The following is a 57,671-nucleotide window of genomic DNA, read 5'->3' as shown; positions in this document are numbered from 1 at the left end:
CAGACCTTGGGCGGCATATCTTTAGGCTGAACCAACAGATGATCGCCATTGATGATGGCCACCGTCTGATCATTACCCGATGGTTTGATCACGCCTGTGCCCTTGTCACCTTCCGGCAAGTTCAGCAGGTCACGCCCCCAACACTGCTGACGAAACTCGCCACCCAGACGGCCCATGATGGTCGGCACAATGTCGATCTGAGTGCCTACGGTGTCAACTCGTGCGCCAAACTTCTCCTGGATGCCCGGCCCGATCAACAGCAACGGAACGTTAAAGCGGCCAAGGTCCATCTCGGAGATCTGTTGCTCGTTACCAAAACCGTGGTCACCGACCACTACAAACAAGGTTTCCTTGAAGTACGGTTCTTTACGCGCTTTCTCGAAGAACTGACCCAATGCCCAGTCCGAATAACGCATCGCAGTCAAATGCTCGTTCAACGACCCACGATCGGTCACCGGCTCAACCGGCAATGGAGTTGGCAAGGCGTACGGCGTGTGGTTGGACAGGGTTTGCAGCAACGCATAGAACGGCTCTTTGCCTTCGCGCTTCTTCAACTCTTCGAGGCCGCGGTTGAACATGTCCTGGTCAGACACCCCCCACGTAGGATCGGAGAACACCGGGTTCACAAAATCGTTGCGACCAACGAAGTTAGTCATGCCCTGGTTGCTGAAGAAACCTGACTGGTTGTCCCAGGCAAAATCACCGTTGTATACATACACATCATCAAACTTGCGCGCACTCAGCAGCTCCGGCAGGCCGGACAGCTTGTGGCTGCCTTCCGGGGTTTGCATCAGGTATTCAAAACCTGGCAAGTTCGGAAAGCACGCCATGGTGGCGAACATGCCCTGGTGGGTATGCGTGCCATTGGAGAAGAAGCGCTCAAATAACAAGCCTTCTTTAGACAGGTTGTCGAAGTAAGGTGTGATATTGCCCGGACGACCCAGCGCGCCCACCGAATGGCCGGCAAAGCTTTCCATCAGGATGACGACAACGTTCTTGATCGGCAGGGTTTTTTCAGCCGACGGCGTTGTATCACGACGCACAGCTGCAGTGTTCGGATCGACCAGTTTGTCGTTCTCGGTCAGCAGCATGTCGCGCACAACCTGTTGAGCCTCAGGCTGTTGCAGAGTCGCTTTCCAGATGTTGCTGCGCTCGTCGGAGAAACGGCTTTTCGCCGCTGCAATCAGCGACAAGGAACCATTGAGCCCCAATTGGTTAGCGAAGTTGGAGTCCGTTGTGTAGGCATCACCCCAACGCAGTGGAGGACCTTGGCGCAGTGTGCCGCGAGCTGCGACCACACACACCAGCAACAGCACCACAAACACCGCGGTACGCGTATACCAAGGCGCTACAGCACCTGTGGTGCCCGCAGCAACTGCCCCAGTTGCCTGCGAACGGGTCAAGCGATCTGCACCTTTAAAGGCAAAGTACAGAATGACCGTACCCACAGCCCAGGCCAGCAGGTAACGCACAACCGGGAAGCCGTACCAGAGCATGCTCATAACGGTTTTCGGGTCTTCCTTCACATATTGGAAGACCAGCCCGTTGAGGCGCTGGTGAAACTCACGGTAGAAGTCCATCTCCATCAGGCCCAAAAACAGCGCCAGGCTGCATGTGGCTGTCAGCCAGAAGCGCATGACACCACGCCACTTCATGGCGTGCGTACTGAGCAGCGCCAGCAGCAAAGGAATACTGAGATAAACCACGATGCGCAGGTCAAAGCGCAGGCCGTTGGCGAATGCTTCAAGGAAAGTCGAGGCCGGGGTATCGAGGATCATTTCCCGGTTGTAGACCAGCAATGCCACCCGCAACAGGGTAAACATCAGCATCATGATCAAGGCACTGAGCAGCGTAAATGCCAGATGCGATTTGACGGTCGGTTGCAACAGACGCGAGGCCGCGTTCTGTTGTCTTAGGGCGTCCGGGTTTGCCATGTCGTTGTAGGACCCATTGGTTCAAGTTGAAGTGACGTTTCTGTACATGAGCAGCACCTGCACGGGTGGGCACACGTGCACAGTTGTCATGCGCGGGCGGGCAAATGTTGCACGATCATCGATGGTTTCCCACTGATGCAGCACCATTTAATACCCAGGATTTGGCTCTGCACTTATCTGAAAGCTCCAGAGAAGTGCCTTTGAAACAGCTGCAGCGCCGAAATTTTGCAGGCAAATTGTCTTAAACAGCACGTGAAAATTTCGTGCACAGCATATTTTGAAACATAAGAAAGGGCCTTTCGGCCCTCTCGTATTGTTACGACATTTTAGCTGTTGCTTGGCTTGCAGATAGCCTGCAATACGTATTGCGGCAAAGCAAACGCACCCATGTGTACTTCCGGATTGTAGTAACGGGTCACGATGCCACTGCCTGCGAAACGCTGACGCAGCGTTTCAAGTGGCAACTTGCGGTACTCGTTGGTAGTCGAGCCCCAGGCAAACGTCATCGAGCCGCCGATGTAAGTGGGCACGGCCGCTTGATAGAAGTGCCAGTCGGCGAACAGGCTGCGCATGCGCCCGGCGGTGGTTTTGACTTCGTCCAATTGCATGAACGGCGTGCCGTTCTGCGTCACCAATACACCCTCTGGATTCAAGCAGCGGTGACAGGCTTGATAGAAGTTTTCAGAGAACAGCACTTCGCCCGGCCCTATCGGGTCGGTGGAGTCAGAAATGATTACGTCGAACTTTTCTTCCGTGGTCGCGACAAAACGCATGCCGTCATCGATCACCAGATTCAGGCGCGGATCGTCGTAGGCACCCTTGGAATGGTTGGGCAGGAACTCTTTGCACATGTCCACCACCGTACCGTCGATCTCGACCATGGTGATGTGTTCAATACCAGAGTGCTTGGCCACTTCACGCAACATGCCGCCGTCGCCGCCGCCAATGATCAGCACACGCTTGACCGTCCCATGAGCCAGAATCGGCACATGAGTCAGCATCTCGTGGTAGATAAACTCGTCCGCTTCTGTGGTTTGGATCACCCCATCCAACGCCATGACCCGGCCCATCACCGGGTTTTCGAAAATCACCAGATGCTGGTGTTCGGTGCGCACTTCATGCAGCAGCTTGTCCATGCGAAAACGCTGGCCATAGCCTTCGTAAAGGGTTTCGAGATAGTCGGTTTTAAGCACTTCGGTCATGGGAAGTCCCCTTGAATGCTGGTGGCAACGGACGGTCACCCGCCCATGATCGACAGCCAAACCGCATACCGCTGTTGCGGCACACGCTTTCAACTGCCCAAGAAAGGCGCGCATTCTACGTCGAGGAGCATGACAGGTGGAACCTTGACGCAGACAAACTCAGCGGACGGGGACAATTAAACCGTCACAAGCCGCTGATCGATGCAAAGCTATTCGCTTGAGAACTTCGTACGGCCAACTGTAAACGCGAGCTTGCTCGCGCTCTTCAAGAGATCCAAAGATCGCGAGAAAGCTCGCTACAGGATTCGCGTCCACTTATAGGCGTACATTGCCTCGCGGTCCGGCAATGGCCCAGATGATCAGCCCCAGAACCGGCAAGAAGATAATCAACAGCACCCACAGGATTTTCATCCCGGTTTCAGATCCGCTTTTGAGCACATTGATAATGGCCCAGATATCCAGTGCCAGAATAATCAGGCCAATCAGGCCGTTAAACGTCGAACCCATGATGATGCTCCCGAATGAATACGTGTCCACTTAGGATAGCCAGCCTCAGCAAGGGTTCCGTTTTTTATTGCAGGCGCGGCTAAATCAAACGTGAACAGCTACTTTCAGTGCTTCCAGCGAAGGGGCGGCACTGATACCGACTTCGGCGCACAACTCCAGCACGCGAGCGACGTCATTGCCATAGACCAGCACCAGTTGAATCTCATCATCCAATGGCTGGCTCAGGTTCATCAGCACATAGCCACCGTTTTCAGCGTTCATGCTGCCCATCTGGATCTGGATGCGGTTAAGTGCGGTCAACGCTTCGGTTTTGGCCAACTGTTTAGGTTTGATATTGAAGGTGACGCCCGGGCCAAATGAGGCGACGATCTGCGCAAACAGATCCATGTAGGTATCGGCCTGAAACAAAACAGTTTCCGGCAAGCTGCCGATTACCACCCACTCGCCCAGCGGAATAGGAAAGGTATCGTCGTAGTTGATGTCTGGGTTAGCGGCCAGAAACCCATCCTGATCGGCGTAAGCCTGAGCCGCTTCATCAGCGATTTTTTCGATTTCGTCGTCGCCCATGCACCCAGAGCTGATTTTGCTGATGAGTTCAACGAGAGTATTTTTCATGGGCAGGCCTGTCACAAGGAAAATTGAGGGCGCGCAGGATATATCAATTGCGCGCCTCAAGGGCATGCAATCAGCCCAACAGCTTCTTCAACAACTCGATGCTATCGGTTGCGCCCATGGTCTTGGCCGCATCCAGCGCTGTGATGTCATTCGCATCCTTGGCTTTGGGATCGGCACCTTTACTGACCAGGTAATCAATGATTGCAATGCGATTAAACATAGCCGCCATCATCAGCGCGGTACGTCCATCAAATGAAGCGCCTTCGACTTGCGCGCCCCCTTCGACCAAGGCTTTGACCACCGCCAGATCGCCCTTGAACGCAGCACCGGCAATCGGGCTTTGGCCGTTGTCATTGCGAATTTCCGGGTCGGCGTCATGCTCGAGCAACACCTTCACCGCATCGACATGCCCGTGATAACTGGCCAGCATCAATAAGGTATCGCCCTTGTGATTGCGCAAATTAGGAGGCAAACCTTTGCTCAACAAAGCCGCCAGCATCGCCGCATCACCTTCGCGAGCCTTGTTGAACACCTGTTCGGCAAAGTCGGCTGCTTCCTCGGGGGTCATCTGCCGCTGTTGATTTGCTGGCTTGTCGTCTGACATATGAGGCTCCACGTTGGCTACAAAAAAACATAGTTTCGTGAGAGCAGCCCACTGTGTCATCCCTTTTTTGCTCAACAGGCTCATAGAGAGATTCAATCAGCAAGCATTCACGGAGTGAACATTGACTCAACGCAGAATTTGACCACAGCACAAGTGGGCAAAATGCAGGGTGCACGATGGCCACTCATGCAAAATGCACGAGACTCACACGCACAATAAATCATAAGCGTATGATTTATAAGGAGTTTTTTAAAATCCAATGATGGCACAATCACTGCAACCTCTACTCCATGCAAGCCCTTCATGAGCTAATGGAGCTGAATCACATGAGCCTGATCCAAGAAAAATTCGCGTCTCTGTTCTCGAACCACACCGTCACCGTGAAACCTCGCCCGGATGGCGGCGTATTGCTGACGCTGTGTGACAGCGAAGGTACACAGACACAACGCTCTATTTCTTACGCGCAATTGCACACAGCAGAACAATTGACGTGGGTGATCAGCGCTATTCGTCGTGACCTCGCTGGCACTGCCAGTGAATTGCCGTCGATCTCCCTGCTGCAAAGCCAGCACCGCTTTGCTCTGCCGACCTATCACAGCCGCTGATAAACGCGAGCCTGAATGACTTTAGGCGCGAGCTTGCTCGCGATCTTTTAAGCAGCACCAAGATCGCTAGCCAGCTCGCTCCTTCATATTCACGACTTAAATAGCTGTCGGATCAATCTCGGCAAAGCTGCTTACCGTTAGATGATTGCCCAGCTGCTTCACCCCTTCTCGCGCCAGGCCGCACGTTGGCATGCCCGCTTCATGGGCCGCATCCAGCTCTTCGACGATGTCCGATAAAAACAGGATTTCGCTCGTCGAGCAGCCAATCGCTTCGCCAATGTGCCGATACGACTGCGCCTCGCGCTTGGGCCCCGACGTGGTATCGAAATAGCCACTGAACAACGGGGTCAAATCGCCCGCCTCTGAGCAGCCAAAAATCAATTGCTGCGCCTGGATCGAACCCGACGAGTACACGTATAAGTCATAGCCCTGCTCGTGCCAGCCCGTGAGCGCCTGCACCGCATCCGGGTAGACGTGCCCTTTCAACTCGCCTGCCTCATATCCCTGTTTCCAGATCATGCCCTGCAGCGCTTTAAGCGGCGTGGCCTTGCGGTCTTCGGCAATCCACTGTTGCAGGATCTCGATCACCCGTTCAACGTCCGCCTCCGGCTCACCGCTGTCCATACGCACCGCGCCTAGCTGCTTTGCGACTTCCGGCTCTTCAGCGTGCGCACGGACGAATTCGGGCAGATGTTTGGCGGCAAACGGAAACAACACGTCAAACACAAAGCTGACAGCGCTGGTGGTGCCTTCAATATCGGTCAGGATGGCTTTGATGGGCATACAGGTTCCTTAGTCTTCGAGGCGCGGGAAGCGGCTGGCGATGTCTTCGCCGGTAAAGTTCGCGACCCAGCCCTCAGGGTTGTTGAACAAGCGGATAGCCACGAAATGCGGGTGCTCGCCCATATCAAACCAGTGCGCAGTGCCCGCGGGTACGGAGATCAGGTCGTTCTTTTCGCACAGCACCGCGTAAACAAAATCGCCTATGTGCAAGGTAAACAGCCCACGACCCGCTACGAAGAAACGAACCTCATCTTCGCCATGACGATGCTCGTCGAGGAACTTGGCGCGCAACTCGGCTTTTTGCGGATGGTCACTGTTGAGGCTGATCACATCGACGGTGACGTAATTGCCCTCAGACATCAGTCGATCGATCTGAGCGCGATAGGCGCTGATCACTTCGTCTTGGCTCGCACCCGGCTGAATAGGGGTGGCCGCCTTCCAGCGATCAAAGCGCACGCCGTGTTCGGCCAGCGTGGAGGTGATGTCATCAAAGTGAGTCAGCACCTTATTGGGTAAATCCGGGCTCGATACGTGGTAAACGGACAGGCTGCTCATGGGGCGTAATTCCTCAGCTTCGGCCTGCACTTTCGGCTTTTTCCAAACCGCTCAGGCAGACCGTTTAAATCAGGCGGTGAGCGTCTTCGCAGTGAAGTCAGCGTTAACGGTTGAGCACAGCGCGAGTTTTCAACTCGCATTCAAACAAAAACTCGAAAGCCTCGATCTGGCGCAGGGCATCACTCATACGCGCGCCCCATGTGTAGAGACCGTGGCCACGAATCAAGTACCCCACACAGTCGGGGTGTGCATCCAGCCAGGGCTGAACCTTGCTCGCCAGGCGTTCGATGTCCTGGTCATTGTCAAAAATCGGCACCCGCACTGTCGACTCATGGGTCGCAACGCCACTAAAGGCTTTTTGCAATTCATAGTCTTCAAACTCGATGCTCTCTCCCGGCGTCAAACGCGACAGTACCGTGGCATTCACCGAGTGGGTATGCAACACCGCACCGATCTCCGGGCGCCAGCTGTAAAGCTGTGTGTGTAGCAAAGTCTCGGCCGAAGGTTTTTTGCCCGGCTCAAGGCTGTTACCTGATAAATCGGTGGCCAGTACATCATCAAGGCCCAGCGTGCCCTTGTGCTTGCCCGAAACCGTCAGCAGCGCTTCGGTGGCCGACAGCCGGGCCGAGTAATTGCTGCTGGTGGCAGGCGACCAACCACGTCCATATAAAAAGCGCCCGGCTTCAATGATCTCCAGGCTCAAGTGTTCACGGGTAAGGCTCATGCCCTGTCCTCTTGCAATCGAGTTGCGATGATAACGGCTGCCGCCAGCGCTGCGAGGCTTGCCATACTAAAGGTGATAGTTGGGCCAAGTGTGTTCCAGCTGTAACCGGCATAAAGTGCACCGGCCGCGCCGCCGATTCCTGCCAGGGTGGCATACAACGCTTGCCCCTGCCCTTGCTGGCCGGGACCAAAACTACGTTGCACAAAGCTCATGGCAGACGCATGAAAGCTGCCGAAGGTTGCAGCATGCATCAGTTGCGCCAGCAGCAATACCCATAAGTATTCGGCGAAAGACCCCAGCAATAGCCAGCGCAAGGCCGCCAACGCAAAGCTGGCCATCAAGACTCGGCGCACCGAAAACTTGAGCAGAATGCGGCGCATGGCCAAAAACATCAGCACCTCGGCCACCACCCCCAAGGCCCAAAGCATACCGATCACACCTCGGCTGTAGCCCAGGTCTTCAAGGTGCAAGGTGATGAAGGTGTAATACGGGCCATGGCTCATTTGCATGAGTGCGACGGTGACATAAAACGCCAGCACGCCGGGGCTGAGCAGTTGCTTTACAAAGCCGCCCTCGTGGGATTTTCGCCCCAGTCTCGAGGGCTGAGCATTGGGCACCCAAAGGCTGCACAACACAATCCCGGCCATGATCACGACCAGTGCCACCGGGTAGATATCCAGGCTCAGCCACTCAAACAAGCGCCCCAGAATCACCACCGTGATGATGAAGCCGATCGAGCCCCACAAGCGCACCTGACTGTAACGCTCGGGTTGTTGGCGCAGATGGGCAAAAGTGATGACTTCAAACTGCGGCAGCACCGCATGCCAGAAAAATGCATGCAACGCCATGACCAGCGCCAGCCAGGCGTAGCTCTTGCTGATAAAAATCAGGCTGAAACCGAGCAAGGTGCAGAGCGCACCCAGCCTCACAATCAGCAGGCGCTTGCCGGTGTAGTCGCCCAGCCAGCCCCACAAGTTGGGGGCCACGCAGCGCATCAGCATCGGGATGGCGACCAACTCGCCAATCCGGGCACTGGAGAAACCGAGATGATGGAAGTACAGCGCCAGAAAAGGCGCTGTAGCACCGAGCAAGGCGAAGTAGAAAAGATAGAACCCCGACAAACGCCAGTAGGGTAGAGGCGCCATCGTTGTCAGACCATAGCGCTCAGCAACTCCTGAATCACAGCTGACCCAGCACAGGCGTACTCACGCGCACGTCGGCATTTTGCCCACGATGGCGCAGCAGGTGATCCATCAGCACAATCGCCATCATGGCTTCAGCAATCGGCGTGGCCCGAATGCCGACACACGGGTCATGGCGACCTTTGGTGATGACATCCACCGGGTTGCCGTTCACATCAATCGAACGGCCTGGTGTCGTGATACTCGACGTCGGCTTGAGCGCGAGGTGCGCAACAATCGGCTGGCCCGACGAAATACCGCCCAGAATGCCGCCCGCGTTATTGCTGAGGAAACCTTCTGGCGTCAGCTCATCACGGTGTTCTGTACCGCGCTGGGCAACGCTGGCAAAACCGGCGCCGATCTCGATACCCTTGACCGCGTTGATGCTCATCAGTGCGTGCGCCAATTCAGCGTCCAGACGGTCAAAAATCGGCTCGCCCAACCCCGGAATCACGCCCTCGGCAACGACGGTTATTTTGGCACCGACCGAATCCTGATCGCGGCGCAGTTGATCCATGTAGGCCTCAAGTTCTGGCACCTTGTCCGGGTCCGGGCTGAAAAAGGCGTTTTCTTCGACCGAGTCCCAGGTCTTGAACGGGATTTCAATCGGGCCCAACTGGCTCATGTAGCCACGAATCACAATGCCCTGGGTCGCCAGATACTTTTTGGCGATGGCTCCTGCCGCTACACGCATTGCAGTTTCACGTGCAGAACTGCGCCCGCCTCCGCGATAATCGCGCTCGCCGTATTTATGGTGGTAGGTGTAGTCAGCGTGGGCGGGACGGAACAGATCCTTGATGGCCGAGTAGTCCTTGGACTTCTGGTCGGTGTTACGAATCAGCAAGCCAATGGCACAACCGGTAGTGCGACCTTCAAACACCCCCGACAGGATTTCGACTTCGTCGGCCTCCTGACGCTGCGTGGTGTGGCGGCTAGTGCCCGGTTTGCGGCGATCCAGGTCACGTTGCAAGTCTTCAAGAGACAGCTCCAGGCCAGGCGGACAGCCATCTACAATGGCGACCAACGCCGGGCCATGGCTTTCGCCAGCGGTGGTGACAGTGAACAGCTTGCCGTAGGTATTGCCGGACATTCAGGGCGCTCCATGAAAATCAGCCTATAAACTAAGCTTGGATAACTAAGCGCGCCAGTATACGCAGGCTGCCTCTGTAGTTCATCCTCCAACCTTACTCATCCGGTTTTGTGCAACCGGCACTTCAAGCAATGATGGCGTAATGATGCTGCGAATACTCCTCCTCGTTCTAACCCTGTTCGGCACTCAGGCCTTTGCGGCCCCACCGTCCAATGTATTGTTGCGACCCATTGAGCTGGACACCGGCTCGGGCACGCTTTACGGCTCGCTGGTACTGCCAAAAAGTGACAAACCGGTTCCTGTGGTGCTGCTCATTGCAGGCTCAGGGCCAACTGATCGTGACGGCAACAACACCCAGGGCGGGCGTAACGACAGCCTGAAAAAGCTGGCCTGGCGCTTGGCACAAAACAACATTGCGAGCGTGCGCTTTGACAAGCGCGGTATCGCACATAGCCTGGCTGCCGCGCCAGACGAACGTACGCTGACCCTCGACCAATACGTCGACGACGCCGTGGCATGGGGCAACAAACTCAAAAGCGACCCGCGCTTTAACAAAGTGTTTTTGCTGGGCCACAGTGAAGGCGCCCTTGTCGCCGCCCTCGCAGCACCGCGCATCGATGCCGCAGGCGTGATCTCCATTGCCGGCACCGGACGCCCGGTCGGCCAAGTACTGCGCGAGCAGTTGCAACGCAACAACCTGCCCCCAGCCTTGCTCAAGCGCAGCTTTGAGCTGATCAGCAGCCTGGAAGCAGGTCACCCTGATGACAATGTACCTTCTGAGCTCCAGGTGGTATTTCGCCCCAGCGTGCAGCCTTACCTGATCAGTTTGCTGCGTGTTAACCCTGCTGCCGCGTTTGCTGCACTGAAGATGCCCGCCATGATTATTCAGGGCACCCACGACATACAGGTCGACGTCAAAGATGCGCGCCTGCTCAAGGCGGCCAAACCGGATGCATCCCTCACCTTGGTGCATGGCATGAACCATGTGATGCGCATTGTGCCCATGGACATGAAACGCCAGATATTGTCTTACAACGACCCCAACCAGCGCCTGGCGGGGGAAGTCGGTGATCGAATTGTGCGTTTTATCGCAAAAGTGAACGCCGCTCAGCCCTCCAGTCCTGCGCATAACGGCCGATAAGTCATTGTCGGCCGCCTTGATTTGGCCGACATACCGGGCTTGCACAGGATTCAGCCGTTATGAGCGAAACCCCATCACAACCCGCCGGTTCTGAAGAGCCGGCAATGCCCGAGGCGCTCCAGCGGCTTTGGACTGACGTGCAGCCCGAGCATTTCAGAATGCTGCGGCTGGCCCCTCTGCAGACAGACCGCAGCACCGGCGCGCGCCCCTTGCGCTTTGTGCAATTTGGCTATGCCGAACGCCATAACAAAGAGCTGAGCTTGCTTCGCCTGAGTATTGGATTGCCCGGCCAACAAGTGCGCAAGGAGCAGAATCAACTCGACCTCTGGCTCGACCATGCTGAAAAACGCGTCAGCATCAGTCCCGAGCGAGGACTCGTGATAGAACCCTTGAACCGTGGCATAGGACGCTTTCTGATGGCCCAGGGTGTGCAGTGGGCGCAGAAAAAAGCCTCGCGCTATCGTTTTGAGAGCCTGGACTTGCCCTCCAAGGACGCCTTGAGCGAAGACATGCGCTTGCGCCGCGATCATTGCTTGCGCACGCAGGGGTTTGACGTGGTCTATGAAGATGCCCTGCATCGCAAGGCGCGCATTGAAGCGGGGGTGGTCGGGGATTTGTACAACACTTGGAACAGCGAAAAAATCCAGTTCATCGAAATTCTTGACGCGGCTCAGATGCTCCAGCAAGCCGAACAGCACCTGCAGGAGAAAGAACTTAAGCTGCGCGAAAAAGACGAAAAAATCAGCAAGTACCAACGCGAAGACACTGGCTTGCGCTTCACCATCACCTGCCTCGTCGCTTTCGCGGTGTTTCAGGCAGCGCTGCTGATCTGGATTGCGACCCACCGTTGATCGCTTCACCAGCAGTCACTGCTGTCCAGGCAGGCACTGGATGAAATGCCTGCCCGCCCTGGCTAACTTAACGTCCAACCAATCGCGAATGTATCGCGTATTGGCCAATCGAAAAGATGTTTAGTGCTTAGATTCGCTCAGCAAACAGTGCTTGATGCGTCCGACATTGCTCTGCGGACAGCATAAACACGCCGTGTCCGCCACGTTCAAATTCCAGCCAGGCAAAATCAACTTCCGGGTACAACGCTTCAACATGAACCTGGCTGTTACCCACTTCAACAATCAACAAACCCTTCTCGGTCAAATGGTCTGCGGCTTCTGCCAGCATTCGGCGAACCAGGTTCAAACCGTCATCGCCACACGCCAGGCCCAGCTCGGGTTCGTGCTGATATTCGGCAGGCATATCGGCAAAATCTTCAGCATCAACATACGGCGGATTAGACACGATCAGGTCGAAACGCTGACCCGGCAAACCGTCAAAACCGTCGCCTTGCACCGTGTAGACGCGCTCATCAACACCATGACGCTCGATGTTCTGGTTGGCCACCTCAAGCGCTTCGAACGACAGATCAGCCAGTACCACTTCGGCATTCTGGAACTCATACGCGCAGGCAATACCGATGCAACCCGAACCCGTGCACAGATCGAGAATGCGTGCAGGTTCAGTCGCAAGCCAAGGTTCAAAACGGTTTTCGATCAGTTCACCAATCGGTGAACGCGGAATCAACACGCGCTCATCAACAATAAACGACATGCCACAGAACCAGGCTTCGCCCAACAGATAAGCCGTCGGTACGCGCTCTTCAATCCGACGTTTGAGCAAATGTTGCAGGTTAACCAATTCATCGTCTTCAAGACGGCAATCGAGGTAGCTGTCCGCAATTTCCCAAGGCAGGTTCAATGCCCCCAGCACCAGTTGACGGGCTTCATCCCAGGCGTTGTCGGTACCATGCCCGAAGAACAGATCTTCCCCATGAAAGTGGCTAACGGCCCAGCGAATATGGTCGCGCAATGTGCGCAGGCGGGAAGTGATCAACGGTCTTACTCCTCAAAATCGACCCATGATTCTAACAGCCAAATTCTGACGCGGCTAAAGTTGTGCCCAGCGGCCCCAAAAAAGCCCTTCACAAGCACTCTTCGCGCACACCGGAAACGGAATAACGCTTCGTTTCAGAGGTTTATTCACTCTACCGATCGTCCTTGACATCGCTGTAGGCCAACAACGGCGTGGCTTACACGACTAGCCATTCACATAAACGCTCTGCCAGTGGAGAATGTCACAAAAGCCCCACTCAAAGGAGCCCCCGAATGTCCGCTTTAAAGACGATGTTTCAACTCACTGGGCGTGGTTATGCCGCAGCTAGTCTCAACAATGCCAGCCTGCTGATTATCGATGCGCAAAATGAATACCTGAGCGGCCCGCTGGCCCTCTGCGGCATGGAAGCCGCGACCGCCAATATCGGCCTTCTGCTTGAAGCAGCCCGCAAGGCGGGGCGTCCGGTGATCCATATTCGCCACCTGGGCACTGTTGGCGGCATGTTCGACCCGCAAGGCCCACGAGGCGAATTCATCGCAGGGCTTGAGCCTAAGGCCGATGAAGTCATCATCGAAAAGCGTATGCCTAACGCTTTCAACGACACCGGCTTGCAGTCTGCCTTGGAAAAACTGGGCCCACTGGACTTGATCGTCTGCGGCTTCATGAGCCACTCCAGCGTCAGCACCACCGTGCGGGCCGCCAAAGACTACGGCTTCCGTTGCACCCTGGTCCAAGACGCTTGCGCCACCCGTGACCTGCCGACGCCTGACGGTTTCATCAGCGCGGCAGATGTGCAAAGAACCGAGATGGCGATCATGAATGACAACTTCGCCACCCTCACCCTGACTAAAAATCTGATTTGATGTGATCCTGTCACTGATAGGCGGCCTGCTTAAACCGCCTATCTACCCCCTGTCTTCCCGACATGCGAAGTTCCGGTTTTCAGAGCACCTGAGGAACAACCTCCCAATGTTCCTGTCGAAGGGCCGATACCCTATAAGGAAAGATCGGAATGAAGATCTCCGATGGTTTTGATGCACGACGCCTGCGTCCCAAAGAACACCGTAACTGGCGCGCGCGTTTTGCTCTGGCCTTTGCCGGCCTGCTGACAGTGCTGGGTGCGTTGTTGCTGCTGGCCGGGGCCAGTAGCCTGATTGGCCACCCAAGTGCCTTGGGTGAACTCAATAACAGCGCGACGGGCGCTGCGCTGGTCTTGGTCACCGGCTTACTGGTCAGTTGGTTGGGCATAGGGCTATGGCGTCGTTGTCGACGCCGGATGCGGGCACCATTTGGCTTGAACATCGCTCCACACCTGATGAAAAAGCGCGACTGAGGCACATCCCCCGCCCGATTGTCGTCGACTTGGGTAAACTGTGCGCCCTTCGCGGAGGCTGACATGCAAGACGACGACTTTTCCCTGTTCAAAAACGAAATTCGCGGTGTTAAGCCGATCAAGCATGATCGCGCTGACACCGGCAAACCCAAAGCTGACCGCGCACAGATGGCCAAACTGCGCCAAAACGCAACCGTGCGTACTAATGTCACGATCATTGACGGTCTGTCGGACCAGTTCGTGATTGATGTCGGCCCCGAAGATCAGCTGCATTGGGCCCGCGATGGCGTGCAAGAAAGCCAGATGCGCAAGCTCAAGCTGGGGCAGATCAGTTTCGAAGGCAGCCTGGACTTGCACGGCATGACCGTCGAGAAGGCCCGAGAAACCCTGTGGGAGTTTCTCAGCGAAGCTACACGCCTTGAAGTGCGCTGCGTGCGCGTCACCCACGGCAAGGCCGTGCGGCTGGACGGTAAGCGCCCAATGATCAAGAGCCACGTCAACACGTGGTTGCGCCAGCACTCACAGGTGCTGGGATTCTGCTCTTGCCAGGCCAAACATGGTGGTGCTGGCGCCGTTTACGTGATGCTTAAACGCACCATGATGGAAGGTCGCGACGAGTAACTGCGCATCACCCCACTTGCAGCGCCGTGCCAGCCCCCGTACCCTTGCCCTTTGCGAAAAATCCGACAGGTAGATTAATGTCCCTGGAACAAAACTATACCGCGATCCTCGGCCAGCTCGGTGAAGACGTTTCCCGTGAAGGCCTGCTGGACACGCCAAAGCGTGCCGCCAAAGCCATGCAGTACCTTTGCCGCGGTTATGAGCAGACCCTCGAAGAAGTCACCAACGGTGCCTTGTTCAGCTCTGACAACAGTGAAATGGTGCTGGTCAAGGACATCGAGCTTTACTCGTTGTGCGAGCACCACCTGCTGCCGTTTATCGGCAAGGCTCACGTTGCCTACATTCCGAGCGGCAAAGTGCTGGGTTTGTCTAAAGTCGCACGCATTGTCGACATGTACGCCCGCCGCCTGCAGATTCAGGAAAACCTGAGCCGCCAGATCGCCGACGCCGTCATGCAAGTGACCGGTGCGCTGGGCGTTGCAGTGGTGATTGAAGCCAAACACATGTGCATGATGATGCGCGGTGTCGAGAAGCAAAACTCGTCGATGATCACATCGGTGATGCTGGGCGAGTTCCGAGAAAACGCGGCAACACGCAGCGAGTTTCTCAGCCTGATCAAGTAATACAGGCACAAAAAAAACCGGCGTTCATCGCCGGTTTTTTTTCGCCAACCAATTTCAGGTAAGCTGCGCCCCTTCTTAACTTGCCCATGAGGCTTTTACCGTGGTTATCAAAGCGCTTCGCATCGGCCTGGGTCAGTTGATCATCGCTGGCGATTTCATTACCCGCCCCAGCAAAAAACAGCGCCCTGCTGCTGCCCAGGCACAGGTAGATCAGGCTGCAAAAAACCTGACCCTGTACCAGTTCCACGCATGCCCGTTCTGCGTCAAAACCCGCCGCACCCTGCGCCGCCTGAACGTACCGGTGGCCCTGCGTGATGCCAAGAACAACGAACAGGACCGCCAGATACTGCTTGAGCAAGGCGGCAAGATCAAAGTCCCTTGCCTGCGCATTGAAGAAGACGGCAAGACCACCTGGATGTACGACTCCAAGGTGATCATTGATTACCTGAACCAGCGGTTTGCCAACGTTTAAAGAGCCAAAATCAGTAACGGTGTAGGAGGAACGCATCAATTCGCGTGAAGCCTTTCATGCGTTCCTTCGTAAATGACCAACCAGCATAACGGTGTTGGTTGATCATTTACTGGGCGAATGGAGTCAGTTGGCGAGCGCATCATCTGGAGGCGGCTACAAAACGACCAAACTTATTGCCGCCAAGTGAACAATGGTCAAGAGGCTGCGATGAGCTAAGGGTCCAAAGAGCTCTGCCACCGGGCTGTCAAACCGCTCTACCCCCTGCCAAAGAACATTGATCACAGGTCAGCCCGTCGCGAATTTATGCCTGCGCACCTGCCGTAACGGTAATTGGCAGATCCCGAACTCATAAGATGTTGGCCAGAAGCCGATTAGGGTTTCCTCGAATAGACCTATCGCCGCCTTTTTTTGTCGATCGGTTTAAGGTTAAGGTGCGCTGGCTGCCAGTTCCGCCTCGCGGGCGGCGATGGCGAGCTCTAACTCTGGGGACCGCTTGGCCCATTGTTCGGGCGGGAGGGGTTTTGACCATTCGATAAAGCTTAGAGCTCCAACTATTGAGGTAAGGGGCAAACGATAACGTATGCGTAAAGACACCGTCCTTGGCGGTGAGCCAAATAAATTTGGTACTGTTTTAAATGGCCCACTTAGGCGCAAGCCTTGACCTTGTTCATAAGGGATCCATTCGCAACAACTAGAACGTAGCCAGTGATCACCTATAATTGATAAATCCAAGCGCACGCCTGTAGGTTCTGCTCCTGGCAAATCAATCGTTAGGTGATTAATAAATCGAAGCGGGATGCCTATCACTAAGAAACTCCATACTGGACTCTGCGTGACCGACTCATAGCTAACTCTAGGCATATAAATAATTTCGTACAGCCAGTTAAGCTCACTTTGCTGATCATCAAACGAAATAGAACTTAAATCTTTTGCACGCGAATACCCCCAACAACTACTTAGAAAATTTTGCATAACCGCTTGCTGAAAAAACCAAGCGACAAGATAAAGTACCCCCAACACTGCCATCAAAAAATTAAGCGGCCCCATCCAAAACAAAAAGCTTCTCAGAGCCATCTCACCAGTCAAATTTCCAACAATAGCCCGAAGAGTACTGACCAAACCGTTAATTGCCACAGCAGCAAAAGTAGGAATTTGCCCAGCCACCACGTTCTTGCGCATTTTTAGCCACGGTTCTATAGATCCATGGGCATTTTCAATTTGTTTTTGTAAAGATGAAAACTCCTTAACAGCTGCAGCGAATGATAGCCCCCCCAATTATCGCTCCTAAGAGAGTCAATACGGGAGCAGATGCTCGACCAAAAGAAAAAATCGCTGACTTATTTATCTGACTATTAATTACTGCAACCAATGCTGCCCCGGTATATAGTGTCGCCGACCAAGTATCGTTGATACGCTGCTGATCCATCCCCTCCAGAACTTCAGCCTGCACCAGATAATTACTGGCATTCCAACTATTGAGCAGCAACGCTGTCAAGGCGATCAAACCACCACTATTTTTAACTGCCACAGAGTCAACAATTTTTGAAACGTGACCATGGCCGATGGCTTTACCCGTGGTGTTAACCCATTGGCTAAAATCTTCCGCTGCCTTGCCGAATTGTTTTAAGACCTCATATTTGCCTTGGCTAACTAATCGTAGGCCAATTTGGTGAGCGGCTCGAGTGACAGCCATGATGGCCAGCCAAGGCCCTTTCAGCGGTTCCCCTGCTTTGCTGCTAAGCAATAACAGTGATGCGCTCAAACGTTTTACTAGGGTGTTCCAAAGACTACTAGCGTTGCCCGCCATAGCACTGAGGCCAGACAGGATATTGATACCCTCTGGCCCCAGTACCTTGCTCATTGCAGCTATCGCATTGGCCTGATTTTCCATACTCAGCGCCGCAACCAACTCAACGGCACGACTGCTGGTATTGACCGCGCCCTCAAGTGTCGGCCTCCAGCCGTAAAACAGCTGCCGCAACGCCCCTCCATCCCCACTGCGCACGTACTCTGCATATTGCTCTGCCCCGACGTTGCGCAAGCACTGGGCGCTCAGGCACGCCAAGGCCAACTCATCGAGCCATTAGCGATGTTCGCTATCGTGGTAATCCACAAACCACGTGCCGCTGTGATGTCGCAGCAAAGACACGCCACGGTCGGCATAGAGGGCTTCGTGCCGTTGTTTCAGGAGATAAAAATGGGCAGGTGCGATGTGGTCTAGCCACAGGTTCATGGCAGACAGGTCAATGTATTGCTCAACCTTGTCGCTGGTATGAGTATTGTCTTTGTTACTAAGTTTGCTGACCTGGTACTCGAGCACCATTTCCATAATCTGGTCATGAAACTTCAGTGGGATAAACCCACTGTGGGCGATGCGATAAATCTGCCCGTGGATGCCATGCCCTTGTCGATCAAACCCAAGAAAGGCCGAAGTGTGCAGCAACGCTTCGAGGTCCAGATCAGCGCGATCACACACCAGTTCGACGTCAAACGAGAAGGGGCTGCTGATCGCTTCGTCACCGCTGAATGCCAGCACCTGGACCGGGTGAGCGCATGCAGTGAGGGTCAGGCTGAACGTAGTGTCGCGAGCAATTGCGGGCATCCATGGCTCCTCAGGCGTAAGGGCTCACTTGCGAGGAAGCAGCCTCAACACAAAGGGATGAACGCTAAAGGATGGACGCGGGAGTGGATGTAGGACGCTTCCCTAACTCTTGTTAGAAACGGGCCTTACTTCCAACTCCAGGAGGGTCTTTAGTGCGTGGCCACTGCCTCCATTTTCTGGCGCAGGCTCAGCGGCCGCATGTCGGTCCAGACTTCTTCGATATACGCCAGGCACTCGGGTTTGAGACCACTTTTACCCACTGCGCGCCAGCCATTGGGGATGGCCTTGTAGTCGGGCCAGATCGAGTATTGATCTTCGTGGTTGACGACTACCTGAAAGAGGATGTCGTCGCGGTCAAATACTGAACTCATGTGCGAGTCTCCGTCGCTGTAAGGGATATCAATCTAACGTTTGATAACGGTCAGAAATTAGAGTCGGGTAATGGCTGCCGCCATGGCATTGCCGAAGATCGCCGCCACTTGGTCGATTTCACTGGCCGTGATGATCAACGGCGGCAAGAAACGCACCACGCTGCCCTGTCGCCCGCCCAGCTCCAGAATCAACCCGCGCTTGAGGCATTCTCGCTGAACCAGCGGCGCCAACCGGGCAAACGCTGGCGGGTGGCCAAGGGCATCATGCTGGCCCGCCGGATTCACCAGTTCGACCCCGAGCATCAGGCCACGGCCGCGAATATCACCCAACTGCGGGAAATCGCGTTGCAGAATGTGCAGGTGTTCGCTCAGGCGATCTCCCATGGCCGTCGCGTGCGCAGCAACGTTGTGTTCCTTGAGATAGCGCATCACCGCAGAACCTGTGGCCATGGCCATCTGATTACCACGGAAGGTTCCGGCATGTGCGCCCGGCAGCCAGGTGTCGAGCCATTCGCGATACACCACCACCGCCAGCGGCAAGCTGCCGCCGATGGCCTTGGACAGCACCACCACGTCCGGAATGATGCCCGCATGTTCAAAGGCGAACATCTTGCCGGTGCGGGCAAAACCGCTCTGGATTTCGTCAACGATCAACGCCACGCCCGCTTGCTCGGTGATACGGCGCAAACCGCGCAGCCAGTCGAGGTCTGCCGGGATCACCCCTCCCTCGCCCTGCACCACTTCGACGATCACCGCAGCCGGCAATTGCACCCCGGCTTCGGGGTCACTGAAGAGGTTTTCCAGGTAGTGCAAATTGGCGTTCACACCCGGCTTGCCGCCCAGCCCGAACGGGCAGCGGTAGTCGTAAGGGTACGGCATGAATTGCACGCCATTATTGAGCAAGGCGGCCAGTGGTTTTTTCGGGCCCAGGCTGCCCATCAGGCTCAGGGCTCCCTGGCTCATGCCGTGATAGCCGCCTGAAAAAGACACGACGGTGTTACGTCCGGTCGCCGTGCGGACCAGTTTCAACGCGGCTTCCACGGCATCGGTGCCGGTAGGTCCGCAGAACTGGATTTTCGCCTCGCAGGCCAAGGCCGCGGGCAGCAGACCGAACAGGTCTTGCACAAACTGGTCTTTGACCGGCGTGGTCAGGTCGAGGGTGTGCAGCGGCAGTTCGTCGGTCAGTACTTGCTGGATCGCCGCGATCACCACCGGGTGGTTGTGCCCCAGCGCCAGGGTGCCGGCGCCGGCCAGGCAGTCAATGAAGCGTCGGCCTTCGACGTCCTCGACGTACAAACCCTTGGCCCGTTTGAGGGCCAGTGGCAGGCGTCGAGGGTAGCTGCGGGCGTTGGACTCCTGACGGCTTTGGCGGGCCAGCAACGGGGATTCTTCAAACGTGTACAGCGTTTCAACCGAATGATCTTCAACATGGCTGGTAGCGACTGACATTCCTGGGACCCTCAAAACGCTGATGAGATTGACCAAAACTTTCCTGTTCTGGAAACGCACCAGCGGGGTGAGGATTTAGCCCTGAATGGCATCCTGAACCCATACGCACATGAATTCGCAGGGCCCTAGCGGCCTGCCAAACGATGCAGGGGGCGACACGTCCTGTGCCGCCCCCACCGGGTAGAAAACGGTTGTGCGAACCTCGATCAATCGGGGTCGCAAGGCGCCTGCAGGCGTTGTAACTTGTTGCGGCGCACAGAGCGATAAGCCACGCCCAGCAGCACAAACCATACCGGCACCAGGTACAGGGCGGCACGGGTATCGTCTTCAAGGGCCAGCAGCGCCAGGATGAAAACGAAGAAGCTCAGGCAGACCCAGACCATGGCTTTGCCGCCCGGCATTTTAAAGGTCGATACACGGTGCAGGTGATCGTTGCGTTTGCGGTACGCAAGGTAGGACAACAGGATCATGGTCCAGACGAACATGAACAGGGTTGCCGAAACCGTGGTGATCAGGGTGAACGCGTCCATCAGGTTCGGCACCAGATAAATCACCAGCGCGCCTGCTAACAGGCACGTGCAGGAAAAGATCAACCCGTTGGAAGGCACGGCGCGTTTGGACAGATTCTTGAACTTGCTCGGCGCATCGCCATCAAGCGCCAAACCGAACAGCATGCGGCTGGTTGAAAACACCCCGCTGTTGGCCGAAGACGCGGCAGAGGTCAGTACCACAAAGTTGATGATTCCCGCAGCGGCAGGCAAGCCAGCCAGAACGAACAGTTCAACGAACGGGCTTTTGTCGGCGACTACGCCACGCCACGGGGTCACGGCCAAAATGGCAATCAGCGCACAAACATAGAACATGATAATGCGCAGCGGAATGGAGTTGATGGCCCGTGGCAGGTTGCGTTCCGGGTTCTTGGTTTCGGCGGCGGTAGTACCGACCAGTTCAATCCCGACAAAAGCAAAGACGGCAATCTGGAAGCCGGCGAAGAAGCCCATGACGCCGTGAGGGAACATACCGCCGTCGGTCCACAGGTTGCTCAAGGCCGCCGTATGACCGGCAGGCGACTGGTAAGCGGTGGCCACCATATACAGGCCGGTGCAGACCAGTGCGCAAATGGCCACGATCTTGATCATGGCAAACCAGAATTCAAGCTCACCGAACAGCTTAACGGTCATCAGGTTCAGCGAGAGCAGCACCGCCACGCAGCCGAGTGCCGGTAGCCACAGCGGGATATCCGGGAACCAGAAATGGGTGTAGCCGGAAATTGCGATCACATCGGCGATACCGGTGACGACCCAGCAAAACCAATAGGTCCAGCCGGTGAAATAGCCAGCCATCGGCCCCAGCAGGTCAGCCGAGAAGTCGATGAATGACTTGTACTTGAGATTGGACAGCAGCAGCTCGCCCATGGCACGCATGACGAAGAACAGCATGAAGCCGATGATCATGTAGACAAAGATGATCGAAGGACCGGCCAGACTGATGGTTTTGCCTGACCCCATGAACAGGCCGGTGCCGATGGCGCCACCAATGGCGATCAACTGAATATGGCGATTGGACAAGCTGCGTTGCAGCTCAGGCTCTTCACCGTCAGGTCGGTGATCAAGGGCGGATTGGTTCATGGTGCTCCTCTTCCTGTTCTTGTGCCGGAATCCTCTAAGCGCTAAACACAGGGTTGAGTGCTTCGGTCACGGGACGCCAGCCTGTTCTATGGCCAAGCCTGCAAACACGGTTGGGACGACGATTCTCACATCAGAGGGGTGCATGCTAGCGGAATGAAATCGCTCCGCAAAAGCGCTTTTTTCAGATAATTCAGCGAGATGCGAGGCACGTAGGCAGGAGGATTGCGTTCCATGGGGGTAAATCATGGCATTGGGGCGCAATCGACCCCGTGTGCGAAGGGAATGTCAGGATGCGACGCCATCGCAAGGCCAAGACACGGGGGTGATTTCAGGTCAAAACCACGTTCAGGCTGCTTGCAATGGCATACGCAACTCAACTCGCAAGCCATCAGGCTGGCTGTCGAACCTCAAATCACAATCGCAACGTTCAACAATCGCCTGCACAATCGCCAACCCCAAACCACAGCCGTTGCTGTTGCCATTGCGCCAGAAACGCTGGGTCATATGCTGCAAGGTCTCGGGCGTCAGGCCGGGGCCGTGGTCGCGCACCACAAAAAAGACGTGACGGCCTTCTGCACGCAAGGTGAGTTCAACCTGAGTGTCCGCCGGCGTATGGCGCAAGGCGTTGTCGAGCAGATTGCGCAGAGCGGCAATCGCCAGCACCGACGGCACTTTCAGGGCTTGAGCGGGCAAGTTGTCGGCCAGTTGCAAACGCACCCGGTCAGCCGCGCCACTCGCGGCGTCGTTAATCGCCAGACGCGCCACTTGCTCAGCGCAACACGGCACACCGTCATCGAACGACAAGCTGCCCTCAACCCGCGCCAACAGCAGCAACTGTTCGAGGGTGCGGTGCAAACGATCCGCCCCGGCTTCGGCGTGAGCCAGTGATTGCTCACGCGCCGCACCGTCGGTCATGCGCGCTACTTGCAGATGGGTTTTGATCGCTGTCAGCGGGCTGCGCAATTCGTGGGCCGCGTCTCCGGTCAGGCGCCGTTCGCGCTCAATGGCTTTGGCGATGCGGGCAAACAATTGGTTCTGCGAGTCCAGCAAGGGTTTTAACTCACTGGGCAACGGGTTGATCTGCAAGGGTTGCAGCGAGTCGGCATCGCGGCGCATCAAGGCATCGCGCATGCGATTAAGCGGCGCCAGCCCCTGCCCTATGCCCAGCCACAACAGCAGCAAACACACGATTAGCGCCATGCCCACCGGCACCGAGGCGGCGAGCAACACCGAGAGGTTCAGCGCCTCGCGCTCGACCTGGCGGTCAGCGGTGGTAATGCGCACATCGCCACGGTCCAGGGTGAAGGTTCGCCAGACTGCACCATCGATCATCTGGTCATGAAATCCGGCCGCCTCGGATTTCATGGGCTGGTCAGGGTGATTGTGGCTGCGGGCCAGCACTTCGCCGCGCAACGAGCTGACCTGACACGCCATGCCACCGGGGATGGTCAGTTGCTCGGCACTGAAATGGGTGCCCTCGCCTTTGACCGGCAATTGCGGCAACTGCTCAAGCAGCCCCGCCACCATGCGTGCCGAAGCCACCAGACGCTGGTCGAGGGAGAACATCATTTGTTGGCGCAGGTCGCTGAGCATCCAGGCTGCCGCCAATGCCCAGACCAGCACAAACGCCGAGCCGATGGTCAGGCTCAAACGCAGACGCAGGCTCATCATGACGGGTCGGCACCGTCAGCGGTGCCGAGGCGATAACCCAGGCCGCGCACGGTTTCAACAATGCCATTGCCCAGCTTGCGTCGCAGGTGGTGGATATGAACGTTCAGGGCATTGCTCTCCAGTTCGTCGCCAAAGCCGTAGATGCTGTCTTTGAGTTGCTCGGCAGAGAGCACCCGCCCGCGGTTATGCAGCAAGGCTTGCAGCAGCGCCTGCTCACGGCGCGACAAGTCTACGGGTTGGCCCGCAAGCAAGGTCACGCGGCTGCTGGGGTCGTAGCTGAGCTGGCCGTGTTCGATCAAATTGACGCTACGCCCGGCCACGCGGCGCAACAGGGTATGCAAGCGGGCGGCCAGCTCACGCAGATCGAAGGGTTTGAGCAAGTAGTCATCGGCCCCGGCTTGCAGGCCATCAACACGGTCGGTGACCGAGTCTCGTGCCGTCAGTACCAGCACCGGCAGCTCAAAGCCTTGCTGACGCAATTGTTGCAACAGCTTGAGACCGTCTTCGTCAGGCAAGCCCAGGTCGAGCACCATCACATCGAATTCGGCAGCCTTGAGCATGGCCCGTGCGGCACTGGCGGTGCCGACATGTTCAACCGTCAGCCCCTGCGCTGTGAGCCCGGCCTTGATGCCGCTGGCAATCAGTTCATCGTCTTCGCAAACCAGTACGTGCATGCTCATACCCGCGTAAATGTGCAGATTAGAAACCCAAGGGATTAAGGACGGATTATGCCCGGCAAACCTCTACGCCCCACTTGCTCAAACATACATATGTAAAGCACACCCCCCTGATCAAGGTACTCATTATGTGAGCGTCGAGCGATGTATTTTCCTGGCTGTTCGAAGGGCAGCCCACCTACACCACGCTGCAAGTAAAAGGTTTGCGCCTCTATGACAGTGGCGCTTGCAAGCCTGCACGCCCGTTTAAAGGGGTTGTCAGTTTCATGACGGTATTAACACTCGGTTAATCATGTACCGCCAAGGTATCAGTCATTCATAAAGACCAAGGCTGGCCGCATGCACCGTTTGTTTATTTTTCTTTTTCTCCTGCTGACGGGCTTAAACCAGGCACAAGCCAGTAATGACCCTTTTGCACAACAGGCCGACTTCTTGCCTGTGACCAAGGCGTTTGCCTTCAGCAGCGAGACGTTGCCGACGGGCGAAACCCGCCTGCAATGGCACATCGCCGATAACTACTATCTGTATCAAAAGCGCTTCAAGTTCGACGGGCTGGACACGGCGCACATACCGGTCTTGCCCCAAGGGCTGGCGCACAACGATGAGTTTTTCGGCGCCACGCAGGTGTACCGCGATGCCGTCGAGGTGGTGATTGCGGCAGGTGCCAGCGGCCAGGTCAAAGTGACGTGGCAAGGCTGCGCCGATGCCGGGTTGTGCTACCCGCCGCAAAGTCAGATGGTTGATCTGGGCGGCACGCAGCCTGTCGCGGCTCAAGGACAGGCGCAGGACCAGTCCCTGGCAGCAAGCTTGCAGCAACGCTCGCTGGGCTGGAGTTTATTGCTGTTCTTCGGACTGGGGCTGCTGTTGGCCTTTACCCCTTGCTCACTGCCGATGCTGCCGATTCTGGCAGGTCTGGTAGTAGGCAGTGGCGCCAGCGCCGGACGCGGTTTTGCAGTCGCGGGCAGTTATGTCGTGAGCATGGCGCTGGTCTATGCAGGCTTGGGCGTGCTCGCAGCCTTGCTGGGCGCCAACTTGCAGGCGCTGCTGCAACAACCCTGGCTGCTCGGCAGTTTTGCCGCACTGTTCGTCGTACTGGCGTTGCCCATGTTTGGCTTTTTTGAATTGCAGCTACCTTCAGCCCTGCGCGACCGCCTCGAACGCGCTGGCCGGGGCCGCAAGGGCGGCAGCCTGCTGGGTGCGGGCATTCTCGGGGCCTTGTCTGGCCTGCTGGTCGGCCCGTGCATGACCGCCCCCTTGGCAGGCGCCCTGCTCTACATCGCGCAAAGCGGCAATGCCGTCGAGGGTGGGCTGGTGCTGTTTGTGATGGGGGTCGGTATCGGCATGCCACTGCTGTTGCTGGTGACCGTAGGCAGCCGCTTCTTGCCCAAGCCGGGTGCCTGGATGGACCTGATGAAAGGCCTCTTCGGCTTCCTGTTCCTGGGCACCGCCTTGCTGTTGGTGCGCCCGGTACTCAGTGAAGCCTTGTGGCTCGGGTTGTGGGGCGTGCTCCTGATTATTTTCGCCTGCAGCCTGTGGCAACAAGCACAGCACTTTCTGCGGGCCAAACCGCTGTTTAACCCGCTGAGCCTGTTGGCCGGGATCTGGGGCGGCCTGATGCTGGTGGGCGCCGCAGGAGGCGGCACTGACCTGTGGCAACCGTTGCAGGTGTATACCGCCAACACCCTGGCCGGCAGCCCTGTCAGCACGGCCCATGGCGATTTCACGACCATTAGCGATCCGGCCAGCCTTGACCGTGAACTGGCCAGCGCCAAGGCCCAAGGGCAATGGGTATTGCTCGACTACTATGCTGACTGGTGCGTGTCGTGCAAAGTCATGGAAAAACAGGTGTTCTCCAAACCGCACGTGCAAGAAGCCTTGCAAGGTGTACGCCTGTTGCGTCTTGACGTGACCGCCGATAATGTCGCCAGCCGCGAACTGCTAAGCCGCTATCGAGTGCCCGGGCCGCCCAGCTTTGTCTGGATCGGAGCCAACGGCATGGAGCGGCGCGCGCAGCGGATCACCGGCGAAGTCAACGCCGAGACTTTTTTGAAAAACTGGAACGCCACTCGGGAACTTCCTTAAATGCTCACCCTGACCATCGGTTCGTTTGCCTTGGCAATTCACCACCTGCTGCTGATTCTGGCCCTCGCCCTGGCGACGCTGGTGGGTTGGCAGGTCGCCAAACGTGGCGGCGAGAACCCTGAGTCAGTGCTGTTCAGTCTGTTTTTGCTGGGTTTGCTGGTGGCGCGTATCGGGTTCGTACTCGCTTTTTGGCAACACTTTCAAAACAGCCCGCTGAAGATGCTCGATCTGCGCGACGGCGGCTTTATGGTCTGGCCGGGGCTGCTGGCAGTGATCGCCGGCGCCGTACTCTGGGGCTGGCGCCGCGCGGGCTTGCGCCGCCCTTTGGCGTGGGGCCTGAGCAGCGGCCTGGTGTTCTGGCTGCTGGCCAGCTTTTCTTCCAGCCTCTACGAACAAGGCACACGCCTGCCTGAAATCGCCTTGCGCAACGCCAGTGGCGAGTCCGTGCAACTGAGCAGTTATCAGGGTGGCCCGCTGGTCATCAATTTGTGGGCCACCTGGTGCCCGCCGTGCCGCCGGGAAATGCCAGTGCTGCAAAACGCGCAGAAACAGAATCAGGATGTGACGTTCCTCTTCGTTAACCAGGGCGAAAGCATGCAGAGCGTCAGCACTTTTCTTGAAACCCAGGGCCTGAACCTGAGCAACGTGCTGTTCGACAGCGGTGGCCAACTGGCGCAGAAAGTCGGCTCCATGGCCTTACCCACGACTCTTTTCTATAGCGCTGACGGTCGTCTGCTGCGTAGCCATCTTGGCGAGTTGTCTGACGCCAGCCTGGCACAGGCGATGACAAGCTTTAATAAAGAACACTCAAAGTCGGCCCAGCAGGCTGACCCAGCAAGGAATACGCAAACATGCCTGACCGCAAACTGTTAACCCTGAGCCTGACCGCACTGCTCGGCGCGACCCTGTTGCAATCACCCTTGCTGCAAGCCGAAGAATTGCCTGCAGCCATTAAGAAAATCGAAGCCAAAGGGGCAAAAATCGTCGGCAGCTTCGATGCTCCGAGCGGCTTGAAAGGGTACGCAGCGCAGTACCAAAACCGTGGCATGGCGCTGTACCTGACCCCCGACGGCAATGTACTGGTCGGCAACCTGTATGACGCCGACGGCAAAGACCTGAGCATGGCGCCGCTGCAAAAGCTGGTGTATGAGCCGATGGCCAAGCAAGTCTGGGCCAACATGGAAAAGAGCAACTGGATCGAAGATGGCAAAAAGGATGCCCCGCGCATCGTTTACCTGTTCAGCGACCCGAACTGTCCGTACTGCAACATGTTCTGGGAACAGGCCCGCCCATGGGTAGATTCGGGCAAGGTGCAGTTGCGCCATATCATGGTCGGTATCATTCGCGAAGACAGCCCGGGCAAATCTGCCGCCTTGCTGGCCGCCAAAGACCCGCAACAAGCCCTGCATGAGCATGAGAAAGCCGGCAAGGCCAGCACCCTCAAAGCCCTGAGCAAAATCCCGGCTGAGGTACAGGCCAAACTGGATGCCAACGCTCAACTGATGACCGATCTGGAGGTGTCTGCAACACCGGCGATTTTCTATCTGGATGAAGACGGCAACCTGCAGCAACAGCAAGGGGCGCCTTCGCCGGATAAGTTGGTGAAGATTTTGGGGCCCAAGTAAGACTGATAGCCCTGCTAAACGCTCCCACGGGGTTCGCGAGCAACGCAGCTTCTGTGGGAGCCTGGCTTGCCAGCGATGCAGACGACGCGGTTTGTCGGGTTCTCACACCATCACAATCCCTCCAGCTCGGCCATCAGGTCGCTCAGGCGGTCTACTTTCTCCTCGTTGATTTCGCTGCTTTCAAGCCCTTCGATATACACCGCCAACTCGGCCACGCAACTGCATTCGAACATCGCCCGCAGCGGCACATTGCGTTGCAGCACTTTGTGCACCCGTGAAGCAATTTGTGTCGCCAGCAATGAATGCCCGCCCAATTCAAAGAAGTTGTCGTTCACCCCCACCTGCTCCACGTTCAGCACTTCACGCCAGATGTCGGCCAAGGTCTGTTCCAGCTCAGTACGCGGCGCCAGGTAATCGTCGCGCTGCAACTGGCCGATTTCCACCTCGGGCAATGCCTTGCGGTCGAGTTTTGCGTTGGCGTTGAGCGGCAACCTTTCCAGCCAAAGCCAATGCAGCGGTACCATGTATTCCGGCAATTGAGCGCGCAAGCGCTGCTTGATCCGTTCCAGTCGTTCACTGGGGTTGAGGGCCGAGGATGACGCCACCAGATACCCGATCAGGTAGTCGCCGTTCGGGCCTTGCTGCACGCTGACTGCAGCGTCGCGCAGTTCCGGTTGTTCATGCAGGCGCGCTTCGATTTCTCCCAGCTCGATCCGATAACCGCGAATTTTCACTTGATGATCGGTCCGCCCGACGTATTCCAGCACCCCGTCCATCCGCCTGCGCGCCAGGTCGCCGGTTCGGTACAAGCGTTCGCCCGGCGCGCCAAACGGATTGGGCACAAAGGCGGTGGCAGTGCGCAACGGATCGCTGACGTAGCCGCGGCCAACGCCGGTGCCAGCCACGCACAACTCACCTACCGCGCCCAACGGCACCAGTTGCAGCGCACCATCGAGCAGGTACAGGCGGTTGTTGTCGGTCGGGGTACCAATCGGCAAATAGCGGCCCTGGGTCGATGCCTGATCGACGCAGAAGAACGCCACGTCATCTGAACACTCGGCCGGGCCGTAGGCATTCACCAGCCCGATCTCGGGATAGCGCTGCAACCATTGCTGCGCCAATTCAGGCGGCATGGCCTCTCCGGTTGGGAGCATCCAGCGCAAGCCATCCAGGTGAATCCGCTCTTCGGCCAGCATGCCTTGAATCAGCGACGGCACACTTTCGAGCACGCTGATGCCATGCGTGTTGACCCGCCTCAGCAAGGCCTGCGGATCATGGGCGATGGCATTGGGGACGATGTCGACCCGCGCTCCAAACAGCGGCGCGGCGAGGAATTGCCACACCGAAATATCAAAGCTCTGGGACGCAGTCTGCGCAATGACGTCCTGCTCGCTCAGTTGCAGATAGGGCACTTTACTCAGTTGGTTATTGAGCATGCCGCGCTGCTCGACCATCACCCCTTTGGGCAACCCGGTGGAGCCCGAGGTGTAAATGACGTAGGCCAGGTTCTCCGGCTGGCTATAGACCTGCGGGTTGTGCTGCCCCAGCCCGCCCGCCTGCACGTCTTCCCAAACCAGCAAACGTGGGCGCACGGCGCAACCCGACTCATCGAGCAAGGCTTCGGCCTGTTCGCGGTATGCGCGGGTGCACACCAGCAAAGGCGTGCGGCTCAGCTCAAGGATGCGGCTCAGGCGCGAGCCTGGCAGCGCCGGGTCCAGCGGCAAGTAACCGGCCCCGGCCTTGAAGCTGCCGATGATCATGCCCAACAAGTCCAATCCACGCTCAGCCAGCAGGGCCACCGGCTGATCAGCCCGCACACCCGCAGCAATCAGCGCATGGCCCAAACGGTTGCTGCGCTGATTGAGTTCGCCATAGCTCCATTGTTGATCCAGGCAGCGGGCCGCAATGCGCTGGGGATGGGCCGCAACCTGCGCCTCAAACAGTTCGGCATAGCTGTGCTGCAACGGGTACTCACGCTGGCTCTGATTACACTCCTCGATCAGGAATTGCTGTTCGGCTTCGCCCAGCAATGGCAACTCGGCTATGTCGCCATGGAGGCCATCCATCAAGGCCAGCAACAAGCGCTTGAATTCACTCAACAGACGCTCGACGCTGCTGCGTTCAAAGAAGCGCTGGTCATAAGACAGGTGCAAGCCCAGGTCATCGCCGGGGTAGCACACGGCGGTCAGCGGGAAGTTAGTGTGGGTGCGGCCCGAGTCCGAGGTCGCGTTAAGGCTCTGCGCCCGGTCCAGTACCGACATGTCCACCGGGGCGTTTTCGAACACAAACAGGCTGTCGAACAGCGGCTGGCCTTTAGGCAGTTCGCTGCGCTCCTGAATAGTCACCAACGGCAAGTATTCGTACTCGCGCAGTTCCATGTTGTGTTCGAGCAAGTCACTCAGCCATTGCCGTACGCTCAGCGGCTGGTCGTCATCAGGCATGCGCACCCGCAGCGCCACACTGTTGATGAACAGCCCAACGGTGTGCTGCATCTGCGGCATGTGTACCGGGCGCCCAGCCACGGTCACGCCAAACACGACGTCACGTTCGCCGCTGAAACGACGCAACACCAGCGCCCATGCCGCCTGCGCAAAGGTGTTGATAGTCAATTGGTGTTGCTGGGCCAGTTCGCGCAGACGCACGCCGTCGCTGACCTCAAGCCGGGTGTAGCAATCGCCCACCCGCATGGCGCCGCTTTCGCCCGCATGTTCGCGCAAGAACGGCCGGTCACTGGGGATATGAGTGGCCTGTTCAAACCCTTGCAGGTTGCGTTGCCACCAGTGGTTGGCCTGCTGCAAGTCTTGCTGTTGCAGCCAGCCGATGTAGTCGCGATAGCGCGGCGGCGTGGCCAGTTGCGGCGCACGGTTTTCACCCAGGGCGCTGTAGATTTCAAAGAAGTCGCTCATCAGCAGCGAACGGCACCACGCATCAATCAGGATGTGGTGGTTGCTCATCATGAACCAATAGCGCGCCTCCCCCACACGGATCAGCCGCAGGTGAAACGGGGCCTGATTGAGCAGATCGAAACCGGCTTCGCGCTCGCGTTCAAGCAAGGCCTGCAAACGCGCTTCGTGTTCCACTTCCGGCTCGTGGCTCCAGTCCTGGTAATCCATTTCGGTAGCGCCTGGGCGATGGATGATTTGTAGCATGCCTTCGCCCGCGTTCCAGCAAAACGACGCCCGCAAGGCTTCATGCCGCGCCACTACCGCCTGCCAGGCTTGGGCAAAACGCTGCGTGTCGAGGACGCTGTTGATCCGGTAGCGGTCCTGCATGAAGTACAGCCCGGTGCCGGGCTGAAGCAAGGTATGCAACAACATGCCCTCTTGCATCGGGGTCATGGGGTACACGTCTTCAATCAACCCGGCCGCCACCGGCAAGCTGTCGAGTTGCGCCTGATTGAGACCTGCCAGCGGGAAGTCCGAGGGCGTCAGGCCGCCCGCGTCTGCGCTCATGCAATGAGCAATCACGCGTTGCAATTCGCTCAGGTAGTCGTGAGCCAGCGCTTCAATGGTGTGCGGCTGGTAACGCTCGGCGCTGAACGTCCAGCGCAACAGTAACTCGCCGCCGTAGACCTGACTGTCGATGCTCAATTCGTTGGGCAACGGTGCGTGTGGGTCGTGGGCGACGCCGCTCGGCTCGTCCAGCGGGCGGAACAAGGCATCGCTGGCAAAGCTCTGATCGAACTGGCCCAGGTAGTTGAAGGTGATCGGCGCGTTGGGCAGCGCGGCAAGGGTTTGCTGTGTGGCAGGGTCGGTCAGGTAGCGCAGTACGCCGTAGCCCAGGCCTTTGTGCGGCACGTGGCGCAGTTGTTCTTTGATGGCCTTGATCGAGTTGCCCAGCCCATCTGCGGTGTGCGGGGTCAGGCGCAGCGGGTAGGCGCTGGTAAACCAGCCCACGGTGCGGCTCAGGTCGATGTCGTCGAACAGCGTTTCACGGCCATGACCTTCCAGTTGCACCAGGGTCGACGGCTGCCCAGTCCAGCGGCACATGACCCGCGCCAACGCAGTGAGCAGCAGGTCGTTGATCTGGGTGCGATAGGCGCTCGGCGCCTGTTGCAACAGGTGTCGGGTACGCAGCGGGTCGAGGCGCACGCTGAGGGTGTGCGCGTGCCGGTTTTGCCGTCCGCCCTGCGGGTTGGTACACGGCAACTCGGCGTCGGGCCCTTTGAGTTGCTGCTGCCACAGGCACCGTTCTTCGCGCAGCAAATCGCTTTGCGCATACGCCTGCAAGCGGCTGGCCCAGGCCCTGAAGGCGCTGGTTTTGGCCGGCAGTGGTTGCTGGCGATACAGCGTTTGCAAGTCTTCAAGCAGCACGCGCCACGACACGCCATCGACCGCCAGGTGATGGATCACCAGCAACAAGCGCTGTTCACCTTGGGGCCCCTCGACCAATACCGCACGCAATAGCGGCCCGGCTTGCAGGTCGAGGCTGCGCTGGGCATCACTAAACAGCGCTTGGCAGTGCTGCATATCCGACACCGAGGCTTGCCACAGCAGCGGCTGGTCGCTGGCGCTGGCGTAATGCGCGCGCCATTGCCCGGCCTGCTGCTGGAAGCTCAGGCGCAGGGCGTCGTGATGCGCCAGCAAGGCCACCAGCGCTTGCTCCAGTCGCCCAGGGTCAAGCTCAACGGTGGGTAGCAACAGCAACGACTGGTTCCAGTGCCCGCGTTGAGGCATTTGGCTGTCAAAGAACCAATGCTGAATCGGCGTCAGGGCCGACTCACCGGTGAGCAGACCCTGTTCGGCCGAATGGTGTTCGGTCAGGGTCGCCACGCTCGCCAGCGCCTGCACCGTTTGGTGCTGGAACAGCTCGCGAGGGCTGAAGTGAATCCCCAGTTGCCGAGCGCGGCTGACCACCTGGATCGAGAGGATCGAGTCGCCACCCAACTCGAAGAAGTTATCGTTAAGCCCCACCTGTGTCAGGTTCAGCACCTCGCACCAGATGCTCGCCAGACTGAGTTGCAGCGCACTGCGCGGGGCCACGTACGGTTGGCGATTGAGCTGCGAGTCTGGCGCGGGCAAGGCGCGGCGATCCAGTTTGCCGTTGGCGGTCAACGGCATGCTGGGCAACAGCATCAGGTGCGCGGGCACCATGTAGTCCGGCAAATGCGCCTTGAGCTGGGTTTTGAGCGTTTCGCGCAGTTGCGCAGGTTCGGCCTGCGCGTCCCCCACCACATAAGCTGCCAATTGCTTGCCGCCCGGCATGTCCAGCGCCAGCACCACCGCTTCGCGCACGGCGGGATGTTGCAGCAGATGGGTTTCAATTTCGCCCAACTCGATGCGAAATCCACGAATTTTCACTTGATGATCGATACGTCCCACGTACTCAACTAACCCATCGGCACGTTGGCGCACCCGATCGCCGGTGCGGTACATACGCCCGCCATTGCGGGCAAAAGGGTCCGCGACAAAGCGTTCGGCAGTCAGTCCGGCGCGCTGGTGGTAGCCTTGCGCCAGCCCTGCCCCTCCCACATACAGCTCACCGGTCGCACCTTGCGGCACCAGCGCCAGGTCGGCGTCGAGGATATACGCCACCCGCGCGCCGATGATCTGGCCGATGGGTACGCTGGCGACGCCGTCCTCCAGTTGATGCGGCGCCAGGCTGGCCAGCGGCATGACCACGGTTTCGGTCGGGCCGTAAGCGTTGAAAAACAGGTCTGGCTGAAACGCCACACGAATCCGTTGCAGGTATTCGCCGGTCAGCGCTTCGCCGCCAGTGATGCACATGCGCACCGGCAATGTTTGCTCACGGCTGGCCAGCCATTGCGCCAACTGGCTGGCGTAGCTGGGGGTAAAACCCAGAACAGTGACCTGCTGCTCACGAATCAACTGGCAGATTTGCTCGGCGTCCCATTGCCTTTGCGCCCGCAGCACCAGCCGGGCGCCGCACAGCAAAGGCACCAGCAAACGTTCGGTGGCGGCATCGAAATTGATCGAATAGAAGTGCAATTCGCAGTCATCGGCACGCATCTCAAAACGCTCGATCACGGCGCGGCAATGCATGGCGATTTCGCCGTGAGCCACCACCACGCCTTTGGGCTGACCGGTGGAGCCAGAGGTGTAAATGAGGTACGCCTGATGCTGCGGGTCGCTGATAAAGGGCAACTCACTGGCGGGGTACGCGGCCAGCGCGGGGCCGTGCTCTTCGACACACCAGCGCACCACGCCTGCGGGCAGCTCACCCAACGCGTCAAGCAAGGTGCGCTGGCTCAACAGCAGGCCAATGCCACTGTCTTCGATCATGTAATGCAGGCGCTCCAGCGGGTATTGCGGGTCGAGCGGCACGTAGGCGCCGCCCGCCTTGAGTATCGCCAGCAGGCCAATGACCATTTCCAGCGAGCGCTCCAGCGCCAAACCGACCCGCACCTGCGGGCCGACCCCGAGTTCACGCAGCCGCCAGGCCAGTTGATTGGCACGGCCGTCGAGTTCGCTGTAGCTCAGGTGTTGCCCGCCGAATGTCAGCGCGATGGCCTGCGGACGCAGCCGGGCCTGTTCGGCGAACAGGCGGTGGACGCACTGATCGACACGGTGTTCGCCCGTTGCGGGTGCCAGTCCATCGAGCAAGCGTTGTTGCTCATCAACGTGCAGCAGCGGCAAGTCGCTCAGGCGTTGTTGCGGGTCGGCCAGCAAGGCTTCCAACAGGTTGCACCAGTGCTCAGCCATTTTGGCGATGCGCGGCTCGTCGAACAGGTCAGTGCTGTAGGTCAGGCAGCAACTCAGACGGTGGTCCAGGTCGGTGACTTCCAGATTGAGATCGAACTTGGTGGCCCGCGCATCGTTGGCCAAAAACTCGACCGTCATGCCCGCTAACTGACGGCTTTGCTGGAACGCCCAGCGCTGCACGTTGCACATCACCTGGAACAGCGGGTTGTAGGCGGCGCTGCGCGCAGGTTGCAGGGCTTCGACCAAGTGGTCGAACGGCAAGTCCTGATGCGACTGGCCTTCGATCACAGTCTGACGCACCTGCGCCAGCAGTTCAGCGACGCGCATGTGCCCGTCCAGCTCACAGCGCAGCACCTGGGTGTTGAGGAAAGCACCGATCAGCCCTTCGCTTTCGGGGCGGATGCGGTTGGCCACCGGCGCGCCAATGCGCAAGTCGGTCTGGCCACTGTAGCGGTAGAGCAACATGGCGAGGGTGGCGGTCATGGTCATGAACAGCGTCAGGCCGTGCTCGGCATTGAACGCCCGCACCCGCGCCGCGAGGTCGTCGCTCAAGTCAAAACGGTACAACTCGCCCTTATGGCTTTGCACCAATGGCCGTGGCCGGTCGGCGGGCAGTTCCAGCAACGGGTGTTCGCTGCCCAGTTTGGCCATCCAGTAATCGAGTTGGCGCTGACGCTCACCCGAGTCCAGCCACTGGCGTTGCCACACGCTGTAGTCCAGGTACTGCACGGCCAGCGGGGCCAGCGGCGAGGTTCGGTCATCGAGAAACGCTTCGTACAACTCGCCCAGTTCACGGGCGAAAATGTCCATTGCCCAGCCTTCGGTGACGATGTGATGCAAGGTGAGCACAAAGTAATGCTCGCGCTCGGCGGCCTTGACCATATGGGCACGCAGCAACGGCCCCCGCTCCAGATCAAATGGCTGATGCGCCTCGCTGTCGGCCAGCGTCTGCAAGCGATGTTGACGGGGCGCTTCGTCAAGCTGGCTGAGGTCGAGCCAGCCCATATTCAGCCCGGTGTCGCGCTGCACCTGCTGGCAGGCCACGCCGTTGACGCTGGGGAACGTGGTGCGCAGGGTTTCGTGACGCTGGATCAAGGCGTGCAGGGCTGCCTCGAAACGCTCGACGTCCAATCGTCCGGTGAGGCGCGCCATGCCGCCGACGTTGTAAGCCGGGCTGTCGGGCTCCATGTGCCAAAGGAACCACATGCGCTGCTGGGAATACGACAACGGCACCGGCTGGCGGCGGTCGGCAGGCAAAATTGGCCGTTGGGTGTTGCGCTGACCTGCGACCTGGATCCGCTCAACGTGCTCGGCAAACGCCGCCAATTCACTGGCTTCGAACAATACGCGCAAGGCCAGTTCGACGTCGCAGGCCTGGCGCACGCGGGAGACGATTTGTGTGGCCAGCAACGAATGCCCGCCCAAGGCGAAGAAGTCATCACGCAGGCCAATTCGGTGGTGCCCCAGCATTTCACGCCAAATAGCGGCGATTTGCTGTTGCAAAGCGGTATGCGGTTCGACGTGCTCACGCACCTGCCACACGGGCTCGGGCAAGGCCCGACGATCCAGCTTGCCGCTGGGGCTCAACGGCATGACGTCGAGGCGAAGTAGTTGCACCGGCACCATGTACTCGGGCAGTTCTGCCGCCAGCGCGGCCTTGAGCCGAGCGTTGTGTGCGGTTTCGCAAAGGTCGCGGTCCTGCACGCGGTAGTAGCCGATCAGTTGCGGCCCGGCCTGGGTGTCGCGTATCAGCACCGCCGCCTGCACCACCTCGGGCTGGGCCAGCAAGCGCGCTTCGATCTCTTGCAGCTCCACACGAAAGCCGCGCAGTTTGACTTGTTGATCGAGGCGCCCGAGGTATTCGAGCACGCCCTCTTTGTTCCAGCGCACCTGATCGCCAGTGCGATACAAACGTGTACCCGGCTCGCCCAGCGGGTCGGCAATAAAGCGTTCAGCGGTCAGCCCCGGACGTTCAAGATACCCCCGCGCCAAACCAACCCCGCCAATCCACAACTCGCCCGGTACCCCGGCTGGCAGCGGGTTCAGCTCGCTGTCGAGCACCCGGCACAGCACATTGCCCAGCGGTCGGCCAATCGGCGAGCGTTCGCCATCCTCTGGGTGGCAGTGCCAGTGAGTGACGTTGATCGCGGTTTCGGTCGGCCCATAACGGTTGTGCAGTTGTACGTGAGGCAACTGTTGCAGCACCCGGTGACGCAGGTCGGCGGGCAAGGCTTCGCCACCGCTGAATACCCGGCGCAAAGAACGGCACTGCACGGCCTGCGGCTCACCGACAAACAGGCGCAGTAGCGGCGGCACAAAGTGCAAGGTGGTCACGCCAAACTGCTGCACTAGCTGCGCGATGCGCTGCGGGTCGCGATGCTCGCCCGGCCCGGCCAGCACCAGACGACAGCCGGTGATCAAGGGCCAGAAGCACTCCCACACCGACACGTCGAAGCTGATCGGGGCTTTTTGCATCAGCACGTCGCTGGCATCCAGCGCGTATGTGGCTTGCATCCACTGCAAGCGCTCACTGAGCGCCACGTGGGTGATGCCGACGCCTTTGGGCTGGCCGGTGGAACCCGAGGTGTAAATCACGTAGGCCAGGTTGTCGCCGTGCACGGGCAAGCCCGGCGCGTGGCTGGGCCAGCTGTCAAGCTTGAGGCAGTCCATGGCAATGACACTGACCGACTGCACGCTCGGCAAGCATGGCAGCAGATGACTTTGGGTCAGCAGCAAGGCCGCGCCGGAGTCTTGCAGCATGAAGGCCAGACGCTCTGGCGGGTAATCCGGGTCCAATGGCACATAGGCGCCACCGGCCTTGAGAATGGCCAGCAGGCCGATCAGCAGTTGCGGCGAACGTTCAGCGGCAATCGCCACGCGCACATCCGGGCCGACGCCTTTGTCACGCAGGTAATTGGCCAGCCGATTGGCCTGGGCATGCAGGCTGGCAAAGTCCATGCTGCCGCCGTCCCAGAGCAACGCGAGGTGATCTGGGGTGTGCTGCGCCTGGTGTTCAAGCCGATGCAGCCACCCGTGTTCGGCAGGTTCACAGGGCGCAGCGCCCCAGTGTTGCTGCTCAAGCCGTTGTGCCGGGCTGAGCAGATCCAGGTCGGCCAACGCCGTGCTGGCATCGGCGCAGACTTGCCTCAGCACGCTGACAAAGTGCTCGGCCAGGTGCGCAATGGTGCGGGCATCAAACAGCTCGGCGGCATAGTCGAAGGACAGTTTGAGGCGGCCCTGACGGTCTTCTTCGCTGTGCAGTTGCAGATCGAACTTGGCTTCGCGGCTGTGCCACTCCAGCTCTTCGGCCAGCAAACCCGGCAAACGTCGCAACGCGCTGAGGTCGCGCTGCTGATGATTGAAGAGGATTTGAAAAAGCCCGTGTTCGCGGGCTTGCGGGAAGGCTTCAACCAGTTGTTCAAACGGCAAATCCTGATGCCCTTGGGCTTGGAGGGTGGCGCTACGGGTGCGTTGCAGCAACTCGGCAAACGGCAATCGTGCGTCCAGTTCCGCACGCAGCACCAGGGTATTGATGAAAAAGCCGATCAGCCCGTGGGTTTCCTGACGCGGGCGGTTGGCACTCGGCACGCCGATGCGAATGTCGCGCTGCCCGGTATAGCGATACAGCAAGGTTTGAAAGGTCGCCAACAGCAGCATAAAAGGCGTGACGTCGTGGGCCTGCGCGGACTGGCGCACAGCCTCGCTCAACGACGCGTCCAGTTTCAGGCTGTAACGCGCAGCGCTGTGGGTCTGGGCCGCTGAACGCGGGTAGTCGGTGGCGAGGCTCAAGGTGGGGTGCTCGTCACCGAGTTGTTGCTTCCAGTAATCGAGTTGGCGCTCGGCCTCGCCGTGCGCCAGCCACTGGCGCTGCCAACTGCCGTAGTCCGCGTAGTGCAGGGTCAGCGGCGTCAGTTCCAGCGGTTGTTGCAGGCACGCCGCGGCGTACAGTCGGGAGAACTCGTCAATCAACAGGTTGAGCGACCAGCCGTCCGCGATGATGTGGTGCAGGGTGAGCAGGAGTTGATGCTCTTCGTCGTCGAGCTTGACCAGCGTGACCCAGAACAGCGGGCCATTTTGCAGATCAAATTGCGTGCGCGCTTCATCATCGCGGATCTGTTGCGCCCGCGCTTCACGCTCGGTCTCAGGCAAGTCACTGATGTCGATGACTTGCAGGTCGAAATCAACCGCCTCGACGACCCGCTGCAAGGCTTGGCCATCACGCTCGTAAAAGCGCGTACGCAGGGCTTCATGGCGTTCGACCAGGTGCGCAAAGCTGCTGCACAACGCGGTCTCGTTGAGCTCTCCGCGCAAGCGCAAGGCGCCGGGAATGGTGTAGGCGCTGCTTTGTGGCTCAAGCTGCCACATAAACCACAAGCGGTTTTGGGCCAATGATTGTGGCAGGGCGTCCTCGCGGCTCAGGCTCGCGATGCGGCCTTGGGCCAGGCCGCCATCCTGTTGCAACTCGGCGACTCGGGCAGCAAAAGCGCTCAGGGTCGGAGCCTCGAACAACAGCCGCAGGTTGAGCTCCAGCTTCAGTGCTTCGCGCAAGCGGGCGATCACTTGAGTGGCCAAAATCGAGTTGCCGCCCAACAGGAAGAAGTGGTCGTCAGCCGACACGTGTTCGACCTGCAGGTATTCACACCAGATCCCCGCAATCAGCGCTTCCAAGGGGTTGGCACGCTGCACCGGGGCGGCCGGAATGTGGGGGCTGTCGTCAGACGGGTACTGCGCATAGCTGTCAAGGCTGCCATCGGCCACACGGTTGCGACAGGCTGAGCGTTGCAGTTTGCCACTGGAGGTTTTCGGCAGCGCCCCCGGATTGAGCAGCACCACCACGCTTGGCGCTTGCTGGCAGGCGTCGGCCACGGCTTGGCGAATGACGTTGATCAGCGCACGGGCCGGGATGATTTTTTGCACGCTGCGACTGATTTCTGCCGCGATGCCAATCCCCTCCTCGCCTTTGAGGGTGACCGCAAACGCCGCCACCCGGCCTTTGCGCACCCCTTCAACGTCGCGCTCGATGGTTTTTTCAATGTCTTGCGGGTACAGGTTGTGGCCGCGCACGATCAGCAGGTCTTTCAAGCGCCCGGTGATGTACACCTGAGCTTCGCGCACAAAGCCCAAATCGCCGGTGCGCAACCAAGTGCTGCCTTGCTGCTGGACAAAGGTCTCGGCACTGGCCTGGGGGTTGCGCCAATAACCGTGGGCGATGCTTGGGCCGCTGGCCCAGACTTCACCCACGCGATTTTCGGCCAACGGCTCAAGGGTCTGCGGGTCGACGATCAACACCGCGTGCTCAGGCGGGTGAGTGCCGCAGCTCATCACCGCGCTGCCCTCGCCCGGTTCGATGCGGTTGTTGGCCAGCGCCCGCTCATCCACGCGCAAGGCCGCAATGCCCTGCCCACGCTGCCCGCCCGCGACAAACAAGGTGGCTTCGGCCAGCCCGTAGGAGGCGAAGTAGCTGACGGGCGTAAAACCACACACGGCAAATTTTTCAGCGAACCGCGCAAGGGTGTCCTGGCGGATCGGTTCTGAGCCCGAATAAGCCACGCGCCAGCGGCTCAAGTCCAGGCCCGCCAGCGCGCTGTCGCTGACCCGCTCGCTGCACAACCGGTAGGCAAAATCAGGCCCGCCGCTGATGGTGCCGCCGAATTCGCTGATGGCTTGGAGCCAACGCAGCGGGCGGGTCAGAAAGTACGCGGGCGACATCAACACACACGGCACGCCACTGAAGATCGGCTGCAACAAACCGCCGATCAGGCCCATGTCGTGGTACAGCGGTAGCCAACTGACGATGACGTCATCGGGGTTGAGGTCAATACCGAAGCCGCGACGGATCAGCAACTCGTTGGCCACCAGGTTGCCGTGGGTGACTTGCACGCCCTTGGGCAGAGCAGTCGAGCCTGAGGTGTACTGCAAAAAAGCGATGTCGTCAGCCTGCACTGGCACCGGCTGCCAGGCGTGCGCAAGGCTCGGCGCAAGCGTGTCGACACACAGCCACTGCGGCGCATCGGCGCCAGACAGTTCGCTCATCGGCACCAAGGACTCATGCACATGGCTGTTCGTGAGCAGTAGGCGCGGTTCGGCGTCGGCCAGGATCGACAGCAAACGCTCCTGATGATGACGCCGCGCCGACTCAGGCGGATAGGCCGGAACAGCGATCACCCCAGCGTACAGGCAGGCAAAAAAGGCCACCACGTAATCGGGCCCACTGGGGAACAACAACACCGCGCGATCGCCCACCGAGGCATTGGCCTGCAAGGCAGCCGCGATGGCGCGTGCGCGCACATCCAGGTCGCGATAGGTCAGAACCTGACTGGCGCTCTGGTCATCGCCAAGAAAGCGCAAAGCCAATCGATCCGGGGTCTGGGCGGCACGTTGCTGCAGGGCTTGGGCCAATGTGCCAGGGAGTTCGAACGCGTCCATCATGGGGTTTCCTGCCTGAAGTCGGCTTGCAATGAATTCGGTGTGTTTGAGAGACGAGAAACCGCGGGGGCGCTTTACCCGTGGGTGAGCTGTCGGGTCTGTTGATTGCGCCAGTGCGCCAGATGCTCTTCGGCGTAGCGGCGCAGGCAACGCAGCAGCGGAGCTTCTTGCTGGAGCAGGAAAAAGTGATGGCCTTCGAACATATCCAGCGAAAAAGCGCTGCTGGTATCGGCCTGCCAATCGAGCAGTTGTTCGGCGCGCACGCTGTCTTGCTTGCCACCAAACACATGGATCGGCAGCGGCAATGGGGCACGCTGGCCGTGGCTGAAACTGGCGCATAACAGGAAGTCGGCGCGCAGGATCGGCAGCATCAATTGCATCAGCTCAGCATTGGCCAACACTTCTTCAGAGGTGCCTTTGAGTTCACGCAGGCGCTCAATCAGTTGCGCGTTGGTTTTGGCCACCGCGTAGTCACTGACGTCCCGGCGAGCGGGACCGGCGGTGGCCGAGACAAACAGCGCCAGCGGCTCAGGCAGACCGCGCTCGCGCAGGGCATGGGCCAGCTCAAACGCCAGCAGGCCGCCCAAGCTGTGGCCAAACACGGCGTAGGGGCGGTCCAGTTCGGCGCTGATTTCATTCGCCAACTGGTGGGCCAATGGCCGTATCTCGCGTTGCAGCGGCTCGTCCATGCGCATGCCGCGTCCCGGTAATTCCAGCGGCCGCACCTGCAACCATTCAGGCAGCGAACGGCGCCAGCGGCTATAAACCATGGCGCTGGCGCCGGAGTAAGGCAGGCAAAACAAACGCAGCTTGACCCCCTCACTCATGATCATTTCCACCGCTGTGAAGCACCGCCGGCCCACGTGCAAAAACCATATCGCCCTCCTTCGCCACCCGTTCATCGCCGGTCTGTATCACCGGCCTTTGTCCCTTGAGAACGACCGGCCCTAGCAAATAATTAGTCGATGCAGTGCTGGCCTTTTGCAGTCAATCGCGCGGGATGTGAGCCTCGTCGCAATCTCCTGCGCAGCGCGGTATTAATTATGTTTCTCAATTGACAATCATTATCATTCATCCTAATTTGTTGCCAACTGTGTAGCCGACTGCCGAGTAAGGGCCTGCACTTTTTCAACTGCCACAGGTGATCTCCATGACGGAACCAATGTCCACAAGCAGGTGCGACTCACCCTTACTTCAGGCCTTTGTCGATAATCGATTAATCCTGGTCAAAATCGCGGCGCGGATCACCGGCTGCCGATCCCGGGCCGAAGACGTGGTACAGGATGCTTTCTTCCGCTTGCAGTCAGCGCCGCAGATCACCTCCTCCTTCAAGGCACAGTTGAGCTACCTGTTTCAGATCGTGCGTAATTTGGCGATTGATCACTATCGCAAGCAGGCGCTGGAGCAGAAGTATTCCGGGCCGGAAGAGGAAGGCTTGAATGTGGTGATTCACGGCGCATCACCGGAAACCTCGCACATCAATTTCTCGACCCTGGAAAACATCGCCGAAGCCCTGACCGAGCTGCCAAGCCGAACGCGCTATGCGTTTGAGATGTACCGCTTGCACGGCGTTCAGCAAAAGGACATTGCCAAGGAGTTGGGGGTATCACCGACGCTGGTGAACTTCATGATTCGGGATGCGCTGATTCATTGCCGCAAAGTGTCGGGGACTCGAGCGGATACGTTTGCCCGGCGCTGAACCGAAAACACCGGCGCTTGGGCAGCAACTACGCACCCTGTAGTCGCTGCTGAAGGCTGCGGTGGGCCGCCAAGTATTTATGCCAACGCCTGGCGTTCAGCAAACCCCGCTCTGTCGAGCACCATCAACGCCGCCCGCTTGTGCGGGAAGTCGAACTCCTTGATCCGCGCGTAACCCTGCGCTTGCATGTAGCCAATCATTTTGGCGTTGTCGGCACGCGGCTCGGCCACCACGCGCTGGGTGCGCGGTTCATCTTCAAACAGGTAGTGGGTCAACGCCGATAGCCAGCTGGCAACCTTGTGCGGACCCCGATGCGCTTGTTCACCGACCAACATGTGGATACCGCGGTCATAGTCACCCACGTCATAAAACGGTGCGATGCGGTCTTCTTTGGCCCAGTAGGCCTCGTAATAAGCAAACGGCTGGTCGTCGAAACACCCGATCAGGGTCAGGGTGTGTGGGTCGGCTGCGAGCTTTTCCAGGTAGCGACGATGCTCTTCAAGGCTTCCTCCTTCATCCCAAAAAGCGACGACGCGCGGGGTGTTTTGCCAACGGCTGAAGCGTTCAAGATCAAGATCGATGTCCAAAGTGCGCAAGGAGATCCAGGCACCCAGTTGGGGGTCGAAGCGGCGGTACACTTCGCCCTGAGGTTTGGCCGGACGCTGCGGATGGGATTGCGGGGCGGTAGTGGTCATCTTGGGCTCACAATTTTCGTCAACAGATAGGCTGTGTGACGTAGCCCGCCAGGCGAAATTTAGGTTGTGTACGGCATGTCCTAGGGAACAACAGCAACCTGCTCGATGTGGTAGGGCGCAAAAATCGCTTCTAATTGGCCGCTGTCGCGCAATGTTTGCATCAACCGGCTAAATGCCTGGCTCTGGATCGGCCCCTGCGGTCGCAAGAAGGCGAAATGGTGATAGATCTGATCGGCACGCTCAGACACCATGATCTGGCTTTCGAACTGCGGGTTGTTGTTGAGTATTTCTCTGAGGTTGGAGCGGGTCATTAACGTGATGTCGACCCGACCCCGCAGAACCATCTGCAAGTTGCTTCGATGGGAGTACGTCAGGGTGGCGTTAAAGGTGCTGGTCAAGAATTTCGCGCGGGGGTTAAAACCGGCAAACGCGTAGTGATAGCCCGTGAACAGGGCCATTCGCTTGCCATCCAGATTGTCAAAATAGGTTTGCTCACGGCCCGGTTGGCGTCTCGTAACAAATACTTCCGCGTCTTCAAGGCCAAGGTCTACACGACTGTAGACCACATCGCGCCAGCCCCAGTCGGGGTTTTCAAACAACAGCATGTCCACTCGGCCCTGATCAAAGTCACGTATTCGTCGAGCAACGGAGGTGGGGACAATGATGAAGTGGTAGTCACTTTGCAGTTGATTGAGCGCCGTCAGCAATTGCGGCAGCAACCCGGTGTCGGCGCCTCGTTCTGGGCGCACGATATAGGGTGGAAAATGTGCTGCGCCGACTCTGATTTCCTGAGCCGCCCACGATGGCGTCTGCACAGCAGCACCCAGCGTCAGCAACACACAGTGGACCATCCACATTGGCAAACACTTCAACGCAGTGCACCTCGAGTGGCGCCATTAACTGGAACTTATTGGTAGGTACAAGACCTGAGATCAGGCAAGACCGTAATTTATGTGCGCTAGACTACCAAGCAGCGCGGGACTGGCCCACTACAAATTAAGTACTCTGTTGCAGCGCTTTAGCTACGCTGCATCTTCAACGCCGACGCTGTTAAAGGAAGCTGCACATGCCTCACTGGCTGGTAATTGACTTGGAAGCCACTACAGATGACGGCGGCTGGCCTCTGGAAGAAATGGAAGTGATTGAAATCGGTGCCAGCGTGGTCACCCGTGCCGGGCGCGAGGTGGATCATTTCCAACGCTTTATCCGACCGCAACGCCGCCCATTACTGACCCCTTTTTGCCGCCAGTTAACCCATATCACCCAAGCCAATATTGATAGCGCAAGCCCGACAAAGCAGGTCTGGGAACAGTTCGAGCGCTGGCTGGGTCAACACCTGCCAAAACTCGAAGGCTGGGCCAGTTGGGGCGATTACGACCGCCGACAGCTGGAACAGGAATGGCAGCAAAAGAGGCTGGACAGCGCGCTGGCGCGGTTGCCGCACATGAATCTCAAGCAGCAATTCGCTCAAGCACGCCAGTTGAAGAGCCCGCTGGGACTTAATAGCGCACTGCAACTGGCGGGCATGCAGTTCAGCGGGCAACAACACCGCGCACTCGAAGACGCCCGCAATACAGCGCGTTTGTTGCCGCTGGTATTCAAGGTTTAGGGCCGCGTAACGCTGTCATAAAAGGGCGTGACGGGATAAATCGGCTTCTGCATACTGGCCAGCCTTTTTAACCCATTCCGAGGAATCGCCATGTTTAAAGTCAACGAATACTTCGACGGTACCGTCAAGTCGATTGCTTTCACACAAGCTGAAGGCAACGCCACTATTGGCGTCATGGCCCCGGGTGAATATGAGTTCGGCACTGCCGAGCGTGAAATCATGCACGTCGTGTATGGCGAACTGAGCGTCAAGCTGCCGGGCAGCAGCGAATTTGAAACGTTCAAGACCGGCGACGAGTTCCACATCCCTGAAAACAGCAAGTTCCAGCTCAAGGTCGTGGTTGAAACCGCCTACCTGTGCGAGTACCGCTGAGTTACACCCCCGCGTAAAAACGTGGGCGCTGGCACAGCCTGCGATCTTTTAAAGATCAAAAGATCGCAGCCTTCGCCAGCGCCTACGGGTGGGGACTTCCCGTATTGAATTGCAACGCTGCCAACCGCGCATACAGCGGGTTGCTGGCGATTAACTGGGCGTGAGTGCCAACCGCAACCAGCTTGCCCTGATCCATCACGGCAATGCGGTCCGCATTCTGGACCGTCGCCAAGCGGTGGGCGATGACCAGCGTGGTGCGGCCTTGCATCAGGCTTGGCAAGGCTTGCTGGATCAAGTGTTCACTTTGCGCATCCAGGGCGCTGGTGGCTTCGTCCAGTAACAAGATCGGCGCATCCACCAATAGTGCCCGGGCAATCGCCAGGCGCTGGCGTTGACCGCCGGACAACCCCTGCCCGCCATCCCCCAAATGCGTTTTGTAGCCGTCAGGCATTTGCAGAATAAAGTCATGAGCATGCGCGATGCGCGCCGCCGCCTCGACCTGAGCGTCGGTCGCCAGGGCATTGCCATAGCGAATGTTGTCTTCGACCGAGCCGAAAAACAACGCAGGCGTTTGCGAGACCAAGGCAAAACAGCGCCGCAGATCATGCGGATCAAGCTGTTTGATCGGGTGACCTTCCAGCAGGATCTGGCCTTGCTGAGGGTCGTAAAAACGCAGCAGCAAGTCGAACAGTGTCGATTTGCCCGCCCCTGAAGGCCCGACCAGGGCCAGGGTTTCGCCTGCTTTAATCGTCAGACCAAGCCCGGCAATTGCGTAGCTTTCAGGCCGCGACGGGTAAGAAAAATACAGGTCTTGGAGCTGCAAATTGCCTGCTACCCGCTCCGGCAACACTTGCAAGCCACTCTCAGGCACTTCGATCTGACTTTTGGATTGCAGCAACTCAGCAATCCGCTCAGCCGCACCCGCCGCCTGTTGCAGCTCGCCAATCACTTCACTCAGGGTGCCAAAGGCACTGCCCACCACCAGGCTGTAAAACACAAACGCCGCCAGTTCACCGCCGGTGATTCTCCCGGCGATAACGTCCATGCCGCCGACCCACAGCATGACCCCCACCGCGCCCAGCACCAGCGAGATCACCAGGGTAATCAGCCATGAGCGCTGCAAGATCCGCTTGCGCGCCGTGGCAAATGCACCTTCAACGGTTTGCGCGAAGCGCTGCTGGTCTTGCTGCTGGTGGTTGTATGCCTGAACCGTTTTGATCTGGCCCAGGGCTTCGGCGACGTAACTGCCAACATCGGCAATCCGGTCCTGGCTTTGACGGGACAAGCTGCGCACCCGACGGCCGAAGATCAAAATCGGCGCCAGCACCAAGGGCAAGGCGACCACCACGATGCTGGTGAGTTTGGGGTTGGTGATAAACAGCAGTACCACGCCGCCGATCACCATCAGGCTGTTGCGCAAAAACAAGGACAGCGATGAGCCAATCACCGATTGCAGCAAGGTGGTATCGGTGGTCAGCCGCGACTGGATTTCCGAGCTGCGGTTGTTTTCATAAAAGCCCGGATGCAGCCCGATCAAGTGGTTAAACACTTGTCGGCGAATGTCAGCCACCACGCGTTCGCCAATCCACGACACCAGGTAGAAACGCACAAACGTGCCCACCGACAGCCCTAGAACCAACAGCAAAAACAAGCCTATGGACTGGTTGAGCATGTGCGGTGACTGGGTCATGAAACCTTTGTCGACCAGCAGGCGAATGCCCTGCCCCATCGACAGCGTGATACCCGCCGTGACGATCAAGGCCAGCAAGGCGCCAAGGGCCTGCCAGCGATAAGGGGCTACAAAATGGGCGGCCAGACGAATGGCACGTCGTTGACGGGAAGAAAGCATCGAGGGCATCCAGATGGTCAATCACTCAAGGGCAACGGCTAAAAACAAGACATAGCCTACATCGAACCCGGAATAAAACCGGTAAACCTTTCTCACTCGGTTTGAATATGACCCCGTGCCACAAGGTCTAGGCTTTAAAGTTCTAAGGTGAGGCTGGAAGTTTCCGGATATTTCTGTTGGACTGGATGCCGCCGCCAAGTTGTGTAACAGCTTGGTCATTTAACGGATCTAAAGTAGCGCTACACCCTGATGAGGAGACAGGCCATGGACTTACAACACAACGCTCAAGCAGTACCGGTAATCCGCACTCAGCCACAGGCTTCGCTAGGGTGCGCATTTATCGATGCTGAGGGTAAGGAAGTTCTGATCACTGAAGAGATGATTCAGAACGCCTGCCACGAACTGGAACAGCGTTTGGTTAAGCCTGCTCAGAAAGACTGAACCTCAACAGCCTGTTTCGCGATCTTTTATAAGATCAAAAGATCGCGAGACAGGCTCGCTCCTACACCAACTCGCCACCCAGCGCTTTGACCAGTTGCTTCAAGGCCACTGACTCGCCTTGGATATGCACCTGCAACCCTTCGATTTCGCGGCGCACCGGATAGTTTTTGCGCAGGGCATCGAACGCCAGTTTCTGTTCCTGAACATTGCCGATCAGGCTACGGCGAAAATCCGCATCATCGCGGCGTGGGTCGTAAACACCGCGACACAGCATGCCCAGAACCCAGGCCGGATCGCTCTCTGCACTCAGTTCGACCTTGGCCAGCCAGGGCGCGGGTAGTAGGTCCGCGAGCTTGATAGGCGCCTCCTGACCGAGAAAATCACAAAACGCCTGGTAAATCTGCGCGGTGCCGCGCTGTTTGCCGTCCAGGCTGTATCCGGCAATGTGCGGGGTGGCCAGCACGCACAACTCAGCCAGTTCGACGTCGACTTGCGGCTCGGCTTCCCACACATCCATGACCGCTTGCAGGTCTTCGCGCTGAGTCAGCACATCGCGCAAGGCGTTGTTGTCGATGACCGGACCCCGGCTGGCGTTGATCAGCCAAGTGCCGTGGTTGAGCTGATTCAAGCGCGGATGATCGAACAAATGCCAGGTCGGGCTTGCGCCGTTCTTGTCCAGAGGCGTGTGCAGGCTGATCACGTCGCAACGCTCGATGATCTGCTCAAGGCTGACGTAATCACCGCCTTCGACCGCCTGACGCGGCGGATCGCAGACCAGTACGTTGAAACCCAGGCCACGCAGGACGCTGACCAGCCGCCCCCCCACCTCACCAGCGCCCACCACACCGTAAGTACGCTGAGTCAGATCGACACCTTCGATCTCAGCCAGGGTCAGCAAGCTGCCGAGTACGTAATCGACCACTCCGCGTGCATTGCACCCAGGCGCACTGGACCACCGTATGCCTGCTTGCTGAAAGTAGTCGAGGTCCAGGTGATCGGTGCCGATGGTGCAAGTGCCGACAAAACGCACCGCGCTGCCTTCGAGCAGGTCGCGGTTGACTTTAGTCACCGAACGCACCAGCAAGACATCCGCATCGTGCACGTCGGCACGGGTGATCTGGCGCCCTGGCAAGCGGCGTATTTCACCGAACTCTGCAAAGAACGCTTCGATCAACGGAATATTTTCATCAGCAACAATCAACATGGCAGGCTCCTTTCGCGGAATGGCAGTGTAGGCGTTGTTGAGCGCAATGGGCCAGCGAGGCGTGGCATCTTGTGACATCGGCTACACGCTGCGTTTACAAAGCCACGACCACTCAGCATTTTGATGGCCACTTGTGCAGGCGTACACTTATCGGCTTTGCGCGTTAAACACTGTGGATGCACGCTTGTGAACTCTGTGACCCAACCCTCTTCTATGACTGTCAGCCGCCCGGCACGGGTTAGCACCGAAGTGCGGGCGCTGTTGGCGCTGGCGTTTCCCATCATCATTTCCCAGGTCGCCACCACAGCGATGGGCTTTGTTGATGCGGTGATGGCAGGCCGAGTCGGGCCTCGCGACCTGGCAGCCGTGGCACTCGGCAACTCGATCTGGGTGCCGGTGTTTTTGCTGATGTCGGGCATTCTGCTGGCCACCACCCCTAAAGTTGCCCAGCGTTTTGGCGCCAATGCCCATCCCGAAATTGGCCCGATTGTGCGCCAGGCGCTGTGGCTGGCCTTGTTCACCGGGCTGTGTGCGGCAGGGTTATTGATCGGCGCTGAACCCTTGCTGCGCTTGATGAGGGTCGACCCGGAGTTGATCGAGCCGAGCATGGGTTACTTGCACGGCATTGCCAGCGGCATGCCCGCGGTCGGGGTGTACTGCGTGCTGCGTTGCTTCAGCGATGGGCTGGGCAAGACCCGGCCCAGCATGATCCTGGGCTTGTCCGCCCTGGCGCTGAACATCCCGCTCAACTACGTGTTTATTTATGGCCATTTGGGCGTGCCGGCCATGGGCGGCGTGGGGTGCGGCTGGGCCACGGCGATTGTGATGTGGTTTATGGCGCTGGGCATGGTGGTCTGGACCTTTCGCGGCGCCCTCTACCAGTCGAGCCGGGTATACAGCCATTTTGAATGGCCCAAGTGGGCGATCATCAAGCGCCTGCTGAATGTGGGTGTGCCCATCGGTGTGGCGGTGTTTGCCGAGTCGAGCATTTTTGCGGTGATTGCCCTGCTGATCGGCAGCCTTGGCGCAACGGTAGTCGCGGGCCATCAGATTGCACTTAACTTCAGCTCGCTGGTGTTTATGATCCCGTATTCGCTGGGCATGGCGATTACGGTGCGCGTAGGCCAGGCGCTGGGGCGCCAGCAACCACGTGAAGCGCGGTTTGTCGCGGGCGTTGGCATGGGCACTGCACTGCTATGGGCGTGTATTTCGGCGAGTCTTATCTACGTGCTGCGCGGGCCGATTGCCACGGTGTACACCGCCGACCCGAGCGTGATTGAAGTCGCAACCATGCTGTTGATGTTTGCCGCGCTGTATCAGTTTTCGGATGTGATTCAAGTAACGGCAGCAGGCGCCCTGCGCGGTTATCAAGACACGCGGGTGACGATGATCCTGACGCTGTTCGCCTACTGGGGCGTCGGGTTGCCAGTGGGGTATGCGCTGGGATTGACCGACTGGTTGGGTAACGCCAGAGGCCCGAGCGGGCTGTGGCAAGGATTGATCGTGGGGCTGACCTGTGCGGCGCTGATGCTGGCGGTGCGCTTGATTCGCAGCGCGAAGAAACACATTCGTCGCGCCGCTTGATCTGTAGCCGCTGCCGAAGGCTGCGATAAGGGCCGCAGGACCTTGAGCAACGGGGATCGCTGGCGCCCCATCGCAGCCCCCGGCAGCGGCTACAGGTTTGAAGTCAGCCCCGGTTTTTACGTATCCAATACAGGTACGTGCCCGCCTCTTCTTTCTGGTCCAGCAGTTCGTGGTCCAGAAATACACAGAATTTGGGGATGTCGCGGCGGGTCGACGGGTCGGTGGCAATGACTTTCAGCACGCCGCCCGCCGCGAGGTCGCGAATATGTTGATGCAACATCATCACTGGCTCAGGGCAGTTCAAGCCTGTGGCATCCAGAATGCCGTCAAACGGCAGATCAACAACGCTCATCTTTTACTCCTGAATCAACGAGATTTAGGCTTTTTAACGTCCAATCGACGCAAATGGCAGGTCACTTCTTCACGGTCGTGGTACAGCTGCTTGCAGCCAATGTCCACTTGAATACCGCGAGCCTTGAAACCATCAGCAATACGGTCAAGCAAGCGACGCACTTCGGCGTAGCGCTGTTTCATCGGCAGTTTCAAGTTAACCACTGCTTCACTGCAATGCCCCTCACCGATCCACTCTTCCAGCATGGCCGCATTACGCGCCGGTTTTTCGACGATGTCGCACACCATCCAGTCCACCGGTTGCTTGGGCTTGAAGGTGAAACCATCGGCCATCAAGTGCTGCACCAGGCCGGTGTCCATCAGGCTTTCAGCCATTGGTCCGTTGTCGATGGCAGTCACGATCATGCCGCGATTGACCAGTTGCCAGGTCCAGCCACCGGGGGCGGCACCCAGGTCAACGCCGGTCATGTCACTGTGCAGGCGCTCATCCCACTGATCGCGAGGGATGAAGTGGTGCCAGGCTTCTTCCAGTTTCAGGGTCGAGCGGCTCGGGGCCTCACGCGGGAACTTGAGACGCGGGATGCCCATGGGCCACATGGCCGAGTTGTTGGACTCAGCCAGCCCCAGAAACACTTCGCGCCCACTTTTAAAAGTCAGCAGCAAGCGTGGTTTATGGTCGGCGTCTTCGACCAGCTTGCCCGCCTTGAGCAAGGCCTTGCGCAGATGCCCTTCGAACTTCTTGCAGAAGTTGGACAGTTCTTTGCCGTCGTTGGTGTCGACCACTTCCAGCCACAAGCTGCCACACACCGGGAAGTCAGCCATATGCTCAAGGATGACGCTGATACGGTCGGTTTCCGGTAAATCGACAAAGCTGCCGCGTGCCCATTGGCGCGGGAAAATCAGCTCGGCAAAGCGCAACCCCTTCATCAGCCGCTCGGCGCCGCCTTCTTCGGTGCACACAAACTCGGCGCAGGCGGTGCTAGGTTTGGCCTTGGCGTACCCGGACACATTCAGGCGGGCGGCATGCTCGGCGATTTCCGAGCACACTTCGCCTTCGAAACCGGGACGGCAATGCATAAAAACGGTGTTCATTGAATTACTCCTGGGCAGCAAGCGGAAATTAGCTCACTGCGCAACCTTGCTCTGGAGCAAGGACTGTCACAAAAAGGCGGGCATGATAACTGAGTTCGGAACCTAGAACCCGTATAGACAGTCCAGTTATTAGCCAGATCATTGAATCAGGGCTAGGTTAGTAGCTCTGCTCACCGCTTTGTTCGTACCACTCGATCCGTGCCGCGCGGATCAAAAGGAGTCATTTCATGTCCTCCCTCGATAGCCTGAAATCCCTCGCCACACTGAAAGTCGCCGATAAGACTTATCACTACTTCAGCCTTCCGCTCGCCGCCAAGGCCCTTGGTGATTTGAGCAAATTGCCGATGTCGCTCAAAGTGCTGCTGGAAAACCTGCTGCGTTGGGAGGACGGTAAAACCGTCACCGAGTCCGACCTTAAAGCCCTCGCCGCCTGGCTCAAGGAGCGACGCAGCGACCGGGAAATCCAGTACAGACCGGCCCGTGTGTTGATGCAGGACTTTACCGGAGTACCGGCGGTGGTCGATCTGGCCGCCATGCGCGCCGCGATGGCCAAGGCCGGCGGCGACCCACAGCGCATCAACCCGTTGTCGCCGGTGGACCTGGTGATTGACCACTCAGTGATGGTCGACAAGTTCGCCAGCGCCAGTGCCTTTGAGCAGAACGTCGACATTGAGATGGAACGTAACGGCGAACGCTATGCGTTTTTGCGCTGGGGCCAGGATGCATTCGATAACTTCAGCGTAGTGCCGCCAGGCACCGGGATTTGCCACCAGGTAAACCTGGAATATCTGGGCCGTACGGTCTGGACCAAAGACGAGGACGGGCGCACGTATGCGTTCCCCGACACGTTGGTCGGCACCGACTCACACACCACCATGATCAACGGCCTCGGCGTGTTGGGCTGGGGCGTCGGCGGTATCGAAGCCGAAGCCGCGATGCTCGGCCAGCCGGTGTCGATGCTGATCCCCGAAGTGGTGGGTTTCAAGCTCAGTGGCAAGCTGAAAGAAGGCATCACCGCCACAGACTTGGTGCTGACGGTCACGCAAATGCTGCGAAGCAAGGGGGTAGTGGGCAAGTTTGTCGAGTTCTACGGCGACGGCCTGGCTGATTTGCCATTGGCCGACCGCGCCACGATTGCCAACATGGCCCCTGAGTACGGCGCCACCTGCGGTTTTTTCCCGGTGGATGAGATCACCCTGGATTACCTGCGCCTGTCCGGGCGCCCCGACGCCACGGTCAAACTGGTGGAGGCTTACTGCAAGGCTCAGGGCCTGTGGCGTGAAGCCGGGCAGGAGCCGATCTTTACCGACACCCTGGCACTCGACATGGGCACTGTCGAAGCCAGCCTGGCAGGGCCCAAACGCCCGCAAGACCGGGTGGCACTGCCCCATGTTGCACAGGCGTTCAGCGATTTCTTGAGCCTGCAGTTTAAACCCACCAATAAAGAAGAAGGCCGCCTGGAAAGCGAAGGCGGTGGTGGCGTGGCCGTTGGCAATGCCGACCTGGTGGGCGAGGTGGAATACAACTATGAAGGGCAAACCTATCGCCTGAAAAACGGTGCCGTGGTGATTGCCGCGATTACCTCGTGCACCAACACCTCTAACCCGAGCGTGATGATGGCTGCCGGCCTGGTGGCGAAAAAGGCGATCGAAAAAGGCCTTAAAAGCCAGCCCTGGGTCAAAACGTCGCTGGCCCCCGGCTCCAAGGTGGTGACCGATTACTACAAGGCGGCAGGCCTCACGCACTACCTCGACCAACTGGGTTTTGCCTTGGTCGGTTATGGCTGCACCACCTGTATTGGCAACTCCGGGCCATTGCCCGAGCCGATTGAAAAAGCCATCACCCAATCCGATCTCACCGTGGCATCGGTGTTGTCGGGCAACCGCAACTTTGAAGGCCGTGTACACCCGCTGGTCAAAACCAACTGGCTGGCCTCGCCGCCGTTGGTGGTTGCCTATGCCTTGGCGGGCACAGTGCGCATTGACATCAGCAGTGAACCGCTGGGCGTGGGCACAGACGGCAAACCGGTTTACTTGCGTGACATCTGGCCCAGCCAGAAAGAAATCGCTGACGCGGTGGCGCAGGTCAGTACCGCTATGTTCCACAAGGAGTACGCCGAGGTATTTGCAGGTGACGAACAATGGCAAGCCATTGAAGTCCCACAGGCGGCCACTTATGTGTGGCAGGAAGACTCCACGTACATACAGCACCCGCCGTTCTTCGATGAGATTGGTGGCCCATTGCCAGTGATTGAAGACGTCAAACGCGCGAACATTCTGGCGTTGCTGGGTGATTCAGTGACCACCGACCACATCTCCCCTGCCGGCAACATCAAGGCCGATAGCCCGGCCGGTCGTTACTTGCGCGAGAAAGGCGTCGAACCACGTGATTTCAACTCGTACGGTTCGCGCCGTGGCAACCACGAAGTGATGATGCGCGGCACCTTCGCTAACATCCGCATTCGCAATGAAATGCTTGGCGGCGAAGAAGGCGGCAATACGATTTACATCCCAACCGGCGAAAAACTACCGATTTACGATGCCGCCATGCGTTATCAGGCCTCGGGCACGCCGCTGGTGGTGATTGCCGGTCAAGAATATGGCACAGGATCCAGCCGTGACTGGGCAGCCAAGGGCACCAATCTGCTGGGGGTCAAAGCGGTGATTGCCGAGAGCTTTGAGCGCATCCACCGTTCCAATCTGGTAGGCATGGGCGTCTTGCCCTTGCAGTTCAAGCTGGACCAGAACCGCAAGAGCCTGAAACTGACTGGCAAGGAAACCCTCGACATTCTGGGGCTGACCGGCGCCGCACTCCAACCCCGCATGAACCTGACACTGGTGATCACTCGTGAAAATGGCCAGCAGGAAAAAGTCGACGTGCTCTGCCGGATCGACACCCTCAATGAAGTGGAATACTTCAAGGCGGGCGGGATCTTGCACTACGTACTGCGTCAGCTGATTGCTTCCTAACCCCGTAGTCGCTGCCTAGGCACGAAGGCTGCAATCAGGCGTGAAGCGGCTGTAAAACCAGAGCCCTCGTTGTGTCAGACACACCGAGGGCTCTGAGTTTACTGGACGACTGCTGCGAGCAGCCTTCGTGCCTGGGCAGTGACGACCGGAACTGCCCGCAACGTCGTGCACCGAAATATAAATTAAACAATTCGCGCCCCATGCCGACAGCCTGTCAAAGTCTTGCGGATTGAAACGACATGCGTAACAACCAGCCCATCACTCAACGCGAACGCACATTCCCCGCGCAACAACGGTTGATTTCCACGACCGATGCCAAAGGTATGATCACCTACTGCAATGACGCCTTTGTTGAAATCAGCGGGTTTACGCGCGATGAGCTGGTTCGCGCCCCCCACAATCTTGTGCGCCATCCGGATGTCCCCCCGGCTGTTTTTGAACACATGTGGGGCACCCTGAAAAAGGGCATGCCGTGGATGGGCATCGTCAAGAACCGCTGCAAGTCCGGCGACCATTACTGGGTCAATGCCTACGTCACCCCGGTGTTTGAAAACGAACGCGTGGTGGGTTACGAATCGGTGCGAGTCAAGCCGACCGCTGAGCAAATCCGCCGAGCCGAGGCGCTGTACCTGCGGCTCAATCGCGGCAAACCCGCCGTTCCGCGCCGTGACAAATGGCTGCCGGTGCTGCAAGACTGGCTGCCGTTTATTTTGGTCAGCCAATTGAGTTTCATCATCGGCGCCCTGCTCAACTCCAGCTGGGGCTTTGCCTTGGCTGCACTGTTGTCGATCCCGCTGGGGCTGCTCGGCCTGACCTGGCAACAACGCGGGATCAAGCGCTTGTTGCGCCTGGCCGAGCAAACCACGTCCGATCCGCTGATTGCGCAAATGTACACCGACAGCCGCGGCCCGCAAGCACGCCTGGAAATGTCCATTCTGAGCCAGGAGGCACGCCTCAAAACCTGCCTGACCCGTCTGCAAGACACCGCTGAGCACCTGAGCGAGCAAGCCCGGCAATCGGATGCGTTGACGCACAAGAGCTCCAGCGGGCTGGAGCGCCAGCGCGTCGAGACCGAGCAGGTTGCCACTGCAATCAATCAAATGGCCGCGACCACGCAAGAAGTCGCCAGCCACGTGCAACGCACCGCCGACGCCACACAAGAAGCCAACCGCCTGACCAGCCGTGGTCGCGATATCGCGGGCGAAACCCGAGAAGCCATTGAGCGTTTGTCTGTGGTTGTGGGTGAAACCGGCGCCACCGTGACTCAACTGGCCAAGGACAGCGATGAGATCGGCGGCGTGGTCGATGTGATCAAAGGGATTGCCGATCAGACCAACCTGCTGGCGCTGAACGCGGCGATTGAAGCCGCACGAGCGGGAGAAATGGGCCGAGGCTTTGCGGTAGTGGCCGATGAAGTACGCCAATTGGCGCAACGCACCAGCCTGTCGACAGGGCAGATTCATGCGTTGATTGCCAAGCTGCAGCAGACAGCGGCGACTGCCGTGCAGACCATGAACGCCGGGCACCGCCAGGCCCAAGAAGGTGTGGCGCGGGTACTGGAAGCCGACGCAGCGCTGGTCGGGATCAGTGAAGCGGTGGCCAACATCACCGACATGACCACCCAGATTGCCGCTGCCACCGAGGAACAAAGTGCTGTGGCTGAAGAAGTCAGCCGCAACATCAGCACCATTGCCGACCTGGCCGACCAAACCTCAGAACAGGCACAGCATTCAGCGCGATTGAGCGAAGAACTGGCGCAAACCGTGAATATCCAGTATTCGCTGGTGGAGCGGTTTAACCGCTGAACGACTCCCCCTGTGGGAGCGGGCTTGCTCGCGATTGCATCGCGGGCAAGCCCGCCCTCAAAGGAAATCTCAGGCGGACTCAAGCCAGTTGGCAATGTTGTCTGCCGCTGCGTCCAAATGCTGCTCATGGGTCAAGCCCGAGGCTTTGAGCGGCTTCAAGTCGTGGTCCCCGGCCGTCAACCACAACACCTCAATGCTCGGCGCCAGCACGTAGGCTTCTACGGCCTCGCGGTTACCCAGCGCATCACGCTCGCCCTGCACGATCAGGGTGGGTGTGCGTAGCTCGGTCAGGTGCGCAACACGGGGTTTTTCCGGCTTGCCAACGGCATAGAACGGATAGCCTAGACACACCAGCCGCGACACTTGCAACTCATCCGCCACCAGGCTGGCCATGCGCCCCCCCATGGACTTGCCACCGATGGCCAATGGCCCAGCGACATGCCGTCGCACCTCGCTGTACACCTCGCGCCAGCATTCGAGCAATGTGGCCTGCGGATTAGGAGGCCTTTTGCCACCCTCCAGACGGCGCTGAGCCATGTACGGGAACTCGAAGCGCACGACGTTAATCCCGCGTGCAGCAAGGCGTTCAGCCATGCCGGTCATCCAGTCGCTGTCCATCGGCGCACCCGCGCCGTGCGCCAGGATCAAGGTCGACGATGACGGCGTTTGCGCACCGTTCCACAACCAGCCCCGTGCCTGCAGGCACTGCGCCCATTGATCCTCGTCAATACCGACTTTGCCGCCTACACCCATGCTTGCCTCGCTTTTAGTCTGCCTATAACTCCAGGCGTGCATTGAATTCGCCTGAACCGTGGATGGGGAACCATGAACACTTCTACAAGTACCGCCTACAACTACAAGGTGGTCCGCCAATTTGCCATTATGACGGTGGTTTGGGGCATCGTCGGTATGGGGCTCGGCGTTTTTCTCG

The 57,671-nt window shown here is 58.5% G+C and carries 46 protein-coding genes and 1 pseudogene (2 of these 47 cut by a window edge); 19 read left to right on the top strand and 28 right to left on the bottom strand.

The features are described 5' to 3' along the window. From ACIQYF_RS16635 to ACIQYF_RS16615, 5 genes are all read right to left on the bottom strand, one after another. On the bottom strand, positions 1 to 1,934 hold the 5' portion of the coding sequence (locus ACIQYF_RS16635) for an LTA synthase family protein (protein ID WP_402863939.1). 148 nt of this gene lie to the left of the window's left edge; only the first 1,934 of its 2,082 coding nucleotides appear in the window; it begins with the start codon at positions 1,932 to 1,934; its stop codon lies off the left edge, out of view. A gap of 326 nt (positions 1,935 to 2,260) precedes the next feature. Further along, entirely contained in the window at positions 2,261 to 3,136 is an 876-nt protein-coding gene (gene speE, locus ACIQYF_RS16630; protein ID WP_402863937.1) for a polyamine aminopropyltransferase, read from the bottom strand. Between the two features lie 315 nt (positions 3,137 to 3,451). Beyond that, positions 3,452 to 3,643, bottom strand: a complete 192-nt coding sequence (locus ACIQYF_RS16625; protein ID WP_402863934.1) for a PLDc N-terminal domain-containing protein — start codon at positions 3,641 to 3,643, stop codon at positions 3,452 to 3,454. Positions 3,644 to 3,727: 84 nt separating this feature from the next. Next, positions 3,728 to 4,258 (bottom strand): hypothetical protein, encoded by a 531-nt coding sequence (locus ACIQYF_RS16620; RefSeq protein ID WP_402863931.1) that lies wholly within the window; start codon positions 4,256 to 4,258, stop codon positions 3,728 to 3,730. 70 nt (positions 4,259 to 4,328) lie between these two features. Then, positions 4,329 to 4,862, bottom strand: coding sequence for an ankyrin repeat domain-containing protein (locus tag ACIQYF_RS16615; RefSeq protein WP_402863928.1), 534 nt, complete (start codon positions 4,860 to 4,862; stop codon positions 4,329 to 4,331). Positions 4,863 to 5,188: 326 nt separating this feature from the next. On the opposite strand from ACIQYF_RS16615, the gene ACIQYF_RS16610 reads away from it, so the two are divergent. Continuing rightward, positions 5,189 to 5,467, top strand: coding sequence for a DUF3509 domain-containing protein (locus tag ACIQYF_RS16610; RefSeq protein WP_402863925.1), 279 nt, complete (start codon positions 5,189 to 5,191; stop codon positions 5,465 to 5,467). Positions 5,468 to 5,563: 96 nt separating this feature from the next. On the opposite strand, the gene mtnC is transcribed toward ACIQYF_RS16610, so the two are convergent. From mtnC to aroC, 5 genes are all read right to left on the bottom strand, one after another. Next, the gene (gene mtnC, locus ACIQYF_RS16605; protein ID WP_402863922.1) at positions 5,564 to 6,250 is read right to left on the bottom strand and encodes an acireductone synthase; all 687 of its coding nucleotides are present in this window, start codon (positions 6,248 to 6,250) and stop codon (positions 5,564 to 5,566) included. A 9-nt stretch (positions 6,251 to 6,259) separates the two neighbouring features. Further along, positions 6,260 to 6,805: a 1,2-dihydroxy-3-keto-5-methylthiopentene dioxygenase gene (locus ACIQYF_RS16600; RefSeq protein WP_402863919.1), complete on the bottom strand. Its 546-nt coding sequence runs from the start codon at positions 6,803 to 6,805 to the stop codon at positions 6,260 to 6,262. 103 nt (positions 6,806 to 6,908) lie between these two features. Further along, positions 6,909 to 7,529 (bottom strand): methylthioribulose 1-phosphate dehydratase, encoded by a 621-nt coding sequence (locus ACIQYF_RS16595; protein WP_402863916.1) that lies wholly within the window; start codon positions 7,527 to 7,529, stop codon positions 6,909 to 6,911. Continuing rightward, the gene (locus ACIQYF_RS16590) at positions 7,526 to 8,674 is read right to left on the bottom strand and encodes an MFS transporter (RefSeq protein ID WP_402863913.1); all 1,149 of its coding nucleotides are present in this window, start codon (positions 8,672 to 8,674) and stop codon (positions 7,526 to 7,528) included. The genes ACIQYF_RS16595 and ACIQYF_RS16590 overlap by 4 nt, the downstream gene beginning before the upstream one ends. Positions 8,675 to 8,708: 34 nt before the next feature. Next, on the bottom strand, positions 8,709 to 9,800 hold the full coding sequence (gene aroC / locus ACIQYF_RS16585; protein ID WP_322240516.1) for a chorismate synthase: 1,092 nt from the start codon (positions 9,798 to 9,800) through the stop codon (positions 8,709 to 8,711). 142 nt (positions 9,801 to 9,942) lie between these two features. Here aroC and ACIQYF_RS16580 point away from each other — a divergent pair, with 142 nt between their 5' ends. After that, positions 9,943 to 10,941, top strand: coding sequence for an alpha/beta hydrolase (locus ACIQYF_RS16580; protein WP_402863908.1), 999 nt, complete (start codon positions 9,943 to 9,945; stop codon positions 10,939 to 10,941). A 59-nt stretch (positions 10,942 to 11,000) separates the two neighbouring features. Then, positions 11,001 to 11,792, top strand: coding sequence for a hypothetical protein (locus ACIQYF_RS16575; protein ID WP_402863905.1), 792 nt, complete (start codon positions 11,001 to 11,003; stop codon positions 11,790 to 11,792). Positions 11,793 to 11,919: 127 nt separating this feature from the next. Here ACIQYF_RS16575 and prmB read toward each other — a convergent pair whose 3' ends face one another. Continuing rightward, the gene (gene prmB, locus ACIQYF_RS16570) at positions 11,920 to 12,828 is read right to left on the bottom strand and encodes a 50S ribosomal protein L3 N(5)-glutamine methyltransferase (RefSeq protein ID WP_402863902.1); all 909 of its coding nucleotides are present in this window, start codon (positions 12,826 to 12,828) and stop codon (positions 11,920 to 11,922) included. A 272-nt stretch (positions 12,829 to 13,100) separates the two neighbouring features. Here prmB and ACIQYF_RS16565 point away from each other — a divergent pair, with 272 nt between their 5' ends. The 5 genes from ACIQYF_RS16565 to ACIQYF_RS16545 all read left to right on the top strand — a co-directional run bounded on the left by ACIQYF_RS16565 (position 13,101) and on the right by ACIQYF_RS16545 (position 15,877). Continuing rightward, on the top strand, positions 13,101 to 13,691 hold the full coding sequence (locus tag ACIQYF_RS16565) for a cysteine hydrolase family protein (protein WP_402863899.1): 591 nt from the start codon (positions 13,101 to 13,103) through the stop codon (positions 13,689 to 13,691). A 149-nt stretch (positions 13,692 to 13,840) separates the two neighbouring features. After that, the gene (locus ACIQYF_RS16560; RefSeq protein WP_402863896.1) at positions 13,841 to 14,161 is read left to right on the top strand and encodes a hypothetical protein; all 321 of its coding nucleotides are present in this window, start codon (positions 13,841 to 13,843) and stop codon (positions 14,159 to 14,161) included. A gap of 63 nt (positions 14,162 to 14,224) precedes the next feature. Further along, entirely contained in the window at positions 14,225 to 14,782 is a 558-nt protein-coding gene (locus tag ACIQYF_RS16555) for a Smr/MutS family protein (protein WP_402863893.1), read from the top strand. A gap of 77 nt (positions 14,783 to 14,859) precedes the next feature. Continuing rightward, complete coding sequence (folE, locus tag ACIQYF_RS16550; protein WP_003442011.1) at positions 14,860 to 15,405, top strand: GTP cyclohydrolase I FolE; 546 nt, start codon at positions 14,860 to 14,862, stop codon at positions 15,403 to 15,405. Positions 15,406 to 15,505: 100 nt separating this feature from the next. Beyond that, a complete protein-coding gene (locus tag ACIQYF_RS16545; protein WP_402863889.1) occupies positions 15,506 to 15,877 on the top strand; it encodes a glutathione S-transferase N-terminal domain-containing protein in 372 nt (123 codons plus the stop codon). 426 nt (positions 15,878 to 16,303) lie between these two features. Here ACIQYF_RS16545 and ACIQYF_RS16540 read toward each other — a convergent pair whose 3' ends face one another. The 8 genes from ACIQYF_RS16540 to ACIQYF_RS16505 form a co-directional block, all read right to left on the bottom strand. Beyond that, positions 16,304 to 17,152, bottom strand: a complete 849-nt coding sequence (locus tag ACIQYF_RS16540) for a hypothetical protein (protein ID WP_402863886.1) — start codon at positions 17,150 to 17,152, stop codon at positions 16,304 to 16,306. Continuing rightward, entirely contained in the window at positions 17,121 to 17,858 is a 738-nt protein-coding gene (locus ACIQYF_RS16535) for a hypothetical protein (RefSeq protein WP_402863883.1), read from the bottom strand. Before ACIQYF_RS16535 ends, ACIQYF_RS16540 begins: the two co-directional genes overlap by 32 nt. A gap of 102 nt (positions 17,859 to 17,960) precedes the next feature. Next, positions 17,961 to 18,479, bottom strand: a complete 519-nt coding sequence (locus ACIQYF_RS16530; RefSeq protein ID WP_402863880.1) for a hypothetical protein — start codon at positions 18,477 to 18,479, stop codon at positions 17,961 to 17,963. 149 nt (positions 18,480 to 18,628) lie between these two features. After that, on the bottom strand, positions 18,629 to 18,850 hold the full coding sequence (locus ACIQYF_RS16525; RefSeq protein ID WP_402863877.1) for an MbtH family protein: 222 nt from the start codon (positions 18,848 to 18,850) through the stop codon (positions 18,629 to 18,631). A 57-nt stretch (positions 18,851 to 18,907) separates the two neighbouring features. Next, positions 18,908 to 20,299, bottom strand: a complete 1,392-nt coding sequence (locus ACIQYF_RS16520; RefSeq protein WP_402863874.1) for an aspartate aminotransferase family protein — start codon at positions 20,297 to 20,299, stop codon at positions 18,908 to 18,910. A 206-nt stretch (positions 20,300 to 20,505) separates the two neighbouring features. Then, positions 20,506 to 21,927, bottom strand: a complete 1,422-nt coding sequence (gene cycA / locus ACIQYF_RS16515; RefSeq protein ID WP_402863871.1) for a D-serine/D-alanine/glycine transporter — start codon at positions 21,925 to 21,927, stop codon at positions 20,506 to 20,508. Between the two features lie 345 nt (positions 21,928 to 22,272). After that, a complete protein-coding gene (locus tag ACIQYF_RS16510; protein ID WP_402863868.1) occupies positions 22,273 to 23,598 on the bottom strand; it encodes an ATP-binding protein in 1,326 nt (441 codons plus the stop codon). Beyond that, on the bottom strand, positions 23,595 to 24,272 hold the full coding sequence (locus ACIQYF_RS16505; RefSeq protein WP_402863865.1) for a response regulator: 678 nt from the start codon (positions 24,270 to 24,272) through the stop codon (positions 23,595 to 23,597). Before ACIQYF_RS16505 ends, ACIQYF_RS16510 begins: the two co-directional genes overlap by 4 nt. Before the next feature lie 342 nt (positions 24,273 to 24,614). Here ACIQYF_RS16505 and dsbD point away from each other — a divergent pair, with 342 nt between their 5' ends. Genes dsbD through dsbG form a run of 3 tightly spaced genes read left to right on the top strand, consistent with a single transcriptional unit; the run spans position 24,615 to position 27,982 of the window. Then, positions 24,615 to 26,357 carry a protein-disulfide reductase DsbD gene (gene dsbD / locus ACIQYF_RS16500; protein WP_402863862.1) on the top strand — a complete coding sequence of 581 codons (1,743 nt, stop codon included), beginning with the start codon at positions 24,615 to 24,617 and terminating at the stop codon, positions 26,355 to 26,357. Next, positions 26,358 to 27,230, top strand: coding sequence for a prolipoprotein diacylglyceryl transferase family protein (locus ACIQYF_RS16495; protein WP_402863859.1), 873 nt, complete (start codon positions 26,358 to 26,360; stop codon positions 27,228 to 27,230). After that, complete coding sequence (gene dsbG, locus ACIQYF_RS16490) at positions 27,209 to 27,982, top strand: thiol:disulfide interchange protein DsbG (protein WP_402863856.1); 774 nt, start codon at positions 27,209 to 27,211, stop codon at positions 27,980 to 27,982. Before ACIQYF_RS16495 ends, dsbG begins: the two co-directional genes overlap by 22 nt. A gap of 110 nt (positions 27,983 to 28,092) precedes the next feature. Here dsbG and ACIQYF_RS16485 read toward each other — a convergent pair whose 3' ends face one another. Further along, entirely contained in the window at positions 28,093 to 41,073 is a 12,981-nt protein-coding gene (locus ACIQYF_RS16485; RefSeq protein ID WP_402863853.1) for a non-ribosomal peptide synthetase, read from the bottom strand. Between the two features lie 71 nt (positions 41,074 to 41,144). Continuing rightward, positions 41,145 to 41,897 (bottom strand): thioesterase II family protein, encoded by a 753-nt coding sequence (locus ACIQYF_RS16480; protein ID WP_402863850.1) that lies wholly within the window; start codon positions 41,895 to 41,897, stop codon positions 41,145 to 41,147. Between the two features lie 323 nt (positions 41,898 to 42,220). Here ACIQYF_RS16480 and ACIQYF_RS16475 point away from each other — a divergent pair, with 323 nt between their 5' ends. After that, positions 42,221 to 42,769: an RNA polymerase factor sigma-70 gene (locus ACIQYF_RS16475; protein WP_402863847.1), complete on the top strand. Its 549-nt coding sequence runs from the start codon at positions 42,221 to 42,223 to the stop codon at positions 42,767 to 42,769. Between the two features lie 77 nt (positions 42,770 to 42,846). Here the strand turns inward: ACIQYF_RS16475 and ACIQYF_RS16470 are convergent. Together ACIQYF_RS16470 and ACIQYF_RS16465 are read right to left on the bottom strand one after the other, a co-directional pair. Continuing rightward, positions 42,847 to 43,467, bottom strand: a pseudogene (locus ACIQYF_RS16470) (GNAT family N-acetyltransferase); the annotation flags it as partial. A 77-nt stretch (positions 43,468 to 43,544) separates the two neighbouring features. After that, the gene (locus tag ACIQYF_RS16465; protein WP_402863844.1) at positions 43,545 to 44,321 is read right to left on the bottom strand and encodes a substrate-binding periplasmic protein; all 777 of its coding nucleotides are present in this window, start codon (positions 44,319 to 44,321) and stop codon (positions 43,545 to 43,547) included. A 209-nt stretch (positions 44,322 to 44,530) separates the two neighbouring features. Here ACIQYF_RS16465 and ACIQYF_RS16460 point away from each other — a divergent pair, with 209 nt between their 5' ends. Together ACIQYF_RS16460 and ACIQYF_RS16455 are read left to right on the top strand one after the other, a co-directional pair. After that, positions 44,531 to 45,073 (top strand): exonuclease domain-containing protein, encoded by a 543-nt coding sequence (locus ACIQYF_RS16460; protein WP_402863841.1) that lies wholly within the window; start codon positions 44,531 to 44,533, stop codon positions 45,071 to 45,073. Positions 45,074 to 45,163: 90 nt separating this feature from the next. After that, a complete protein-coding gene (locus ACIQYF_RS16455; RefSeq protein ID WP_402863838.1) occupies positions 45,164 to 45,445 on the top strand; it encodes a pyrimidine/purine nucleoside phosphorylase in 282 nt (93 codons plus the stop codon). A gap of 82 nt (positions 45,446 to 45,527) precedes the next feature. Here the strand turns inward: ACIQYF_RS16455 and ACIQYF_RS16450 are convergent, their stop codons facing one another. Beyond that, on the bottom strand, positions 45,528 to 47,303 hold the full coding sequence (locus ACIQYF_RS16450) for an ABC transporter transmembrane domain-containing protein (RefSeq protein ID WP_402863835.1): 1,776 nt from the start codon (positions 47,301 to 47,303) through the stop codon (positions 45,528 to 45,530). Positions 47,304 to 47,558: 255 nt separating this feature from the next. On the opposite strand from ACIQYF_RS16450, the gene ACIQYF_RS16445 reads away from it, so the two are divergent. Then, positions 47,559 to 47,735: a PA1571 family protein gene (locus tag ACIQYF_RS16445; protein WP_402863832.1), complete on the top strand. Its 177-nt coding sequence runs from the start codon at positions 47,559 to 47,561 to the stop codon at positions 47,733 to 47,735. Positions 47,736 to 47,796: 61 nt separating this feature from the next. Here ACIQYF_RS16445 and pdxB read toward each other — a convergent pair whose 3' ends face one another. Next, entirely contained in the window at positions 47,797 to 48,939 is a 1,143-nt protein-coding gene (gene pdxB, locus ACIQYF_RS16440; protein ID WP_402863829.1) for a 4-phosphoerythronate dehydrogenase PdxB, read from the bottom strand. A 186-nt stretch (positions 48,940 to 49,125) separates the two neighbouring features. Between pdxB and ACIQYF_RS16435 the strand changes: the two genes are divergently transcribed. Further along, the gene (locus tag ACIQYF_RS16435; RefSeq protein WP_402863826.1) at positions 49,126 to 50,523 is read left to right on the top strand and encodes an MATE family efflux transporter; all 1,398 of its coding nucleotides are present in this window, start codon (positions 49,126 to 49,128) and stop codon (positions 50,521 to 50,523) included. Between the two features lie 103 nt (positions 50,524 to 50,626). Here the strand turns inward: ACIQYF_RS16435 and tusA are convergent, their stop codons facing one another. Beyond that, positions 50,627 to 50,875, bottom strand: a complete 249-nt coding sequence (gene tusA / locus ACIQYF_RS16430; protein WP_402863823.1) for a sulfurtransferase TusA — start codon at positions 50,873 to 50,875, stop codon at positions 50,627 to 50,629. 14 nt (positions 50,876 to 50,889) lie between these two features. Further along, a complete protein-coding gene (gene rlmM / locus ACIQYF_RS16425) occupies positions 50,890 to 51,966 on the bottom strand; it encodes a 23S rRNA (cytidine(2498)-2'-O)-methyltransferase RlmM (protein WP_402863820.1) in 1,077 nt (358 codons plus the stop codon). A gap of 227 nt (positions 51,967 to 52,193) precedes the next feature. Here rlmM and acnA point away from each other — a divergent pair, with 227 nt between their 5' ends. Both acnA and ACIQYF_RS16415 read left to right on the top strand, forming a co-directional pair. Continuing rightward, complete coding sequence (gene acnA / locus ACIQYF_RS16420; protein ID WP_402863817.1) at positions 52,194 to 54,935, top strand: aconitate hydratase AcnA; 2,742 nt, start codon at positions 52,194 to 52,196, stop codon at positions 54,933 to 54,935. A gap of 239 nt (positions 54,936 to 55,174) precedes the next feature. Beyond that, complete coding sequence (locus tag ACIQYF_RS16415) at positions 55,175 to 56,740, top strand: methyl-accepting chemotaxis protein (protein WP_402863814.1); 1,566 nt, start codon at positions 55,175 to 55,177, stop codon at positions 56,738 to 56,740. Between the two features lie 69 nt (positions 56,741 to 56,809). Here ACIQYF_RS16415 and ACIQYF_RS16410 read toward each other — a convergent pair whose 3' ends face one another. Further along, positions 56,810 to 57,493, bottom strand: coding sequence for an alpha/beta family hydrolase (locus ACIQYF_RS16410; protein ID WP_402863811.1), 684 nt, complete (start codon positions 57,491 to 57,493; stop codon positions 56,810 to 56,812). A 72-nt stretch (positions 57,494 to 57,565) separates the two neighbouring features. Here ACIQYF_RS16410 and ccoN point away from each other — a divergent pair, with 72 nt between their 5' ends. After that, on the top strand, positions 57,566 to 57,671 hold the 5' end (the start) of the coding sequence (gene ccoN, locus ACIQYF_RS16405) for a cytochrome-c oxidase, cbb3-type subunit I (protein WP_402863808.1). Its footprint extends 1,319 nt past the window's final position; 106 of the gene's 1,425 nt are visible here — the first part of the coding sequence; its start codon is at positions 57,566 to 57,568; its stop codon lies off the right edge, out of view.

The sequence above is a fragment of the Pseudomonas sp. NPDC096917 genome (assembly GCF_044762555.1).
In the GTDB taxonomy this organism is placed as follows: Bacteria; Pseudomonadota; Gammaproteobacteria; order Pseudomonadales; family Pseudomonadaceae; genus Aquipseudomonas.
Note: the sequence above shows the minus strand (reverse complement) of the source record. Positions and strands in the feature narration are given on the sequence as shown.

Excerpts from the sequence above, each read along its gene's own strand:
- speE (WP_402863937.1), bottom strand. The coding sequence starts at position 3,136 with ATGACCGAAGTGCTTAAAACCGACTATCTCGAAACCCTTTACGAAGGC.
- ACIQYF_RS16625 (WP_402863934.1), bottom strand. The coding sequence starts at position 3,643 with ATGGGTTCGACGTTTAACGGCCTGATTGGCCTGATTATTCTGGCACTG.
- ACIQYF_RS16620 (WP_402863931.1), bottom strand. The coding sequence starts at position 4,258 with ATGAAAAATACTCTCGTTGAACTCATCAGCAAAATCAGCTCTGGGTGC.
- ACIQYF_RS16615 (WP_402863928.1), bottom strand. The coding sequence starts at position 4,862 with ATGTCAGACGACAAGCCAGCAAATCAACAGCGGCAGATGACCCCCGAG.
- ACIQYF_RS16610 (WP_402863925.1), top strand. The coding sequence starts at position 5,189 with ATGAGCCTGATCCAAGAAAAATTCGCGTCTCTGTTCTCGAACCACACC.
- mtnC (WP_402863922.1), bottom strand. The coding sequence starts at position 6,250 with ATGCCCATCAAAGCCATCCTGACCGATATTGAAGGCACCACCAGCGCT.
- ACIQYF_RS16600 (WP_402863919.1), bottom strand. The coding sequence starts at position 6,805 with ATGAGCAGCCTGTCCGTTTACCACGTATCGAGCCCGGATTTACCCAAT.
- ACIQYF_RS16595 (WP_402863916.1), bottom strand. The coding sequence starts at position 7,529 with ATGAGCCTTACCCGTGAACACTTGAGCCTGGAGATCATTGAAGCCGGG.
- ACIQYF_RS16590 (WP_402863913.1), bottom strand. The coding sequence starts at position 8,674 with ATGGCGCCTCTACCCTACTGGCGTTTGTCGGGGTTCTATCTTTTCTAC.
- aroC (WP_322240516.1), bottom strand. The coding sequence starts at position 9,800 with ATGTCCGGCAATACCTACGGCAAGCTGTTCACTGTCACCACCGCTGGC.
- ACIQYF_RS16580 (WP_402863908.1), top strand. The coding sequence starts at position 9,943 with ATGATGCTGCGAATACTCCTCCTCGTTCTAACCCTGTTCGGCACTCAG.
- ACIQYF_RS16575 (WP_402863905.1), top strand. The coding sequence starts at position 11,001 with ATGAGCGAAACCCCATCACAACCCGCCGGTTCTGAAGAGCCGGCAATG.
- ACIQYF_RS16565 (WP_402863899.1), top strand. The coding sequence starts at position 13,101 with ATGTCCGCTTTAAAGACGATGTTTCAACTCACTGGGCGTGGTTATGCC.
- ACIQYF_RS16560 (WP_402863896.1), top strand. The coding sequence starts at position 13,841 with ATGAAGATCTCCGATGGTTTTGATGCACGACGCCTGCGTCCCAAAGAA.
- ACIQYF_RS16555 (WP_402863893.1), top strand. The coding sequence starts at position 14,225 with ATGCAAGACGACGACTTTTCCCTGTTCAAAAACGAAATTCGCGGTGTT.
- folE (WP_003442011.1), top strand. The coding sequence starts at position 14,860 with ATGTCCCTGGAACAAAACTATACCGCGATCCTCGGCCAGCTCGGTGAA.
- ACIQYF_RS16530 (WP_402863880.1), bottom strand. The coding sequence starts at position 18,479 with ATGCCCGCAATTGCTCGCGACACTACGTTCAGCCTGACCCTCACTGCA.
- ACIQYF_RS16525 (WP_402863877.1), bottom strand. The coding sequence starts at position 18,850 with ATGAGTTCAGTATTTGACCGCGACGACATCCTCTTTCAGGTAGTCGTC.
- ACIQYF_RS16520 (WP_402863874.1), bottom strand. The coding sequence starts at position 20,299 with ATGTCAGTCGCTACCAGCCATGTTGAAGATCATTCGGTTGAAACGCTG.
- cycA (WP_402863871.1), bottom strand. The coding sequence starts at position 21,927 with ATGAACCAATCCGCCCTTGATCACCGACCTGACGGTGAAGAGCCTGAG.
- ACIQYF_RS16510 (WP_402863868.1), bottom strand. The coding sequence starts at position 23,598 with ATGATGAGCCTGCGTCTGCGTTTGAGCCTGACCATCGGCTCGGCGTTT.
- ACIQYF_RS16505 (WP_402863865.1), bottom strand. The coding sequence starts at position 24,272 with ATGCACGTACTGGTTTGCGAAGACGATGAACTGATTGCCAGCGGCATC.
- dsbD (WP_402863862.1), top strand. The coding sequence starts at position 24,615 with ATGCACCGTTTGTTTATTTTTCTTTTTCTCCTGCTGACGGGCTTAAAC.
- ACIQYF_RS16495 (WP_402863859.1), top strand. The coding sequence starts at position 26,358 with ATGCTCACCCTGACCATCGGTTCGTTTGCCTTGGCAATTCACCACCTG.
- dsbG (WP_402863856.1), top strand. The coding sequence starts at position 27,209 with ATGCCTGACCGCAAACTGTTAACCCTGAGCCTGACCGCACTGCTCGGC.
- ACIQYF_RS16485 (WP_402863853.1), bottom strand. The coding sequence starts at position 41,073 with ATGATGGACGCGTTCGAACTCCCTGGCACATTGGCCCAAGCCCTGCAG.
- ACIQYF_RS16480 (WP_402863850.1), bottom strand. The coding sequence starts at position 41,897 with ATGAGTGAGGGGGTCAAGCTGCGTTTGTTTTGCCTGCCTTACTCCGGC.
- ACIQYF_RS16475 (WP_402863847.1), top strand. The coding sequence starts at position 42,221 with ATGACGGAACCAATGTCCACAAGCAGGTGCGACTCACCCTTACTTCAG.
- ACIQYF_RS16465 (WP_402863844.1), bottom strand. The coding sequence starts at position 44,321 with ATGTGGATGGTCCACTGTGTGTTGCTGACGCTGGGTGCTGCTGTGCAG.
- ACIQYF_RS16460 (WP_402863841.1), top strand. The coding sequence starts at position 44,531 with ATGCCTCACTGGCTGGTAATTGACTTGGAAGCCACTACAGATGACGGC.
- ACIQYF_RS16455 (WP_402863838.1), top strand. The coding sequence starts at position 45,164 with ATGTTTAAAGTCAACGAATACTTCGACGGTACCGTCAAGTCGATTGCT.
- ACIQYF_RS16450 (WP_402863835.1), bottom strand. The coding sequence starts at position 47,303 with ATGCCCTCGATGCTTTCTTCCCGTCAACGACGTGCCATTCGTCTGGCC.
- ACIQYF_RS16445 (WP_402863832.1), top strand. The coding sequence starts at position 47,559 with ATGGACTTACAACACAACGCTCAAGCAGTACCGGTAATCCGCACTCAG.
- pdxB (WP_402863829.1), bottom strand. The coding sequence starts at position 48,939 with ATGTTGATTGTTGCTGATGAAAATATTCCGTTGATCGAAGCGTTCTTT.
- tusA (WP_402863823.1), bottom strand. The coding sequence starts at position 50,875 with ATGAGCGTTGTTGATCTGCCGTTTGACGGCATTCTGGATGCCACAGGC.
- rlmM (WP_402863820.1), bottom strand. The coding sequence starts at position 51,966 with ATGAACACCGTTTTTATGCATTGCCGTCCCGGTTTCGAAGGCGAAGTG.
- acnA (WP_402863817.1), top strand. The coding sequence starts at position 52,194 with ATGTCCTCCCTCGATAGCCTGAAATCCCTCGCCACACTGAAAGTCGCC.
- ACIQYF_RS16415 (WP_402863814.1), top strand. The coding sequence starts at position 55,175 with ATGCGTAACAACCAGCCCATCACTCAACGCGAACGCACATTCCCCGCG.
- ACIQYF_RS16410 (WP_402863811.1), bottom strand. The coding sequence starts at position 57,493 with ATGGGTGTAGGCGGCAAAGTCGGTATTGACGAGGATCAATGGGCGCAG.